The sequence below is a fragment of the Pseudomonas sp. AA-38 genome (assembly GCF_029457475.1).
Taxonomy (GTDB): domain Bacteria; phylum Pseudomonadota; class Gammaproteobacteria; order Pseudomonadales; family Pseudomonadaceae; genus Aquipseudomonas.
The window spans coordinates 3,423,217-3,478,868 of the sequence record NZ_CP120359.1 but is presented as its reverse complement, the minus strand read 5'-3'; the positions used below and the strand labels follow the sequence as shown (position 1 = coordinate 3,478,868).

52 protein-coding genes and 5 pseudogenes (1 of these 57 running past the window's edge) are annotated in these 55,652 nt (G+C 59.0%); 22 read left to right on the top strand and 35 right to left on the bottom strand.

Going from position 1 to position 55,652, the window contains the following annotated elements; genetic code table 11:
* Positions 1 to 316: 316 nt before the first annotated feature.
* From PVE35_RS15995 to PVE35_RS15960, 8 genes are all read right to left on the bottom strand, one after another.
* Positions 317 to 844: a S26 family signal peptidase gene (locus PVE35_RS15995; RefSeq protein ID WP_074915919.1), complete on the bottom strand. Its 528-nt coding sequence runs from the start codon at positions 842 to 844 to the stop codon at positions 317 to 319.
* Positions 841 to 1,083, bottom strand: coding sequence for a hypothetical protein (locus PVE35_RS15990; RefSeq protein WP_074915917.1), 243 nt, complete (start codon positions 1,081 to 1,083; stop codon positions 841 to 843). Before PVE35_RS15990 ends, PVE35_RS15995 begins: the two co-directional genes overlap by 4 nt.
* A complete protein-coding gene (parA, locus tag PVE35_RS15985) occupies positions 1,080 to 1,718 on the bottom strand; it encodes a ParA family partition ATPase (RefSeq protein WP_277372370.1) in 639 nt (212 codons plus the stop codon). Before parA ends, PVE35_RS15990 begins: the two co-directional genes overlap by 4 nt.
* 244 nt (positions 1,719 to 1,962) lie before the next feature.
* The gene (locus PVE35_RS15980; RefSeq protein WP_277372369.1) at positions 1,963 to 2,790 is read right to left on the bottom strand and encodes a replication initiator protein A; all 828 of its coding nucleotides are present in this window, start codon (positions 2,788 to 2,790) and stop codon (positions 1,963 to 1,965) included.
* Between the two features lie 11 nt (positions 2,791 to 2,801).
* Positions 2,802 to 3,173: a helix-turn-helix domain-containing protein gene (locus tag PVE35_RS15975; protein WP_346772056.1), complete on the bottom strand. Its 372-nt coding sequence runs from the start codon at positions 3,171 to 3,173 to the stop codon at positions 2,802 to 2,804.
* 505 nt (positions 3,174 to 3,678) lie between these two features.
* A complete protein-coding gene (locus PVE35_RS15970; RefSeq protein WP_074915907.1) occupies positions 3,679 to 4,191 on the bottom strand; it encodes an antirestriction protein ArdA in 513 nt (170 codons plus the stop codon).
* Between the two features lie 264 nt (positions 4,192 to 4,455).
* Positions 4,456 to 5,529, bottom strand: coding sequence for an FAD-dependent oxidoreductase (locus tag PVE35_RS15965; protein ID WP_074915906.1), 1,074 nt, complete (start codon positions 5,527 to 5,529; stop codon positions 4,456 to 4,458).
* A gap of 115 nt (positions 5,530 to 5,644) precedes the next feature.
* The gene (locus PVE35_RS15960) at positions 5,645 to 6,418 is read right to left on the bottom strand and encodes an SDR family NAD(P)-dependent oxidoreductase (protein WP_074915904.1); all 774 of its coding nucleotides are present in this window, start codon (positions 6,416 to 6,418) and stop codon (positions 5,645 to 5,647) included.
* Positions 6,419 to 6,594: 176 nt separating this feature from the next.
* Between PVE35_RS15960 and gcvA the strand changes: the two genes are divergently transcribed.
* Positions 6,595 to 7,524, top strand: coding sequence for a transcriptional regulator GcvA (gcvA, locus tag PVE35_RS15955; RefSeq protein WP_074915903.1), 930 nt, complete (start codon positions 6,595 to 6,597; stop codon positions 7,522 to 7,524).
* On the opposite strand, the gene PVE35_RS15950 is transcribed toward gcvA, so the two are convergent.
* The gene (locus PVE35_RS15950) at positions 7,513 to 8,154 is read right to left on the bottom strand and encodes a cupin domain-containing protein (protein ID WP_074915901.1); all 642 of its coding nucleotides are present in this window, start codon (positions 8,152 to 8,154) and stop codon (positions 7,513 to 7,515) included. The genes gcvA and PVE35_RS15950 overlap by 12 nt on opposite strands.
* 292 nt (positions 8,155 to 8,446) lie before the next feature.
* Here PVE35_RS15950 and PVE35_RS15945 point away from each other — a divergent pair, with 292 nt between their 5' ends.
* From PVE35_RS15945 to PVE35_RS15920, 6 genes are all read left to right on the top strand, one after another.
* The gene (locus tag PVE35_RS15945) at positions 8,447 to 8,713 is read left to right on the top strand and encodes a metal-sensing transcriptional repressor (protein ID WP_083431603.1); all 267 of its coding nucleotides are present in this window, start codon (positions 8,447 to 8,449) and stop codon (positions 8,711 to 8,713) included.
* Positions 8,714 to 9,150: 437 nt separating this feature from the next.
* Positions 9,151 to 10,551 carry a cytochrome ubiquinol oxidase subunit I gene (locus PVE35_RS15940; protein ID WP_074915897.1) on the top strand — a complete coding sequence of 467 codons (1,401 nt, stop codon included), beginning with the start codon at positions 9,151 to 9,153 and terminating at the stop codon, positions 10,549 to 10,551.
* Position 10,552: 1 nt separating this feature from the next.
* Positions 10,553 to 11,554 (top strand): cytochrome d ubiquinol oxidase subunit II, encoded by a 1,002-nt coding sequence (gene cydB, locus PVE35_RS15935; protein ID WP_074915894.1) that lies wholly within the window; start codon positions 10,553 to 10,555, stop codon positions 11,552 to 11,554.
* Positions 11,538 to 13,223 carry a thiol reductant ABC exporter subunit CydD gene (gene cydD / locus PVE35_RS15930; RefSeq protein ID WP_206602780.1) on the top strand — a complete coding sequence of 562 codons (1,686 nt, stop codon included), beginning with the start codon at positions 11,538 to 11,540 and terminating at the stop codon, positions 13,221 to 13,223. The genes cydB and cydD overlap by 17 nt, the downstream gene beginning before the upstream one ends.
* Positions 13,216 to 14,886, top strand: a complete 1,671-nt coding sequence (cydC, locus tag PVE35_RS15925) for a thiol reductant ABC exporter subunit CydC (RefSeq protein ID WP_074915893.1) — start codon at positions 13,216 to 13,218, stop codon at positions 14,884 to 14,886. Before cydD ends, cydC begins: the two co-directional genes overlap by 8 nt.
* Positions 14,887 to 15,084: 198 nt before the next feature.
* Entirely contained in the window at positions 15,085 to 15,501 is a 417-nt protein-coding gene (locus tag PVE35_RS15920) for a DsrE family protein (RefSeq protein WP_074915891.1), read from the top strand.
* 83 nt (positions 15,502 to 15,584) lie between these two features.
* Here PVE35_RS15920 and PVE35_RS15915 read toward each other — a convergent pair.
* The 9 genes and pseudogenes from PVE35_RS15915 to PVE35_RS15875 all read right to left on the bottom strand — a co-directional run.
* Positions 15,585 to 15,932, bottom strand: a pseudogene (locus PVE35_RS15915) (DNA starvation/stationary phase protection protein); the annotation flags it as partial.
* A 20-nt stretch (positions 15,933 to 15,952) separates the two neighbouring features.
* Positions 15,953 to 17,146, bottom strand: a complete 1,194-nt coding sequence (locus tag PVE35_RS15910) for an IS4 family transposase (protein ID WP_277372347.1) — start codon at positions 17,144 to 17,146, stop codon at positions 15,953 to 15,955.
* A 106-nt stretch (positions 17,147 to 17,252) separates the two neighbouring features.
* Positions 17,253 to 17,381, bottom strand: a pseudogene (locus PVE35_RS15905) (DNA starvation/stationary phase protection protein); the annotation flags it as partial.
* Positions 17,382 to 17,650: 269 nt separating this feature from the next.
* Positions 17,651 to 17,839, bottom strand: coding sequence for a DUF2892 domain-containing protein (locus PVE35_RS15900; RefSeq protein WP_074915887.1), 189 nt, complete (start codon positions 17,837 to 17,839; stop codon positions 17,651 to 17,653).
* 42 nt (positions 17,840 to 17,881) lie between these two features.
* Entirely contained in the window at positions 17,882 to 18,421 is a 540-nt protein-coding gene (locus PVE35_RS15895; RefSeq protein ID WP_074915886.1) for a rhodanese-like domain-containing protein, read from the bottom strand.
* A gap of 13 nt (positions 18,422 to 18,434) precedes the next feature.
* The gene (locus PVE35_RS15890) at positions 18,435 to 18,815 is read right to left on the bottom strand and encodes a rhodanese-like domain-containing protein (RefSeq protein ID WP_277372368.1); all 381 of its coding nucleotides are present in this window, start codon (positions 18,813 to 18,815) and stop codon (positions 18,435 to 18,437) included.
* Positions 18,812 to 20,593 carry a sulfate permease gene (gene sulP / locus PVE35_RS15885; protein WP_273256437.1) on the bottom strand — a complete coding sequence of 594 codons (1,782 nt, stop codon included), beginning with the start codon at positions 20,591 to 20,593 and terminating at the stop codon, positions 18,812 to 18,814. Before sulP ends, PVE35_RS15890 begins: the two co-directional genes overlap by 4 nt.
* Positions 20,590 to 22,332 (bottom strand): bifunctional protein tyrosine phosphatase family protein/NAD(P)/FAD-dependent oxidoreductase, encoded by a 1,743-nt coding sequence (locus tag PVE35_RS15880; protein ID WP_074915882.1) that lies wholly within the window; start codon positions 22,330 to 22,332, stop codon positions 20,590 to 20,592. The genes sulP and PVE35_RS15880 overlap by 4 nt, the downstream gene beginning before the upstream one ends.
* A gap of 10 nt (positions 22,333 to 22,342) precedes the next feature.
* Positions 22,343 to 23,206: an MBL fold metallo-hydrolase gene (locus tag PVE35_RS15875; protein ID WP_277372367.1), complete on the bottom strand. Its 864-nt coding sequence runs from the start codon at positions 23,204 to 23,206 to the stop codon at positions 22,343 to 22,345.
* 187 nt (positions 23,207 to 23,393) lie between these two features.
* Between PVE35_RS15875 and PVE35_RS15870 the strand changes: the two genes are divergently transcribed.
* Together PVE35_RS15870 and katG are read left to right on the top strand one after the other, a co-directional pair.
* Entirely contained in the window at positions 23,394 to 24,026 is a 633-nt protein-coding gene (locus tag PVE35_RS15870; protein ID WP_074915879.1) for a LysE family translocator, read from the top strand.
* 446 nt (positions 24,027 to 24,472) lie between these two features.
* Positions 24,473 to 26,605: a catalase/peroxidase HPI gene (katG, locus tag PVE35_RS15865; RefSeq protein ID WP_240638182.1), complete on the top strand. Its 2,133-nt coding sequence runs from the start codon at positions 24,473 to 24,475 to the stop codon at positions 26,603 to 26,605.
* 126 nt (positions 26,606 to 26,731) lie between these two features.
* Here the strand turns inward: katG and PVE35_RS15860 are convergent, their stop codons facing one another.
* From PVE35_RS15860 to PVE35_RS15845, 4 genes are read right to left on the bottom strand one after another with little or no spacing between them, the layout of a single operon-like run.
* A complete protein-coding gene (locus PVE35_RS15860) occupies positions 26,732 to 27,460 on the bottom strand; it encodes a DUF4198 domain-containing protein (RefSeq protein WP_074915875.1) in 729 nt (242 codons plus the stop codon).
* 12 nt (positions 27,461 to 27,472) lie between these two features.
* Entirely contained in the window at positions 27,473 to 27,796 is a 324-nt protein-coding gene (locus tag PVE35_RS15855; RefSeq protein WP_074915873.1) for a DUF3325 domain-containing protein, read from the bottom strand.
* Entirely contained in the window at positions 27,793 to 29,397 is a 1,605-nt protein-coding gene (locus PVE35_RS15850) for a PepSY-associated TM helix domain-containing protein (RefSeq protein WP_277372366.1), read from the bottom strand. Before PVE35_RS15850 ends, PVE35_RS15855 begins: the two co-directional genes overlap by 4 nt.
* Complete coding sequence (locus PVE35_RS15845) at positions 29,394 to 29,696, bottom strand: hypothetical protein (RefSeq protein WP_277372365.1); 303 nt, start codon at positions 29,694 to 29,696, stop codon at positions 29,394 to 29,396. The genes PVE35_RS15850 and PVE35_RS15845 overlap by 4 nt, the downstream gene beginning before the upstream one ends.
* Before the next feature lie 149 nt (positions 29,697 to 29,845).
* Between PVE35_RS15845 and PVE35_RS15840 the strand changes: the two genes are divergently transcribed.
* Positions 29,846 to 30,526, top strand: a complete 681-nt coding sequence (locus PVE35_RS15840; RefSeq protein WP_074915868.1) for a response regulator transcription factor — start codon at positions 29,846 to 29,848, stop codon at positions 30,524 to 30,526.
* A gap of 4 nt (positions 30,527 to 30,530) precedes the next feature.
* On the opposite strand, the gene PVE35_RS15835 is transcribed toward PVE35_RS15840, so the two are convergent.
* Positions 30,531 to 32,369, bottom strand: a complete 1,839-nt coding sequence (locus PVE35_RS15835) for a TonB-dependent receptor (RefSeq protein WP_256595692.1) — start codon at positions 32,367 to 32,369, stop codon at positions 30,531 to 30,533.
* Positions 32,370 to 32,651: 282 nt separating this feature from the next.
* On the opposite strand from PVE35_RS15835, the gene PVE35_RS15830 reads away from it, so the two are divergent.
* Together PVE35_RS15830 and PVE35_RS15825 are read left to right on the top strand one after the other, a co-directional pair.
* Positions 32,652 to 33,977 (top strand): HAMP domain-containing sensor histidine kinase, encoded by a 1,326-nt coding sequence (locus PVE35_RS15830; RefSeq protein WP_240638177.1) that lies wholly within the window; start codon positions 32,652 to 32,654, stop codon positions 33,975 to 33,977.
* A gap of 132 nt (positions 33,978 to 34,109) precedes the next feature.
* Positions 34,110 to 34,229 (top strand): annotated as a pseudogene (locus PVE35_RS15825) (ATP-dependent helicase C-terminal domain-containing protein); the annotation flags it as partial.
* 4 nt (positions 34,230 to 34,233) lie between these two features.
* Here PVE35_RS15825 and PVE35_RS15820 read toward each other — a convergent pair.
* A complete protein-coding gene (locus PVE35_RS15820) occupies positions 34,234 to 35,568 on the bottom strand; it encodes a sensor histidine kinase (protein WP_277372364.1) in 1,335 nt (444 codons plus the stop codon).
* Positions 35,565 to 36,245, bottom strand: coding sequence for a response regulator transcription factor (locus PVE35_RS15815; protein WP_277372363.1), 681 nt, complete (start codon positions 36,243 to 36,245; stop codon positions 35,565 to 35,567). The genes PVE35_RS15820 and PVE35_RS15815 overlap by 4 nt, the downstream gene beginning before the upstream one ends.
* Before the next feature lie 144 nt (positions 36,246 to 36,389).
* On the opposite strand from PVE35_RS15815, the gene dsbD reads away from it, so the two are divergent.
* From dsbD to PVE35_RS15790, 5 genes are all read left to right on the top strand, one after another.
* Positions 36,390 to 38,120, top strand: a complete 1,731-nt coding sequence (gene dsbD / locus PVE35_RS15810; RefSeq protein WP_277372362.1) for a protein-disulfide reductase DsbD — start codon at positions 36,390 to 36,392, stop codon at positions 38,118 to 38,120.
* The gene (locus tag PVE35_RS15805; protein WP_277372361.1) at positions 38,120 to 38,929 is read left to right on the top strand and encodes a TlpA disulfide reductase family protein; all 810 of its coding nucleotides are present in this window, start codon (positions 38,120 to 38,122) and stop codon (positions 38,927 to 38,929) included. Before dsbD ends, PVE35_RS15805 begins: the two co-directional genes overlap by 1 nt.
* A 2-nt stretch (positions 38,930 to 38,931) precedes the next feature.
* Positions 38,932 to 39,693: a thiol:disulfide interchange protein DsbG gene (gene dsbG / locus PVE35_RS15800; RefSeq protein WP_277372360.1), complete on the top strand. Its 762-nt coding sequence runs from the start codon at positions 38,932 to 38,934 to the stop codon at positions 39,691 to 39,693.
* Between the two features lie 66 nt (positions 39,694 to 39,759).
* On the top strand, positions 39,760 to 40,404 hold the full coding sequence (locus PVE35_RS15795; protein ID WP_277372359.1) for a c-type cytochrome: 645 nt from the start codon (positions 39,760 to 39,762) through the stop codon (positions 40,402 to 40,404).
* Positions 40,401 to 41,321, top strand: coding sequence for a c-type cytochrome (locus PVE35_RS15790; RefSeq protein WP_277372358.1), 921 nt, complete (start codon positions 40,401 to 40,403; stop codon positions 41,319 to 41,321). The genes PVE35_RS15795 and PVE35_RS15790 overlap by 4 nt, the downstream gene beginning before the upstream one ends.
* Positions 41,322 to 41,502: 181 nt before the next feature.
* Here PVE35_RS15790 and radC read toward each other — a convergent pair whose 3' ends face one another.
* The 3 genes from radC to PVE35_RS15775 form a co-directional block, all read right to left on the bottom strand.
* The gene (radC, locus tag PVE35_RS15785; RefSeq protein WP_277372357.1) at positions 41,503 to 42,009 is read right to left on the bottom strand and encodes a DNA repair protein RadC; all 507 of its coding nucleotides are present in this window, start codon (positions 42,007 to 42,009) and stop codon (positions 41,503 to 41,505) included.
* 487 nt (positions 42,010 to 42,496) lie between these two features.
* Positions 42,497 to 42,844, bottom strand: a complete 348-nt coding sequence (locus PVE35_RS15780; protein WP_277372356.1) for a LasR-specific antiactivator QslA — start codon at positions 42,842 to 42,844, stop codon at positions 42,497 to 42,499.
* A complete protein-coding gene (locus PVE35_RS15775) occupies positions 42,841 to 43,110 on the bottom strand; it encodes a hypothetical protein (protein WP_017676542.1) in 270 nt (89 codons plus the stop codon). Before PVE35_RS15775 ends, PVE35_RS15780 begins: the two co-directional genes overlap by 4 nt.
* An 833-nt stretch (positions 43,111 to 43,943) precedes the next feature.
* Here PVE35_RS15775 and PVE35_RS15770 point away from each other — a divergent pair.
* Entirely contained in the window at positions 43,944 to 44,234 is a 291-nt protein-coding gene (locus PVE35_RS15770; RefSeq protein WP_074915843.1) for a hypothetical protein, read from the top strand.
* A 614-nt stretch (positions 44,235 to 44,848) separates the two neighbouring features.
* Here the strand turns inward: PVE35_RS15770 and PVE35_RS15765 are convergent.
* From PVE35_RS15765 to nhaB, 6 genes and pseudogenes are all read right to left on the bottom strand, one after another.
* On the bottom strand, positions 44,849 to 45,376 hold the full coding sequence (locus tag PVE35_RS15765; protein WP_074915841.1) for an NUDIX domain-containing protein: 528 nt from the start codon (positions 45,374 to 45,376) through the stop codon (positions 44,849 to 44,851).
* Positions 45,377 to 45,451: 75 nt separating this feature from the next.
* On the bottom strand, positions 45,452 to 45,805 hold the full coding sequence (locus PVE35_RS15760; protein ID WP_074915839.1) for a TraR/DksA family transcriptional regulator: 354 nt from the start codon (positions 45,803 to 45,805) through the stop codon (positions 45,452 to 45,454).
* Positions 45,806 to 45,817: 12 nt separating this feature from the next.
* Complete coding sequence (locus tag PVE35_RS15755; protein ID WP_074915835.1) at positions 45,818 to 46,666, bottom strand: universal stress protein; 849 nt, start codon at positions 46,664 to 46,666, stop codon at positions 45,818 to 45,820.
* A 493-nt stretch (positions 46,667 to 47,159) separates the two neighbouring features.
* Complete coding sequence (locus PVE35_RS15750; protein WP_112212138.1) at positions 47,160 to 48,008, bottom strand: universal stress protein; 849 nt, start codon at positions 48,006 to 48,008, stop codon at positions 47,160 to 47,162.
* Between the two features lie 90 nt (positions 48,009 to 48,098).
* The gene (locus tag PVE35_RS15745; RefSeq protein ID WP_074915831.1) at positions 48,099 to 49,586 is read right to left on the bottom strand and encodes a SulP family inorganic anion transporter; all 1,488 of its coding nucleotides are present in this window, start codon (positions 49,584 to 49,586) and stop codon (positions 48,099 to 48,101) included.
* A gap of 61 nt (positions 49,587 to 49,647) precedes the next feature.
* Positions 49,648 to 49,947 (bottom strand): annotated as a pseudogene (nhaB, locus tag PVE35_RS15740) (sodium/proton antiporter); the annotation flags it as partial.
* Between the two features lie 761 nt (positions 49,948 to 50,708).
* On the opposite strand from nhaB, the gene PVE35_RS15735 reads away from it, so the two are divergent.
* The 3 genes from PVE35_RS15735 to PVE35_RS15725 are packed head-to-tail and all read left to right on the top strand — an operon-like array spanning position 50,709 to position 54,712.
* On the top strand, positions 50,709 to 52,007 hold the full coding sequence (locus PVE35_RS15735) for a sialidase family protein (protein WP_083431601.1): 1,299 nt from the start codon (positions 50,709 to 50,711) through the stop codon (positions 52,005 to 52,007).
* Complete coding sequence (locus PVE35_RS15730) at positions 52,007 to 52,621, top strand: hypothetical protein (protein WP_074915827.1); 615 nt, start codon at positions 52,007 to 52,009, stop codon at positions 52,619 to 52,621. The genes PVE35_RS15735 and PVE35_RS15730 overlap by 1 nt, the downstream gene beginning before the upstream one ends.
* Before the next feature lie 51 nt (positions 52,622 to 52,672).
* Positions 52,673 to 54,712, top strand: a complete 2,040-nt coding sequence (locus PVE35_RS15725) for an alkaline phosphatase family protein (protein WP_074916250.1) — start codon at positions 52,673 to 52,675, stop codon at positions 54,710 to 54,712.
* Positions 54,713 to 54,794: 82 nt separating this feature from the next.
* On the opposite strand, the gene PVE35_RS15720 is transcribed toward PVE35_RS15725, so the two are convergent.
* The gene (locus tag PVE35_RS15720) at positions 54,795 to 55,181 is read right to left on the bottom strand and encodes a diacylglycerol kinase (RefSeq protein WP_074915825.1); all 387 of its coding nucleotides are present in this window, start codon (positions 55,179 to 55,181) and stop codon (positions 54,795 to 54,797) included.
* A 332-nt stretch (positions 55,182 to 55,513) separates the two neighbouring features.
* On the opposite strand from PVE35_RS15720, the pseudogene istA reads away from it, so the two are divergent.
* Positions 55,514 to 55,652 (top strand): annotated as a pseudogene (gene istA, locus PVE35_RS15715) (IS21-like element IS1491 family transposase) (it continues 1,375 nt past the right edge of the window).

The window sequence follows — 55,652 nt, the reverse complement described above, 5'->3', positions numbered from 1 at the left end:
GTGTCAGGCACGCTTCTAAGCCAGTGTCGCTGTGGGGCGAACACGATTTCGGCACCTAGCGACGTAGGCTCTGTGTCGCCACCAACCCCCGTGCAGACTGCTTTCCGGGCCAACGAAGTGCCGCCCCCTTTTATCTTGCCCTCCGCTTTTTTCGTGCCTTTGCGCTGCTGAGTTGGGTAATCAGGAGAGGCGGGACGACGACTTCCAAAGCTCCTGGCCGGCAGGCGAGGGCAGAGGTATCTGCAGCCTGGCGGCGCGCGAGTGCGCACACCGAGCGCATGCAGTCGGCAGGTGGATCGACACGGAGAGGGTCTGTTCATCGACGCGACTCCAGCGACAAGGGCTGCGCCCGACCAATCATCGCGTCGGCAGACACCGGGCCGAAGTAGCGGCTGTCGAACGACGCCGGGTTGCTGCTGCTGAGCAGAAACAGCTCATCGCCAACCAGGCGCCGACAGGCCTGCCAGCTTGGCAGCGCGCGCCCCTGTCGATCCCACCTCATGCGCCTGGCAACCACGACGCCATCGATACGCACCTGACTGCCCAGAGCACATACCCGCTGCGGTGCCATCGCCGCCACGGTCTTCAACAGCGGCACGTTCGCCGGCAGATAGCCGCGCTGCGCCGACAGTGACCTCATCTCCGATGGCAGATCTACCAACACCAGATCTCCCGGCGCCAACGAGTTGGCCGGCGAAATGCGGTACCAGCCGACAGGCACGCTGTCGGATGCGTTGTAGACCAGTCGTGGTGGCGACGTCGCAATTGCTGCCCAACCCAGGGCAAACAAGCTGCAGGCGAACAGCGCCAGTGGCCACCGTACGCCGAGAGCACCCAGCGTCATGTCGTAGCCTCCGGAAACTGCCGCTCCAGCACTTCGCGCAGCATCTCTGCCATGGTTACGCCACGGTCGAAGGCCGCCAGCTTGATGCGCGTACGCAGTGCTGGCGTGACATCCAATGTCAGGCGGGCGCTATAGCGCTCGACCTTGCCGTTGTCGATTCCAGCGCCTTGGCGTATCCAGGCTTCGGCCTGCGGATCGGCCAGTGGACGTGCACCGATACCGATGCGCTTGCTTCTCATGGCGACCACCTCAGCAACTCGTCGACTAGGCTGCTGACCTCGCGTGCAGCAGCGCTATCCGGTGCCAGTTCGCGTGCCAGGCGACCGGCTGCCACGCTCTCGGCGAAGACGATGCGTTGGCGCACTTCGGCTTGCAGTGCTGGTAGCGGTTGGTCGGCCAAGGCGCCGCGCGCTTCGCGGCCGATCACCGTGGTGCTGACGCGGCGGTTGATGGCAAACGCCGCGCGCAGCGTGGGCCTGAAGACCTGCGCCTCGCGGATCAGGTTGACCATCTCCGCGCTGGCCCACAGGTCGTAGGGGCTAGGCTGCACCGGGATCAACACGCGATCCGCTGCCAGCAGCGCCGAGCGGGCGAGGGCGGCGATGCGCGGTGGTCCGTCGATGATCACGTGATCGGCGCGACGAGCCAGCTCCGGTGCTTCCTGGTGCAGCGTTTCGCGCGCCAGGCCGACGGCGCTGAACAATCTCGGCAAACCTTGCTGGCTGCGCCGTTGTGTCCAGTCCAGTGCCGAGCCCTGTGGGTCGGCATCGAACAGGATGACGTTCTTTCCACGCAGGGCCAGTTCGCCGGCGATATGGGTGGCGAGGGTGGTCTTGCCCACCCCGCCTTTCTGGTTGAGAAGGGCGACGATCATGGCCGGATCTCCCCGGCCAGACTGCCCTGATCAGCACCTGTCCACACATAGGCGCTGCCCCAATAACAAGTTAGAGCTTTTAAGTTAGTTAAGTTAAGGGGAGCTGAAAGCCGCGCCAGTCGTGGCCTGTAGCGGAGTCCGTGCGCCTGATAGCACGATGGGGATGCGCCTGATAGCACGAGCCCGGTTGCGCCTGATAGCACGACTGCATTCACAGCTTTTCCGCAAGTTATCCCCGTGCCGTTTACGGCACGCGCCGGAAGGCGAGCAGCTCGGTCGATGGGGGCAGGTGAACGACCTCCAGGCGATACCCTGGAAGTGGCTGCCGGGCGACCAGAGCACGCACATCCAAAGCAAAGTCCGAATAGCGCGCAGAGCTGCCGGATTTGCGGTACAGGTGGCGAAAGTCGAACTGCCAGCCGTCCTCCTGCTTGCCGCCGTGCTTTCGCACCAGACGGTACAGCCAGCGCTCGATGCCGCCAGTGAGGCGAAAGTAGGCCGGGTCGATGGTCAGCACCAGGGCCTGATCCAGAACCCCGCTGTAGAACCAGTCCGGCAGGATCAGCTCGATACCCAGTGGCCGGCCATCCGCCGCGGCCAGCTCCTTCCACTCGTTGATCCAGGAGAAACGATGCAGGCGCCGGCCAGTGGTCTCGCGGATCGAGGTAGCTACGCTGGTCGACTGCAGCCGATCCAGCGCCGCTTTCAGGCGCTGGTAGTCGCGCAGCGAGGTGCCGCGGCCGATGAAGCGCAGGATCTGGAAAGGCGTTGCACGCATCAGTCGGGAAGTGGGGATGCCCGCATCGCGCGCCTCGACAAGCTGGCTGGCCGCCCAGATCAGGATGTCGGCATCCCAGATCGTGGCGATGCCATGCTCCAGCGTGCCCTCCACGCGCACCGTCACCTCGCCCGAGCGAAAGTCGATCGGCACGGTTCTGCGCGACTTGGCCAGCGAGAAGAACGGATGCGCCATCAGATCCTGGGCATCGCGTGGCGCCATATCTCCCGGCAGGGCGCGGAACAGATCCAGTTGCTCGCTCTGCGAAGTCAAATCGAGATGCCGACAATTCATAGGCGAAGGTTTCACTGATCATCACGCTGCGCTCCCGGGTGGCGGTCGATGTACTCGGGATCGAAGGTGGTCTCGAAGCTGCGCTCACCGGCCCAAGACTCGAGATCGGCGAGCGCGTACATCACCCGCCGGCCGAACTTGTGAAAGCGCGGCCCGCCGCCGATCACTCGCTGCTTCTCCAGCGTGCGCGGCGAAAGCCGCAGGAAGGCCGCGGCTTCGTTGTTGGTGAGGTAGCGAGGGGCAGGGCTGGCCTGTGGCGCTTGCGCATCAATAGCTCCCTCCACGGGTCGCATGGCATGCGTCGTCGGCCCGGCCTTGCGGTGCAGCGGGGCACCGAGATCGATGCGACGCGGGTGATGGGAAAGATTGGTTGAGTGCGACATGGTGTGTCCTCCGTTGACGTGGGAGGTGCACCGTGCGGCAGCCATCGCGCTCGATCATGCCCGGTTGGGTCTGGGCGAATGCGCAGGCAGGAGGGGCGAGGATTGATACCGGGAAGGTCTGGACGCTGACCGTGTACGCCCATTTACGCGCTTCACTGGCCACAGTGCCCAAGCTCGCCAAGCTCCACGCGCGAAGCCTACAGATTTACGGGCCTACGGCTTTCCACAAAACCGGAAAACCGCATCGGCGGATTTCCGTAAATCCGTGAAAGCGTAAATCCGCTTCCCCACCAATCCGTAAATCCGTGGATACGGATCGACGGATTTGGGTAAAACCGTAAGACCGTAACGGTCTCAATCAGCTGGCGGCACAACGTGGTTGTTCCAGGCTGATCGCCGGGGGCGCGCCCCCGTGCATCAGCCTTCCGGGTGGGGCGCGCGGGTGGCTGGCAGGACAGGGGCGCAAAAAACAAGGCACCGGGTCGCCCCGGTGCCTTCCGCTGGTTTAGCGATTCCAGAAAACATGCACCTGCTCGAGGCCGGTCTCCAAAGTGAACAGGTCGCCGCTGTATTCCATATCGCGGGCCATGGCGTGGTAATCGATGTACATGGCCAGGTGCGGCGGAATGCTGGTGGTTTCCTCGGTCAGCTCCTGGGCGTAGTCGGCCAGCGAGCTGTAGCAGCCGCAGTAATCCTCCTCGGCCGCCTTGCGCGCCTGCTCCAGGTCATTGAAGTGAGCGAGCAGGGCGCCGCCGAACTCGGGGTATTCCTCGATGAAACACGCAATCTCATGGGCGTTCTCGAGGCCCTCATACTCGCCAAGTCGGTAGCCGTCGAAGCCCTCGAAGTCGTGGATGGCATACTCCTCCGCGCCCTCGACCGGCGAGGCCGCCAGCATGGCGTCGACCTGCGCTTGGATATCGTCAAGCTCCAAGGTGGCATCGATCCAGACGCCATTCAGATGACCGGCGTTGTAGGCGGCCAGGTCAGCAACGTAGATCCTGATTTCTTCGCTCATGGCTTTCGCTCCTTCGTCTTCAGGGTTCTGCGCTTGCGCTGCGCATGAACCCCTGCCGACTAGGGCGACTAAGGCGGTCGTGAAAAAATCAGGAAAAATCGCGGAGGCTCCACCCAGCGCAGCGGCCGGGTGGAAACCGTCTATTTTTCTTGATTTTGAGGGGGCAAGAACCCCTGCTTTTGCTCCGTGGATAGCAACCACGTGTGGTGATTGCAACATGGTTCTTCAGCTAGCTTCTGACTGGAGCCGACCAGAGGTGATCACTCAGATCGGCGCCGGGCGTGGTTCCTGTACCCGACTTAGGGCTACATCTACCGCCAGAAGTGCCCCTTCCATATAGCCTCCGTATTCACCGCCAGCTTCGCTCCCGATCAGGACCAGTCGATCATCCCAAGTGTTATCAATCACATTTGTTAAGTCGTAGAGGCCATGCCAGCGAGGAGGCGTTTGGTCATCCGCTGAAGCAGTAAACTGTTCTGCGGCCCAGTCCTGAATCCAGTCTTCCAAAGGATTGCCTGCCTCGTCACCGAATAGGCGGTTAAGCTGTTCTCGACAGTGGTTGCGGAGTTCTGCATCACCGAATCGCCCACGCTGCAAGGCACTTATGGCGAAGAATCCAAACAGCGCAGAAGTCTCACCATTGCTTGCATCATGGATCTCTCCAAGCGGGCCCGTGGAGCTGAAGGCATCGCCCGAGAGACCCTGCTCACGCCAAAACGGATGAGAGTAGCGCGCCACATACTTGGCATGTGCTGCCATCCAAGTTGGAACAGAGTACAGGCGGCTAACACAGTGTTCTGAAAGCACAGGATCAAAGGCAATGCGCTGTGTGAGGCGCGGAGGTATTGCTAACCAAATGTGGCTGTACGAATGCAGCTCGGAATGATTGGCGCCCAGACGAAGTGCCACGCCGTTTTCATCAAGATTGGCTGCGACCACCTCGGTACCGAGGTGGATTCGATTAGCTGGTAAGCTGGCAGACAGCGTGCTGATCAGACGAGTCGTACCGCCTTCGATTCGCATTGTAGTATTGCCCGAGCGATAGCCCTGGCGGCGCGATACTTGTCCAAAACCTCGCTCTAGCAACGCGTCTCCGTATTCGTGCTGGGCGAATGCGACTAAACCCAGCTGAGTCACTATCTCAGACATCCGGGGTTGGACGTCAGGCCAAAACCAGGTTGGCCCCAGATCCAAACCAGTCTCAGTCGAAAGGATGCGCCCACCTAGACGATTGCGGGCCTCAAATAGATCAAATTCGATACCAGCTTGGTCTAGACGGTAGGCGGCATAGACACCGGCTAAGCCGCCGCCGACGATGGCAATCTTCTTCTTGTACATATATGGGCTCCAGCAAACACAGCGGACGCCTTAAGGCGTCCGCGTTAACGCCGCTCCGGGGTTCATTGGGATAACCAGACCAGAGAGCCTCGGCAATTTCTTGCTTAGCCGCCCCTCAGTTCCGTCCAGCGGTGACTCCGCCGTCTACTGGCAGTATGGTTCCGGTAATCCAAGACGCGTCTTGTGATGCGAGGAAGAGAATTGCCGAAGCTACATCAGCAGGTTGGCCATTGCGTCCTAGCGGGTGGAAAGCGTTGAAGGTTGGCAGCACTTCCTTGATCTGCTCAGCATCCATGAAGGTGCCATACACAGGAGTTTCTACCACAGCCGGAGCTACTGTATTGATGCGGATGTTCGAACTGGCCAACTCGATGGCCAAGTTGCGGGTGAGTGCATGTACGCCGGCATTGGCAGCGGAGTAGGCCGCCGAGGGTGTAGCGCCGATAGCCTGGATAGCCCAGAGCGAACCTGTTTGTACAATGGCACCACCACCACGTTGCTGCATGGCTTTGGCCGCCGCCTGAGCCATGAAGAACTTGCCCTTCAGAATAGTATCAAGGAACCAGTCGTACTCGTCTGGATTTACCTCTAGGAAGGGCTTCGGATTAAAGACACCTGCATTATTGACCAGGATGTCCACGCCACCGAATTCGCTCACAGCCAAGTCGACCAGCGCCTGAGCGGTTGAAGGTTGAGCGATATCACCAGCCAGTGTACGGACATGGCCACCAATGACGTCTATATCAAGGGCTGCTTGCGTCAGTTTGGCGACGTCGCGACCACCAATTACAACCGACGCTCCTGCCTCGACCAGACGCCTTGCAACTTCCTTACCGATACCTGAACCTCCGCCGGTAACGATGGCAACCTTGTTAGAAAAACTTTTCATATTCTGATCTCCTCAGTCCTATTGAACGCAAGAAATAGATAATGCCAAAGGCCTCGAAGGAACCAAAAATATGCTAAATTCGTTATATATGGCTCCAAAGCTGATGTGTATTGTTGATTTGGCAGACACCACCAACAACGCATATGTTTTTGTCTGTTAAGATAGAATTTCTTTCAATGACTACACCCGCTTACCTCAATTCTCTGCGTGCTTTCGAAGCCGCCGCCCGCCACCAAAGCTTTTCTGCCGCCGCAGCCGAGCTGAACGTTACCCCAGCCGCTGTGGGGCAACAGGTACGTAATCTGGAATCGTGGCTCGGTATCCCGCTGTTCTATCGCGCTACTAGCGGCTCGGCACGACTGTTACTGACCGATGCAGCACGAGCCGCTCTGCCCGATATCCGAGAAGGCTTCGAGCGATTGAGCCTAGGGCTGGCAAGATTGAAAGACGCCGGGGGGAATGCGGAGCTAACGGTCACCGTGAGCCCGGCATTCGCCTCGAAATGGTTACTGCCACGTATCGAACGTTTCCAGCAGGCCTATCCGGATCTGGATGTGCTACTCGATACAAATTCGCGGTCGGTGGACTTCCAGGCTGAGCGGATTGATGTCGGAGTACGTTACGGTGCTGGTAATTGGTCTGGCCTTAGCGCTATTCACCTGATGGATGAGGTTATTTTCCCGGTCTGTTCACCCGGCTATCCACTGCTAGATGGAGACCGCCTTCGGCCTGAGGTGGTAGCGCGCTGTATGCTTATCCATGATCTTTCAATGGCCAACTACGCCGACTATCCCACATGGAGAATGTGGCTGGATGCAGCTGGATATGGGCACGTGAAAACCGAGCACGGATTGCGCATCAACAACTCAGCTGCAGTGCTGCAGGCAGCGATAGATGGGCAAGGATTGGCACTGGCACGCAGCGTCATGGTCAAAGACGATCTGGCTGCGGGTCGGTTGATTCGTCCGTTTGCCGACGAAGGCCTGGATTGCCCGCTGACCCAGGCCTATTACGTAGTCTATCGCCCGGAAAGTGGCGAGTTGCCGAAAGTGCAGGCTTTCCGCGACTGGTTGCTCAGTGAAGTAGATAAGGCGTCAGAAACCTAGAGTTGGTGCTGCATCTTTCAACCACAGACGCGCACCGTCCACGCCTGCTTCGGCTTCGAAGGTCATGCCCGATGGCAGCCGCATCCAGCTCAGTGGCTGCAGAAGGAAATCCTCACCTACAAGTGTGCCGTCAAGAACCAGCAGTTCCAGTCCGCGAGGATTGAGTATTTTTATGCGCAAGTTGGATTGCACAGACTGTATCCAGACTTTCTCATGGGGATTTTCGAACAATAGCTGGTCGCCTTGAACATTTATCCTAGTGACGAGCTGTTTGCGATCATCAACATGGAATTGGCGAAGTCGCACGAAGATCATGCATCCCTCACTAGCCCCCGGCGTATGACCACTGCCTGGTGGGTTGCGCACATAGGTGCCAGTGGGATAGCGGCCATTCTCGTCCTCGAACACACCCTCGATGACCAAGAACTCCTCGCCTCCTGAGTGCTGATGCGCGCTGAAGTGGCTACCTGGCACGTAGCACACCAGGCTGGTAGCGCGGGCCTGTTCTCCACCAACTCGATAAAACGGGCGTCGTTTTACTCCAGGGATAGGGCTGGATATCCACTGCAAGCTAGCACCGTGCATGATCGCCGGTAGTAAAAGATCGTCATTCAATCGTTCTGGAGTCATGGCTTGGCCTGTTACTGAGCCCCACCAGGGTAGTCGGGGTTGGATGAGGTGGTGTCCCGCTCCGACACTGGGACGAAGCTTATTCTTCAGTGTTGAATATGTTCTCGGTGAAGGAAACTGGGCGCGATCGAAAAATTCTTCGCCCTCTACAAAGAAAATCTTTGTGGGAAGACCTCGTCCCAGGTGATCGGATTGAGGCAAACTCTTCATCAATGGTTTGGCCAGCGTATTTGCTCTGGTTTAGGCGAAATGCCCTTTTCAAAGCAGGGGCTATTTATTGCGGGAGCAGGGTATGCAAGAGCAAAATTTTAAAAGTCGCGATGCCATTCTCAAACGACTCGCTCGGGTGGAGGGGCAGATACGGGGTATTCAGGCAATGATCCGTCGAGGTGACGAATGCGAGGGTATTGCTCAACAGTTCAGTGCAGCACGTAAGGCCCTAGACAAGGCCTACCAACAGATGCTGGTGTGTTTGGCCGAGGATGCCATTCTCAGCCCTGATCATAGCAACAGTGAAAAACTGGCTCAGGTGCGCGACATCTTTACAAAGTACACCTGAGGCATCTTGCATAGGTCTCTCTCATTTTTTCTGCAGATATAACCAGCGGTGATTCTGCTGAAAAGATGCTTCCTAATGGTGTGATTATCAGGCTTCTTGCTTTGAATGGGCTAAGGTGTTCGCGATAGTGCTGTTGCGTTGTTACCTGGGTGCGGCAATTGGCCTACATACCCCCGGGGGTTTACTGAGCTACACTAGAATCTGTACGAAAAGTCGCAGAACGTAGGTCAGACGATACGAATGGTGGCTCCGTAAAAACGGGTGTGGAACGGATCGGGCTCGCACCAGAGTTTACAATCGGCAGATGAGCATTCCGAACCCATTTTCAATGAAGCATCACCGAGCACAGGCACTTTTCGTACAGAGCCTAGATCGCGTAAGCAAAGGCTGTGCCTAGCTTCGTTACCCCGTCCCTTCCACTTACAGGGCATGCTCAGATGGAATTAGACCCGCTTTTCCTTTCCCGGCTGCAATTTGCATTTGTAGTCTGCTTTCATGCGATTTTTCCCGTATTTACCATCGGCTTGGCCTCTTTTATTGCATTTCTAGAAGGTATGTCCTTCCGTACCGGTGACCCTGCCTGGGAGCGCCTGTCGAAGTTCTGGATACAGGTGTTTGCTGTGGTGTTCGGCATGGGTGTGGTCTCTGGCATCGTCATGGCCTTCCAGTTCGGCACCAACTGGAGCAATTTCTCGTATGCGGCATCGAACTTCCTCGGCCCGGTGCTGAGCTATGAAGTGATTACGGCCTTTTTCCTTGAGGCGGCCTTCCTTGGCGTGCTGCTCTTTGGTCGCGGCAAGGTGCCTCAGGGCATGCATCTGCTGTCTGCCTGCATGGTGGCGTTGGGCACTTTTATTTCGTCGTTCTGGATTCTCTCTGCCAATAGTTGGATGCAGACCCCTGTGGGTACCGAACTGCGTGACGGTATGATCCATGTGCTTTCTTGGTCAGAGGCGCTGTTCAGCCCATCCTTCCCCTATCGCTTCATGCACATGGCCCTGGCTTCCTTCCTGACCGGTGCCTTTGTGGTGGCCGGGGTCAGTGCCTGGTATCTGCTGCGCCAGCGTGAAGTGGATCTGAACCGCAAGGCGCTGTCGGTGAGCCTGTGGCTGATCCTGCTGATTGCCCCGACCCAGGCAGTGGTAGGGGATTACCACGGCCTAAATACCCTAGAACATCAGCCAACCAAGGTTGCGGCGATGGAGGGCAACTGGCAGCGTGGATCCGGCGTGCCGCTGCTGCTGTTCGCCTGGCCTGATCAAGAGGCGCAGACCAACCACTTCGAGATTGCTATCCCCAAGCTGGCCAGCTTTATCCTGACCCACGACTGGGAAGGTGAGCTGCCGGGTATCGCCGAGGTGCCGTACGAAGAACAGCCGCCGGTGTGGATCGTGTTTTGGTCGTTCCGGGTGATGGTCGGTATCGGTCTGCTGATGATCGCCTTCGGCTTGACCGGCTTGGTATTGCGCCGAGGTGGCCGCTACTGGCGAACCCCCTGGTTCCTCAATGGCATGCGCTGGATGAGCATCACGCCTTTCCTGGCAGTGCTGGCCGGTTGGGTGGTGACCGAAGCGGGGAGGGCGCCCTGGTTGATCTATGGGGTGATGACCCATGCCGAGGGCCTGACGCCCTCGCTGACCGGGGGCATGGCGCTGTTTACCCTGATCGGTTACATCCTGGTTTATGCCGTGGTCTTTAGTGCCGGCCTGTATTACCTGATGCGCGTGCTGCAGGACGGTCTGGAAGAAGACCTGAGCGCCGAGGCAACCCATGAGGTGGAGCGGGCATCGCGTCCGCTATCGGCAACCCACGTACGTCTGGAACAGGGGGAGCACTGATATGGTGCCGTTTGATCTTTCCATGATTTGGGCGGTGATCATCGCCTTCGGCATCATCATGTATGTGCTGATGGATGGCTTCGACCTGGGGGTGGGTATTCTGTTTCCCTTCGCCCCGGACGAGCAGGCCCGCGATGTGATGATGAACTCGGTGGCACCTGTCTGGGACGGTAACGAGACCTGGCTGGTGCTCGGCGGCGCCGGGCTGCTAGCGGCCTTTCCGCTGGTTTACTCGGTGCTGCTGCCAGCCATGTATATCGGTGTCTTCCTGCTGCTGGCGGGTCTGATTTTCCGCGGCGTGGCTTTCGAGTTCCGCTTCAAGGCCAATACCTCGCGCTACCTCTGGAACTGGGCCTTTGCTGGTGGCTCGATTGTCGCCTCCTTTGCCCAGGGTGCTGTGGTGGGGGCCTATATTCAGGGCTTCAATACCGAAGGCTTGGTGTACGTGGGTGGCCCCCTGGATTGGCTCACGCCCTTTACGGTACTCACCGGCCTGGGGCTTCTGGCCGGTTATGCGCTGCTAGGTTGTACTTGGCTGATCATGAAGTCTGAAGGCTATATCCAGGACTGGGCCTATAAGTTGGCCCCCAAGCTGCTGACCGCCGTGCTGACAGTGTTTGTTGCCATCAGCGTCTGGACTCCCTGGGTCGATCCGTCCGCCTACGCCCGCTGGTTCTCGTCCATCGGTCTGATCTGGATATTCCCGCTGCTGGCCGGTTTGTGTGCGCTGCAGATTTTCCGCAGCCTGCGCAAGCGTCGTGAGGCCATGCCCTTTATGGCGACCATGGGGTTGTTTGTCTTCACCTATCTGGGCCTGTTGGTAACCAAGTGGCCCTATATCATCCCGCCCAACCACACCATCTGGGATGCAGCCTCGGCGCCGGAATCGCAGCTGTTCCTGCTGCTGGGCCTGTTGTTTGTTATCCCCATCGTGCTGACCTATACCGCCTGGACCTACTGGGTATTCCGCGGCAAGGTGCGGGCGGGTGAAGGCTATCACTGACCGCGCGCGTAAACAGCGCAGCCGTCGCTGGCTGGCCCGCCACCAGCGAGCGGTACGCCCCCTACTGCTGGGGGCCGTAGCGGCGGGCCTGCTGGGAGCACTGGCGATTATCCTGCAGATGGGCCTGATGGCCGCTCTGGTGCACGCTCTGTTGATGAAGGCCGCCGCGCCGGCCAGCCTCTGGCCGATGATGTTTGGGCTGGTACTGGCGGTGTTGTTGCGGGTGCTGGCCCAGGCCGTGCAGGAGCGCCTGGGCCAGTATGCCAGTGCCCGTGTGCGGCAGCGGGTACGCGCTGAGCTCAGTGCCCTTTGGGCCAGGCTCGGGCCGGTGCGCCTGGCAGCTCAGCCCAGTGCCAGCCTGAGTAACCAGTGGGTCGAGCAGGTGGACGCCCTGGATGGTTTTTATGCCCGCTACCTGCCGCAGCAATGGCTGGCCCTGCTGGTGCCTTTGTGCCTGTTGGCCGTGGTGTTCTGGCTCGACTGGCTGGCGGCCTTATTTCTCCTGTTCGCCGCGCCGCTGATTCCATTGTTTATGGCTCTGGTGGGGATGAGTGCGGAGCGCATCAGCCAGCGTCATGTACTTCAGGCTGGGCGTCTGGCCGGACAGTTTCTCGACCGGGTACGTAACCTCACCAGCCTGCAGCTGTTCGGTCAGGTCGGACGCTCGATTGCCAGTGTCGAGCAGGCTACCCAGCGTTATCGAGCCATCACCATGGAGACGCTGCGGGTGGCGTTCCTGTCCTCGGCGGTGCTGGAGTTCTTTGCCTCGGTGGCCATTGCCTTGGTGGCCATGTATATCGGTTTCGGTCTGCTTGGCTATATCAGCTATGGCCCTTCGCCTGCGCTAAGCCTGTTCAGTGGCCTGTTTATCCTGCTGCTGGCCCCCGAGTTCTTTCAGCCGCTGCGCAGCCTAGCCCAGCATTACCACGACCGCGCAGCGGCCCTGGCGGCGGCCGATACCCTGGCCGAACTGGAAGGACTGGAGGCGCCCGCCACTAAGCTGCCGGCTGAGCTACGGACCGGTGACTGCGTGGGTATTCATGTGCAGGGGCTGAGTCTTGGCTATGTCGGGCGTGGCTCTATTCTGCGCGGGCTTGATCTGCATGTGGCGGCGGGGGAGGTGATTGCCCTGGTCGGCCCCTCGGGCTCGGGCAAGTCGAGCCTGCTGCATTGCCTGGCCGGCTTTGTGCAGCCGGATGCCGGCACTATCAGCATCTTTGGCCATACCCCCGGTGCGCAGCCGCTGGCCTGGATGGGGCAGCGGCCGTTTTTGATCAAGGGCAGCTGGGCCGAAAATTTGCGCCTGACCGCTCCGGATGCGCAGCCAGCCGCCATGCATCAGGCACTGGCCGCGGTTGGCTTGGTTGAGCTGCTGACGGCTCAACCCAGTGGTCTGGACAGCCCGCTGGGTGAGGGTGGGCGTGGGCTTTCCGGAGGCCAGGCCCAGCGCCTGGCCCTGGCCCGGGTGTGGTTGAGCGATTCGCCGCTGCTGTTGCTCGACGAGCCCACCGCCAGCCTCGATGAACAGAGCGAAGCGGAAGTGGTCGAGGCCCTGCAGGGCCTGGCCGCCGCCGGTCGCACCCTGATCATGGCCACCCATCACCCGGCTCTGATAGGCATGGCCGATCGGGTGCTGCGCCTGAGCAACGGGAGCCTGACCGATGCGTGAGTTATGGCCCTGGCTGCAGCATATGCGCCAATGGCGTGGCCGGCTGCTGGTGGGCGCGCTGCTGATGTTGCTGACTGTGCTCAGCGCCATTGGTTTGCTGGCTCTGTCGGGCTGGTTTATCACTGCAACTGGGGTCACCGCATTGCTCTGGGCTGCAGGGGAGAAGGTGCTGTTCGATATCTATGTGCCGGGTGGCGGTATCCGCTTTTTTGCCCTGTCGCGCACCCTAGCTCGCTACTGCGAACGGGTGTTCAACCACAACACGGTACTTGGCTTGCTGGCGGATCTGCGCGTGCGTCACTTCAGCGCCCTGGCGCAGCTGGATGGTGCCACCCTGGGGCAGCTGCGGGCCGCCCAGTGGCTTAATCGCCTAACCGCCGATATCGATGCCCTGGACACCCTCTACCTGCGCCTACTGGCACCTCCGGCCGTGGCGCTGTTAGCGATTGGGCTGGTCTGCGCCTTGCTGGCGCTGGCGCACCCTGGGCTAGCGTTGACCCTGCTGCTACTCCTGCTGTCGCTGTTACTGCTGGTGACGGTTGGTATGGCCGTGGCCGGATTGCGCCTGAGTGCCAGGCGTGTCGAGCAGCTTGATGGCTTACGCGTGAAGTGCATCGAGCAGTTACAGGGGCTAGCTGAACTGTCGGCCGCCGCGAGCCTGGGGCTGCATCGGCAAGCCCTGCTGGAACGAAGCCAGCAACTGCTGGATGAACAGCTGACCTTGCAGGGGCGTGTGTTACTGGCCCAGTCATTGGTGCTGTTCGGTGTGCTGGGGGCGAGTCTGCTGGGTCTGTTTGCCGGGGTTTTTGCTTATCAGGAGGGGCTGCTCAGCGGGCCGTTTGTGGTGCTGATTGCCCTGGCATTGATGGCCCTTAACGAAGCTTTTGCGTCGTTGCCGGCGGCGTTTGGCCAATGGGGGGGCACCTGTGCAGCGGCGGCCCGCCTTAACCAGCAGGTGGCCCTGGCCGGACGCCTGCACAGCCCAGATAAACCGGATCCCATTCCTGAGAAAATCAGCCTAAGCTGGCAGGCGGTTGAAGTCGATCATGCCGGCATTGCCCAGCTCGATCTGCACCTGTCCGCCGGTGAGCGCCTTGCTGTAGTCGGGCCTTCAGGCTGCGGCAAATCTACCCTGGCGGCGCTGGCCGCGCGTCTGATTGACCCGGATTCCGGCCAGGTCAGCGTGGCGGGTATCCCCTTGCCCCGGTTCGATCTGGACGCCTGGCGTAGCCAGGTGGCCTACCTGACTCAGGAAACCGAGCTGTTGCATGGCAGCATCGCCGATAACCTGCTGCTGGGTAACCCAAATGCCAGTGATGAACAACTTTGGCAGGTTCTACAGATGGTTGCCCTGGCCGATACGGTGGAAGGCTTTGCCGCTGGCCTGAATACCTGGGTCGGGGAGAGCGGTAGGCAGTTGTCCGGTGGCGAAGGACGACGCCTTGCCCTGGCTAGGGTGCTGCTTCGCACTGTGCCTGTGGTGATCCTTGACGAGCCCTTTTCTGGCCTCGATCAGGTCACCCGCGAGCGCATCAAACCAGGCCTCGATACCTGGCTGCAGGGGCGCACGGTGTTGCTGCTCGGTCATAGTGCCGACGCATTGCCTACGGCTGATCGACTGCTGCGCTGGCATCAACTGGAGAGCAGGCATGTGTTGCTCTAATTATGGAGAAGATGTTTACGCTCGATCTAGGTGGTGGCTCATACAAGAACTTCGGACATTATGTCGCGGCTGCGTTACTGGGCACGGGGCAGCATAAAGTCTAGGATGAGCAATATACCCACGGGGGTATTGTGTGGTTAGTTACAGCAACTGGTCTGACTGACGCCACCGCATCTTTTTCTGATCAAGGAGAAACACATGAAAAAATTACTAACAGCTATTGCCTTGTCTGGTCTCACCACCATGGCCATGGCCGAAACCCAAGCGGTAACAGTCATAGTCAGTGACGCAAGCAATATGACCCAGGGTATGGCCATGGTACTGGCCAACCAGATGCAGGCGCAGGGGGCTCAGGTGGATATTCTGCTTTGCGACCAGGCGGGTGCTCTGGCGCTCAAGGAGGCAGGAGGTGAAGCCCTGAAACCCAATGATGTGACTCCGGCGCAACTGCTAAATGCCGCCATGCAAAAAGGTGCCACTGCGTCGGTCTGTGCGCTCTATTTGCCCAACACCGGTTATACCCAGGCGCAACTCAAGGAGGGTGTCTCAGTCGCCAAGCCTGACGCCATGGCAAGCGCCATGCTTGAAAAGCAGCGCAAGGTATTCAGCTTTTAACCAAGCTTGAGCACTTCAGCAGCCGGCTCAACCTGAAAGTAGTCGCCCTTAACCCTTATTTAGGCTAAGGGCGTCCATTTTTACTATTCCAGAAGGCTACGCAGCATCCATGCTGTTTTCTCATGAACTTCAATTCGCTGGGTGAGTAGATCAGCAGTCGGCTGATCATCTGCAGCATCGACCAGAGGGAACATCTTGCGTGCGGTTCGTGCGGCTGCCTCGTGCGCTGTGACTAAGTGCCGAACCATATCGTTAGACTTCGGTACTCCCTCAACTTCAGCAATGGACGCGAGTTGGATAAACGCTTTGTAGGTTCCCGGTGCGGGATGCCCGAGTGCACGGATGCGTTCCGCAATCATGTCCAGAGCATTCCATTGCTCGGTATATTGCGTCATAAACATCTGATGCAACCCGTTGAATTGTGGTCCGGTTCTGAGGAATCCCCACAAATCTACTCCAGCGCCCGAGCTTGCCGGTGCACCTCGTCACGCAGCAATAGCTCCATCTTTGTGAGTGCCGAGTAGGATAAATCGCTGGCCGAGCGCCTGAGGTATTCAAGACCGATACGCCAGAGCGACAGTACGGTTTTATGCCTGACGCTGTTGCTCTGAAAGCGGCGCGACTTGCCTGTCATGTGAGCCTGGAGGCCAGCCAAGTACAGCACGTAACACGCCAGTGCTGCGATCAGCAGTAGGATCTCGATACGCCGTGGGCAGCGCGTCCGGTGTAGGTCGAAAGCAAAGCCGAAACGTAGGCTTTTCACATCCCGAAAACCTTCCTCAATCTGCATCCGTTTTCGGTAGATACCCACGACTTGACGTGCCGTCCAGTTGGCTTGTGGCAGGTTGCTGGCGAGCAGCCAGGGCTCCTGTTCACGACGCGCATTCTGCCGGCTGAGCTTGCTGCGTGCGATGCTGCCCGTCACGCGTCGATGTTTTCTGCCCTTGGGCGGTTGGTGAATGCCGTACAACGCAACTTTGTGCGGTGCACTGCGCGTCATCTCGACTTGGCCGAGTGACCGCGCACGAGATGTCGTCTGCTGGTAGAGCTGCTTGATCGGCTGCCATTGACCTTGCTCGTCGCGATAAAGATCACGATTGCGGACGCGTCCCACGTAATACCACCCCTTGGCTTCGACAGCCTGGAACCAGGGGCGGCGAAATCCGGCATCCGTTACCAAGATCGGCACGCATTGGTTGGGAAGCATGGCTTCCAGTGCATCGAGCAGTTGTCTCTGACGCTGAGGGCAGCCTTCACGGTCATGCACGCTCTCGTACACAGGAAACGCTCGACCAGCCAGCGGGATTGAAGCTCGCAGCAAGTAAAGGTCAGAGGCCGCATTGATCGGCGACCAATCCACCAGGATCAATGGATGACGCAGGGAGCCAATCAGCGCAGTCAGCATTTTCCAGTAGAACAGCGTGCGTTCGTATTGCAGGTGAGCGTTGCCAAGCAGGCGATCCACGCGCTTGATCGAATGCTTGGTGTAAGCCTCGCTGGGCATGGCCCTGCCAAGGTCGGTCAGGGTCAGGCGATGCCCATGCAGCAAGGCACTGACGCTGCTCATCAAGGCGTTCAGCCGCTTGCTGTGGATCGTGGGGAGTGCTTGGGAAAATGCCTTGTGTAAGAATCGTACTGCCTGCATGAGTCTCGGGGGTTGGTTTGTTTGGCGACTACCAAACTGCCCGACTCATGCAGGCTTCTTCAAGCTATCCCATTGATAAAAATGGGATTTTTGTGGGGATTCCTCAGGGTCCGGTTACATTCCAGTGAAAGTTATGGGTCATCAAATACAAGGTGTAACTGTCAGCCAGCAGCCCAGATAGGCCGTGAGCAATTTTCTTACGGTCATCGGCACTAATGCCGATATTTATGGGCATTGATTCATTGGTTTCTGTAGTCATTCTTTTTTCCTAGTAAATGTGAGTTGAGTCAGCACAAAAATACACTTGCCCGTAGCAAGGTCGGCAGAGTGATGGTGGGGGGCGGCTATCAGGTCTTTGAGAATCGCACCAAGTTTAAAATTTCTTAATGACTAAGTTTCCTACCCGGTTTCAGGCGAGCTAACAACTCTCCGTGAAAAGAAAACCTGAGACTTACTATCACTTTGATAGGCCGGACGACCTGAGAAGACGGCCCGGCAGTAGGTCTATTTCTTGATCGGGCAGGTCTTGATGCCAAGTAGAGTGTAAGCCGGGCACCACCCGAGTAGGCCGGTGGCCAATGGCAGGACACCGATCCAAGCCCATACTGGGCCGCCAAAGAATGTCCATACGATCAGCGCGATACCAACCACGATTCGAGCAATCTTGTCGATGCCGCCAACGTTTGATTTCATGATGTATTCCCTCTGTGTGTGATGGTTATTTTGGTGCCGACGTTATGGGCGGTACATCTTTTCCGGGTTCATCTTCGGACTCCACGGCAGGCCGGAGTTTTGCCAGCCGTTCTGCAAACGAAAGCCTGCATGTGCGCCTTCCTTAATTGCCGAGCCCTGAAATCCATTGATTACATAACGAGCATTGGGAAAACCGTTCTCACGGAGAAAAGCCGCACTTGGTTCGCCCCGTTCGCTGCCGGAGCGACACATGGTGATGATCTCGGCATTCTCATCGAGGCCTCGTTTTTTCAACTCGGCACGGATTTCGGTAATGAAGTTTGGGTTTTGCGCGATTTTGTAAGTGCCACGCTGTTCGTCCCAGGCGCTGCGGTCAACCAGAAGGTAGGGAACATTGATATGCACGGCGTCGGTGAAGCCGACGAACATGATCTCAACTGGGTCGCGGACGTCGACGAACAGAACTTTGGCGTCAGCCTGCTGGACTCGAGCATGTACCTCATGGGCGGTGACGCCAATATCAGCGGCCTGCGCAGTAAGAGCGAGCAAGCTCAATGCAGTAGATAGCAACAATCGTTTCATTTATTTCTTCCTCTCAGTCAAAGGTCGGCAGGCTAGGTGTAGTCAAGTCCTTGCCGGCAGCGAACCAAGCATCAAAACCACCCTCGATTGATTGCACCTGTAGGTAGCCCATATCGTGCAAGGAACAAGCAGCCAAGGCTGCCCGGCCACTCGTTTTGCAGTACAGCACAATCTTCATGTCACGAGCTGATAGCTTCGGATCGTTGCTCAGTTTGAATTCCAGTAAGCCGCGCGGAATGTTTATCGCGCCAGGTATGTGCCCTGCGTGGAACTCGTCAGCCTCTCGTACGTCTAGCAGAACGTCTGCTTCGTGGATTGCGGCGTCAGCGGCATCAGTGTTGATTTCGTGGATGCGGGCCTTGGCTTCGGTGACCAAGTCATGCGCACTTTTCATGGGGTTTTCCTTGTGAACTGAACGGTTGAATCTGCTCTGTGTGAGCCTTGCCCAAGTGTCTCAAAAGCGATCTGTGGGGCTAGGGCTTTTAGGGCCTGGAACTGGCTGATAAATACCTGGCCGCCAAACTGCTCGAGAAAACTGGAGCGGCGCAATTGATCCATCACCGGGCCCTTGACCTCGGACAGGTGCAACTGCACACCGGCCGTATGCAAGCGATCGACTATGGCTTCCAGCGACTCCAAGGCACTAGCGTCGATCAGGTTGACCCCGGAACACATCAGCACCAGATGGCGAACCTGGGGCCGGCTTGCGATCAGTTCGCCAATGCGGTCTTCCAGGTAGCGGGCGTTGGGGAAGTACAGGCTCTCGTCGACCCGCAGCGACAGCACGCTGGGAGACTCGATCACGGCGAAGCGTTCGACATTGCGAAAATGCTCACTACCCGGTACCTGGCCGACCACTGCCATATGGGGCTGGCTGGTGCGCCAGAGAAATAGCAGCAGCGAGAGCGCCACACCTATCAGGATGCCGGCTTCCACGCCAATTAGCAGCACGCCGAGCAGGGTGGCCAGTTGCGCAGTGCCGTCCTGGCGCGAGTAGCGCCAGGTGCGGCGCAGCGAGCTCAGGTCGACCAGGCTAAGCACCGCGACGATGATAGTGGCGGCCAGTACGGCCTGGGGCAGGTTGTGCAGCAGCGGGGTCAGGAGCATTACGCTCAGGGCTATGCCGGCGGCGGTGAAGACCCCGGCCATGGGCGTCTGTGCGCCGGCATCATGGTTGACCACTGAACGGGCAAAGCCGCCAGTAACCGGGAAGCCGCCGCTGAAGGCAGCGCCGAGGTTGGCTGCGCCGAGGCCGAGCAGCTCATTGTCCGGCTCGATGCGCTGGCGGCGTTTGGCGGCCAGAGTCTGGCCAACCGAGACCGATTCGACAAAGCCCACGAGGCTTATCAGTACCGCTGCCGGCAGCAGTTGCAAGGCCAGGTTCAGGTCGAGTGTGGGCAGGGTCAGGCCGGGCAGGCCCTGGGGAATGGCGCCGACCACCCTGACTCCAAGCTGGTCCAGCTGCAGTAAGGTGACGGCGACTATGGCCGCCACTATTGCCAGCACCGGCCCGGCCTTGGCCAGGTTGCCAGCGCTCTGTGCCGATAGCCCTAGGCGCTGCAGCAGCGCCTTCAGCCGGGCCCTTGACCACCACAGCCAGGCCAGGCTGAGCAGGCCGATCAGCAGGGTGGGCCAATGGCTTTTCGGCAGGTTCTGCCAGAGCTGCGGCAGGATTTGCGGCAGGCTTTCCCCGGAGGCCGATACCCCCAGTAGATGCTTGAGCTGGCCTACGGCAATCAGAATGCCCGAGGCACTGATAAAGCCGGAAACCACCGGATGGCTGAGGAAGTTGGCGAGAAAGCCTAGGCGCAATACCGCCATCAGTGCGAGCAGCAAGCCGGACATCAGGGCCAGCAACATGGCCGCGCCGATATACTCGGCACTGCCAGCAGGAAATAGCGGGGCCAGTGATGCTGCGGTCATCAGCGAGACTACGGCCACGGGTCCGACCGCCAGGGTGCGGCTGGAGCCGAACAGGGCATAGGCCAGCAGTGGCACTATGCTGGCATACAGGCCCGTTACCGGCGGCAGCCCGGCAAGCATGGCGTAGGCTAGGCTCTGGGGAATCAGCATCAGTGTCACGATCAGTGCCGCCAGACCGTCCTGGGCGGCGCTGCTGCGGTCGTAACTTTGGCTCCAGTCGAGGCATGGCAGCCAGCGGCTTAGTTTCATTGGCCGGCGTCCTTCTCGAAGTTGCAGGCCGCTGTGGCTTCCACCGGCATGGGTTCATGGGGTAGGTGCTTGGGTTCTGCCAGCCACTCGCGGCCACGCAACATCATGTCGAAGTAGATACTCGGCATCATCTTCACCTTCAGCTCCCAGGCCAGGCGACGCGGCACAGCGGGATCAAGTGGGAAGGTGGGCAAAAGCGTGCCGCCGTAGCCGAATTCGGCCAGTACCACCTTGCCGCGCTCAACAGTGAGCGGGCAGGAGCCATACCCATCATAGAGGGCACGTGGCCCTTTGCCGGTCAGCACGGCGATCACGTTCTCGGCCACCACCGGGGCCTGTTTGCGAACTGCCGCTGCCGTTTTCGCATTGGGTGCGGCGCACACATCGCCCAGGCTGAAGATGTTGCCGTAGCGCGGGTGGCGCAGGGTTTCATGGTCGGCCTCAACCCAGCCGTCGACATTGGCCAGAGGGCTTTGGCGTATAAAGTCCGGTGCATGCTGAGATGGCACGGCATGCAGAAAGTCGAAGTCTTTTTCGATGATCTGGCTGTTGCCGGCCGCATTGACTTGTTTGAACCAGGCTTTTTGTGCAGGGCCATCCACTGCCGTAAGGGTGGTGTTGAAATTGAGACGGGCGTTGTAGCGCTCGACATATTTCATGAGCGGCGGCACGAAGGTCGGTACGCCGAATAGCACGGCGCCGGCCGAGGAGAACTCCACCTCGATATCCTTCAGCACGCCTTCTTTGCGCCACCAGTCGCAGGACAGGTACAGCGCTTTTTGCGGTGCACCGGCGCACTTAATCGGCATCGGTGGTTGGGTGAACAGGGCGAGACCGCGGCGCAGGTTCTGCACCAGTTGCCAAGTATAGGGGGCAAGTTCGAACTGGTAGTTGGAGGTGACGCCGTTCTTGCCTAGGGTCGCCTTGAGGCCCTCGACCGCATCCCAGTCCAGGCTCAAGCCTGGGCATACCACCAGGGCGCGGTACCCAATGCGGTTGCCATCTTCAAGCACGATGCATTGCTTCTCGGGCTCAAAGCCAGCCACAGCTGCTCGAATCCATTGCGCTCCATTGGGGATGCAACGAGCCATTGCGCGTTCTGTGCGGGCGCGTTCAAAAATACCAGCCCCCACCAACGTCCAACCAGGCTGGTAGTAATGCTGGTCGCGGGGTTCAACCACGGCAATGCGCAGCTCTGGCGATCGGCGCAACAAGCTGGCGGTGACCGCACAACCTGCCGCACCGCCGCCCACCACTACGACATCGTAGCGTTGGGTGGCTGATGCGCTGCTCTGCGGCTGGCTGACGGGCGCTTGCTGCCAACGCTGTTCAAGGCGTGGGGCCAAGCCGCTGAGGTCGTAGCCATTGCCCCGCGCAGTATTGAGTAGTACCAGCGGGTCAAGATGATGTGCCTCGCTCAACGCCCACAGGCTTGTGGAACGGGTGCCGGTGCGACAGAAGGCCAGAACCGGGCCACGAACCTGGTTGAGCAGCGCGGTAAACGCGGCGATGTTTTCATCGCTGATCTGCCCGGAAAGCACCGGCAAGTAATGGTACTGCAGCCCACTGGCCAAGGCTGCCGCTTGCATCTCGGCGGAGCTGGGCTGGTTTTCCCCTTCAGCGTCAGGACGGTTGTTGATTACGCATCGAAAGCCGGCAGCGGCCAGGGTGCCCATGTCCGCTGGCTGCAATTGCGCGGCTACGGCGATAAATGGGCTCAGGTGCTTTAGGGTATCCATGGGCAGTTCCTCAGAGCACGTCGAGGGGGATTTTCAGGTAACGGGTCCCGTTGTCCTCGGCGGGAGGCAATTGGCCGGCGCGCATGTTCACTTGCACTGACGGAAGAATCAGGGTCGGCATGCCCAGGGTGGCATCACGGGCGCTGCGCATGGCAACAAAGTCAGCCTCGCTGATGCCTTCATGCACATGCACGTTCAGCTCGCGTTGTTCAGCAACGCTGGTTTGGTAGCGGAAGTCATCACGCCCCGGTGCCTTGTAGTCGTGGCACATAAACAGGCGCGTTGTGTCGGGCAGGGTAAGCAGCTTGCGAATCGACTGAAACAACGTGCGCGCATCACCCCCGGGGAAATCGCAACGTGCGGTGCCGTAGTCGGGCATGAACAGGGTATCGCCGACAAAGCCGGCATCACCGATCAAGTAGGTCATGCACGCCGGGGTATGGCCCGGGGTATGGATGACGCGGGCCTCAATACTGCCCAGATTGAAGGTATCTCCATCCTTGAACAGGTGATCGAACTGACGGCCGTCGGTAGCAAATTCGGCGTCGGCGTTGAACAGCTTGCCAAAGGTGTCTTGAACTATGGTGATGTTTTCGCCGATGGCCAGCGTCCCGCCCAGTTCGCGTTTCAGGTAGGGAGCAGCGGAGAGGTGGTCAGCGTGTACATGGGTTTCCAACAGCCAGTCCACCTGCAGTTGCTGCTCGCGCACATAGGCAATCAGGCGATCCGCGCTCTTGTAGGAAGTACGCCCCGCGGCGGGATCGTAGTCGAGTACCGAGTCGATGATGGCGCAGTGCTTGCTCGCCAGGTCGGTCACGACGTAGCTGTAGGTGTAAGTTGCTGGGTCGAAAAAAGCTTCTACATGAGGCTGCATGATTACACTCCGGAGCTATACCCGTGGGGGTATTCATTTAAGCTAGAGCGTAACTGTTATTTGGTTCTATGCTTAGAATAAAAAAGAATATAAAGAAGTGATGATCTTGCGACTCGCAATAAATATCTGTAACTGATTGATATGTAATGACTTATCTGGCTGCTAGGCGAAAGTCGCGGGAGGCGTGATGGCTGATTTATGGATGTTTGTCGGGGCGCTGGTGGTTGTCTATCTGGTACCGGGCCCAGATATGGTGCTGATGTTGCAGACTGCGGCTACCCAAGGGCGTGCTCATGCCATGGCTGTTGCCGCTGGCCTGGGATTGGCCAGAGGCGCGCATGTGCTGATAGCTGCGTTGGGGCTGGGGGCGTTGCTCAAGTCTTCGCCCGAGATCTTCGAGGTGCTGCGCCTTATGGGCGCCGCCTATCTGGTCTGGCTGGCTATCAGGATCTTTCGGGCGCCGTCACTGATAGCAGCATGCCCTGTAGGAAACAGCCGCAGTGATGTGCAACTCTGGCGCGCTTCATTGTGTAAGGGATTGATCACCAACATAAGCAACCCCAAGGCACTACTGTTCTGCTCGGTTCTATTACCGCAGTTCATTCGCCCGGAGGAGAGCGCAGTCGCCGGGCAATTTGCCCTTCTCGGTATCGTGCTGGTATTCACGGGGCTGTGCTTCGATTTGCTATACGCCTCTGCAGGCGCCGCGCTCAGCCGCTGGCTGGCACAGCGACCACTGGCCCAAACCCTCCAGCGCTGGCTGTTTGCGTCCATTCTGATTGGCTTCGGTGTACGAATGGCTCTGGCGGGACGGGCCTAGGGGGCTGTGCGAGAGCAGACACACCTACTGCGGAAACCCGGAGTTTTAATTATTCCGCTCATTTTTGTTGATTTGAGCGACTATTCGCGAGGCAGCACCGCTGCAAAAGAGCGTAAAACCGCCACAATCGGCCTTCCCTCGCGATGATCCCTACTCTGGCACAGCATTCCAGAAGCCATGCTTTCTCGCCTGCAGTATTTCCTCAAATGACGCCGCCAGTAGGCGAAGTAATAAAAAAACCTACAGCGCTTATAGAAAGTATGAATACCCTGGGGAGTACCTATGCGCTCGTTTTCAGCTATGGTTAGTGGCGATCATGAACAGTTGGCCAAGCGCCAACTGTGAACCCGATCAGCTTGCGGCGTACGTTGCGTGCTGGTTTACACAAAGCCTGGGAGTATGAGATGGATCCGAAAAGTCAGAAATCTGCAGGTCAATGTCCTGTGATGCACGGAGGCAATACATCTGTTGGTAAGTCGAACATGGAGTGGTGGCCGAACGCCCTGAATTTAGAAATCCTGCACCAACATGACACTAAGACCAATCCGCTGGGGCAAGGCTTCGATTATCGAGAAGCCGTCAAAACACTAGACGTGGCGGCTCTAAAGCGTGATCTCACCGCACTGATGACGGACAGCCAGGACTGGTGGCCGGCTGATTGGGGGCACTATGGCGGTTTGATGATTCGAATGGCTTGGCATGCGGCAGGTTCTTATCGGATTGCGGATGGGCGCGGTGGTGCCGGCACCGGTAACCAGCGTTTTGCTCCACTGAACTCTTGGCCGGACAATGCCAATCTGGACAAGGCGCGTCGGCTACTTTGGCCTATCAAGAAAAAGTACGGCAACAAGATCAGTTGGGCTGATTTGATCGTGCTGGCTGGCAACGTGGCTTATGAGTCCATGGGCCTGAAGACCTTCGGTTTTGCTTTTGGTCGTGAGGATATTTGGCATCCCGAGCAGGACACTTACTGGGGCTCAGAAAAGGAATGGCTTGCCCCCACTGGTAGTGAAGGTAGCCGCTACTCTGGCGAGCGTGACCTAGATAATCCATTGGCTGCAGTCATGATGGGACTTATCTATGTCAACCCTGAGGGTGTTGATGGCAAACCTGATCCACTTAAGACCGCCCATGATGTCCGTGTTACCTTTGCTCGCATGGCAATGAACGATGAAGAAACCGTTGCGCTTACTGCAGGTGGGCACACTGTAGGTAAATGCCATGGTAACGGTAATGCCAAGAATCTTGGTCCTGAACCGGAAGCCGCAGATGTTGAAGAGCAAGGCCTTGGTTGGAACAACCATGTTACCCGGGGCATTGGCCGCGATACGGTGACCAGCGGTATTGAAGGTGCTTGGACCACCCATCCTACTCAGTGGGATAACGGTTATTTCTATCTGCTGCTCAACTATGACTGGGAGCTAAAGAAGAGCCCCGCTGGAGCATGGCAATGGGAGCCCATTAATATCAAAGAAGAAGATAAGCCGGTAGACGTGGAGGATCCAACGATCCGCTACAACCCAATCATGACTGATGCCGATATGGCCATGAAAATGGATCCTGAATACCGCAAGATTTCCGAGCGGTTCTACAAGGATCCTGCGTACTTTTCGGATGTTTTTGCTCGTGCCTGGTTTAAGTTGACTCACCGAGATATGGGCCCGAAAAGTCGGTATATCGGACCGGAGGCGCCACAAGAAGATCTGATCTGGCAAGATCCAGTTCCTGCTGGTCGGCGTGATTATGACGTTGCTCTAGTAAAATCAAAGATTGCAGCCAGTGGTTTGAGTATCAGTGAAATGGTCAGCACCGCCTGGGACAGCGCGCGAACCTTCCGGGGCTCTGATAAGCGTGGCGGTGCAAACGGTGCACGCATTCGCCTGACTCCGCAAAAGGATTGGGAAGGCAACGAGCCTGAGCGTCTCGCTAAGGTGCTTACCGTGCTGGAGGGCATCGCTGCACAAACGGGGGCTAGCGTTGCTGATGTAATAGTGCTGGCGGGTAATGTGGGGATTGAGCATGCTGCCAAGGCGGCTGGTTTTGCGATTAGCGTACCGTTCACGCCGGGCCGTGGTGATGCCAGCCAGGCGATGACTGATGTCGAATCCTTTGAGGTGCTGGAGCCGGTTGCCGATGGATATCGCAACTGGATGAAGAAAGACTATACGGTGAGTGCGGAAGAGTTGATGCTTGATCGTACCCAACTACTAGGTCTGACTGCGCCTGAAATGACCGTGCTAGTTGGTGGCATGCGTATGCTGGGTACTAACCATGGTGGAACCAAGCATGGAGTATTTACTGACCGCGAAGGCCAGCTGACCAATGACTTTTTCGTCAACCTGACCGATATGGCAAACGTGTGGAAACCGGCAGGTCGCAATTTGTACGAGATCCGTGATCGCAAAACAGGTGCGTTGAAATGGACAGCAACGCGTGCAGACTTGGTGTTCGGTTCCAATTCGATTCTGCGTGCCTATGCTGAGGTCTATGCTCAGGATGATAACCACGAAAAGTTTATCAGTGATTTCGTTGCTGCATGGGCGAAAGTTATGAATGCTGATCGCTTTGACTTGAATTGATTCCATAGTCTTATTCAGAAAGCAATTCAGGCAGGCAGCCATTCATATGGCTGCCTATTTTTTTGACCGCAAAGTGTGTGGCCTATTTAACTGGCAGTAAATAGGCGAAGTGGTTGGATAAGATGGTCATTGTGAAACTAGTGTGTCTTCTGGGTTTATTTTAATAAGCATACTGGTATTGGCCTCGTAACGTATGCTACGCGCATCTACTTCATCGATATGATGCCTACTGCGAATGACCCACGACCCAGCTGCAGGCAATTGCAGGTTGGCGACACCATTGGCGTCGGTATGCGCCACCAGGCGATCCTGCTGTGGTGCCATGGCAGCCACTCGGGCATTGGCCAATGGCTGGCCATCGAACAGCACTATCACGCGCAGGGTATCGCCTGAGCTCAGGTGTGCAGGGTTATCCAGCGGGGCCAGTTCCAGTCGATCACCCGCGCGCATGGTGTAGGCCTCTCCCGAACCTTGCGGGTTGATCAGCGCCTTGGCGAAGGCTTCTATACGCAGCGTCTTGGCCGGGTCTTTGGTCTGTTGACCTTTCTCAATGGCGCGATAGCGCGGGGCGCTACGTGCGACGGCGATGGCACTGCTGGCCGGCGCCGGGATCTCGCCGATGAGGGCTTTGGCTGTTTCGTCGGCGTGTAAGGTGATGTCTTGTTGTCCTTCTGCGCTAAGTAAGCGCAGGCTGACATCGCCGCTACTGAGTAGGCGTTCGCCCTGGAAGAGTTTCTCCGTCATCAGCACCGCTATCGATAGCTGATCGTCCGTTTGCTCGGGCTTGACCAGAAAGGTGTGTGCTTGGGCAGCGAGGGGGGCCAGCAAAAGGCTGGCGAGTAAAAAGATACGCATTGGGAAACTCCATCAGATGAGGTGTAGGAAAAGGGCGAGCGGCGGGGCACCAATGCTCAGCGCCGGGACCAGGTTGGGTCGATAACTGAGCAGCGTTATCTGGGCAAAGGCAGCAAGGCTCAGCACCGATGCCCACAGCGCCAGTCCTATCGAGGTGCCGAGCGCGAAGATCGCGGGTACAGCAGCACTAGCCAAAAGCAGCCAGCCAAGCAGGCGCAGCAGTTGGCGCCTGAGGGGAGCAGGTTTATGTCCGTATACCTGCTCATGATGACGATCGACTCCAAGACACAGCGAGCCGAAACCGCTGAAGCACAAGGCAAGGCAAAGCACGATCATGCTGCGGCCTCCTGAGTTACTTTGCGCGTCAGGCGCAGTTTGCTCGGCATGGCTTGGTGACGGGCGATATGCCAGGTCGCCAGGGCTAGCAGGGCAGCACTGGCCAGCAGGGCCAGATCCATACCGGCAAGTAACCAGTGGCCCTGGCTCACTGTCGTTATCAGGCTGCTGCTTGGTTGGAGCAGAGCAAAGAAGGGCAGGCCACCGAACAGCAATGCGGCAAAGCTGGTCTGCTCGAGCCAGGCACGCTTGTGCGAGCGCAGCAGGGGATGCAGCAGGCAAAGGGCCCATGCGATGAAGAAGCACCGAATCTCCCAGTCGGCCCGTTGCTCCAGCCCTGCTGGCAAAAGGCGGTTGGCCCAGAAGTAGGCGGCGATAGCCACTGGCAGGCCGGCAATGCAGCCTACGTTGAGCATTTCGACCAGGCGATGACCGAACGGGGTACCGCTCAGCTTCTTGCGCTCAGGCAGGCGTTTGACCACCCACAGCACCAGCCCGGTGGCGATCATGGCCGTACCCAGCAGGCCGCTGAGAAAGAACATCCAGCGCAACGGTGGCCCCGCGAAACGGATCAGGTGCAAGCTGGTAAATACGTTGTAGACAGCGCTGGCTGCTGGCGTTGGCGTCGCCTTGGGGGCGTTCATGGCCGCACCGGTCACGCCGTTGAAGCGCAAACGCTCGCCATTGCCGCGTTCGAGCAGGCTGTCGCCACCGCGCTGTCGCAGTTCGACCACGGCTCGCTCGGTATTGGGGGCGGAGATCGAGAGGCTGGCGATACCCTGCGGCCAGCGCTGTTGAGCATGGGCAAGAAGGGGAGCGAGATCGGTCATCTGCGCCGGTTTGACTGGTTGTCGCGGCGCATCGGTTGGGGCTCCCCGACCACCGCCTCCGCGACCACCGGCTTCGCTGAAGAACGCCTGACGATCACCCTGGTACGCGCTTTCGACGCCCCAGGGCATGAGCATGAACATCAGCAGCAGCAAGCCGCTGTAGGTGATCATGAAATGAAAGGGCAGGGCGAGTACCGCGGTTACGTTGTGAGCATCTAGCCAGGAGCGTTGTCCCTTGGCTGGTCGGAAGGTGAAGAAGTCCTTGAAGATCTTTTTGTGGGTGATCACGCCGCTGACGATGGCGACCAGCATCAGCATGGTCGCGATACCGACTATCCAGCGCGCCACCTCGCGAGGCATGGCGTAGAGCTCGAAGTGAAAGCGGTAGAGGAAGCTACCACCGCGTGTTTCGCGCACCTGCACAGGTTCGCCGCTGCTCGTATCCAGCGTCAGGCGCTGCCCGCCGCCCTTGCCGATGCGTTCGCCCGGCTCGAACCACTGGATCTGCAATGCCGCATTGCGTGGTCCGGGCAGGCTTACGTTCCATTGCGCGGCATCAGGCGCGTGCTTCTCCAACTGCGCCAATGCAAGTCTGGCGCTGTCGTCCCTTGGGCCAGCGGTGTGCAGCTCAGGCTTCATCCAGTAACTGATCTCTTCCTGAAAGAAGCTCAGCGTTCCGGTGAGGAATATGGCGTAGAGCAGCCAGCCAAGCAGCAGGCCGGTCCAGGTGTGCAGCCAGGCATTCGCCTGGCGGAAGGCCAATGGCTTCATAGGTTGGCGCTCCGCATCAGCAGATGTGCGGCAGGGATGGCACACAGCAGCGTCGCCACGCACCAGGCACGTCGCACACTTTTGGCGCTGAAGGCCCATATCGCCAAGGCGCAGTACAGCGCGAAGGACAACTGCGTGGCGGCGAGCACCGCCTGCGGTTTTGGCAGGGGCAGTGCCAGGGCCAGACTGGCGCAGCACAGAGCGGCAAAGCCGTAGCCCCCCAGGACTGCGAGCAGTGTTCGGGCTGCAATCGTCAGACGATAGCGGAAGGCGTTCTCAGACGAATGAGTACGTGCCATTAGCAGCCCCACCGACTGATTGTGAGGCCTTGGGAAGCGAAATACGTTTGTATATTTATGATAATGCTAATCATAATGATTTAGTCCTAAGATGCTCTCACTATCCCAGCCTTTGCTGACCGAAGGCTGACAAGCGCACGGTGCATGTCATGAAATTGCTTGTCGTTGAAGACCATCCGGCGTTGGGTGAACTGTTACAGCGCCACCTGCAGCGCACCGGCTTTGTGGTCGATATCGCAGAGCGCGGGCGGCAGGCTCAGGCGATGCTGGAGCTGAGCCGCTATGACGCGATGATTCTTGACCTCGGCCTGCCCGACATGGATGGCCTGTCGCTCCTGGCTGCACGTTCTGCGACCCGCAACAACGATCTGCCCTGCATCATCCTCACGGCCAACGATGCGCTTGAAAGGCGCGTTGCCGGGCTTGATGCGGGAGCCGATGACTTCCTGCTCAAGCCGTTCGAGATGGCTGAGTTACAGGCGCGCTTGCGCGCTGTTCTTCGACGCCCTGGATCGCGCCGCGAGCGCCGCCTGCAACTGGGAAATCTCAGCCTGTGCCAGGACAGTCGAGACGTCTGCGTGGGGACATGCCCTTTGCTGTTGTCCAAACGTGAACTGGCCCTGCTTGAGGAGTTATTGCGTAATGTGCCGCGCGTGGTGATCAAGGACCACCTCGAGGAGCGCCTGTATGCGCTCAGCGAGGCCGTCACACCCAATGCCATCGAGGCGTTGGTTTCACGCTTGCGGCGCAAGCTGGCGGATGCCGGTGCCGACAGCGGCATCGAGACCCTGCGTGGGCTGGGCTATCGCCTGACTCTTAACGCAGGGTGACTGCTCAGAAGCTCAGCGCGACGCCCAGATTCAAACGACGTCCGTCCAGGGTCTTGCCGTATTCCTCGCTGGAAATTTCCTTGTCGAAGACGTTGTACAGACCGGCATAGACGTTCATGTGCTTGCTGACCCGGTACAGCCCGCCGAGATCGACCAGGGTATAGGCTGGGCGTCGCTCCAGGTCTTCGTCCGAAACGGTCTCGCTCTTGTAGCGGGCCTTTGTCCAGAAGTTCAGGGCATCGGTGGCACGCCAGTCCAGGCCAACGTTGAACATGTGCTTGGGCAGGTTGTTGAAGGGTTTGCCGACGTCCTCTGGCGAGGCTTCGGACTCCGTGATCTCGCTGTCGGAGAAGGTGTAGTTGGTGCGCAGGTCCACTGAGGCGCTCAATGGCACGTTGAAGAATGCTTCTATGCCGCGCAATTCGGCCTGATCCTGGTTCACGTACTGGTTGATGGTCTGCCGCGGCGCGATGCCGTTGACGGTGCAGCTCGGGTTGTTGGCCGGGCTGGTGCACCACAATTTTTTACCGATCTTGTCCTCGAACTCGGTGAAGAACACGGTGACGCCGGACTGGATACCGTTGTCCGCATCCCACATCAAAGCCATCTCGTAGTTGATACTGCTTTCCGGCTTGAGATCCGAGTTGCCCATGTCATAAGAGCGGCCACGGCCGGCATTCTCGACAATGCTGGAGTCGGCCTGCTTCAATGAAGGCGCCTTGTAGCCACCGCTGACTCCGCCCTTGAGCACCCACTCGTCACTCAGGCGGTACACGCCATAGAGGCGAGGAATGATTTCTTCGCCGTAGTGTTCGTTCTCATCGAAACGCAGACCAGCTGTTACCGAGAATGCGTCGGTCAGTGCGTACTCATCTTCAACGAACAGGGCGCGCTGCCAACGCTCCAGTGTCATATCGGCACCGTAAAAGCGGCCCTGGTCATGATCGATGGTTTCCCATTTGTACTCACCGCCCAGGGTGATGGTGTGGCGTTCTAGCGGGATGAAGGTCTTGCTGTTGATCAGGTCGTCGCTGTACTCGGATTCCGAGCTGCCGTTCTCGATCTGTTCGCGAGCCTGGGTCGCGAACGTGGTGGTGCGGAAGCCGTTGCCCCAGTTCAGATCATGGGTGATGCCGTAGTGGGTCCGGTCATTGTTCATCTCACCAGGGGCACCACTGATCTCGGTCTTGAGGTTGTCGCTCTTGGCACGACCGGCTTCCAGCTGGAAGCTGTGCATGTCGTTCAGGACGAAATCGAGTTTGGCGGTATTGTTCTCGCTGGTCTTCTCGGGGTAACCACCGACAATGTCGTCCTCGTCGCGCTTGTAGCGCGAGCCATAGAGGCTCAGGGCCAGATGCTCCTGGACCAGCGGACCGCTCAGGTAATAGCGAGTCTGTCCCGCCGTGCCGGCGGCGTCATCTTCATGTAGCAGGTGGTCATAGCTGATCTGGCCGGACCAACTCGCGGCTGTGGTCTTCTTGGTAATGATATTGATCACGCCAGCCAGGGCGCTGGAGCCGTACAAAGAAGACATCGGGCCGCGAATCACCTCGATACGTTCGATGGCCGACATCGGCGGCAGCCAGCCGAACTGAGTCGCACTGCCGAAACCGTTGTAGTAGGCCTCACCTGAGGAACCCAGTGGTTTGCCGTCGACCATGAACAGCGTGTAGGCCTCACCCAGACCACGGATGTTGATCGACGTGCTCTCCAGCTTTCCGCCTGCGCCACCTTCGATAGATACGCCGGGAATGTCCTGTAGGGCGTCGGTGACGTCGCGGTAGTACTTACCTTCCAGTTGCTCCTTGGTGATGACCGTGATCGAGGCTGGGGCCTCGATCAACTGTTGCTCGTAACCAGATGCTGTGACGACTACGTCTTTGAGGTTCAGCGCCTCTGTACCCTCAGCGGCGTATCCGATTGCTGGTGCCAGCGAAATGGCCGCGGCGAGAACCGTAGGACGAAAACCCAGTAGACGATTGGCATGTCGCATAGACATTATTGCTGAACTCCCCTTAATGGATAATACAAATGATAAGTGATCTCATTATTATGGGCGGCGACTATGCCAGCGATCGCTGACGCCAACCTGACGGGGGAGAGAACTAATCCGACGCGGAGAAGCTTGCGCCTGCGCATCCTGGTTGCTCTGTTGCTGGTGTTCGCATTGGGCTTCGGCAACCTGGCGATTCACCTCTATGGCACCCGTGACGAGCTGCGAAGGACGATGCTGGAGCTTCAGGCGCATGCCGTCACAGAGGGGATACGGGACGAGAGAGACATGAGCCGGCTGCCGCTCAGTTATGCCGGAGAGCCATTGGGCTACACCCTTTATTCGGCGCAGGGAGAAGTGCTGTGGTTCTCGGAAAACCTGGATCGACCAAGCCGTTTGCGTACTGCCATGTTGGAGCAGGGAAGTCGCTGGTGGCGCTGGAGCCCAATCGGTGGGCGTGTGATCAATGTTCCGGTGCGCCTGCCTGATGGTGCGACGTTGATGGTGACGCGCAACGATGCGAAAGAGCGCGGGACGATTGATCGTCTGCTGCTCGAACGTCTACGGCAGAGCCTCTTGATCATGCTGCCGCTGGGTCTGTTGTCAGTGCTGTTGATCCTCTGGTTACTCAACTGGACGTTGCGCCCGGTGAGGCGTGCTGCCGATCTGGCTGCTTCCATTGGGCCCGGGGAGTTGAACCGACGCATCCCTCTCACCAATTTGCCCGTGGAAATCCGGCCCTTAGCCGAAGCGGCCAATCGAGCACTCGATCGTCTGGCTGAGGCCTTTGCTGGTGAACGTCGTTTCGTGGCGGATGCGGCTCACGAACTGCGCACGCCACTGACGGTGCTCGACCTGCGCATGCAGGAGGCTCGCGAGAGTGAACGCCCGGATTGGCCGGCCTTGGAGGGTGAAATGCGTCAGATGCGTCGTTTGGTCGGGCAACTGCTCGAACTGGCGCGTCAGGAGGGAATGGCGGGTACGCAGCAGAGGGGCGAGCAGACGAGTCGCGTGTCACGTGTGATCCGTGAGTCGGTGGCGAGCATGCTGCCCTTGTTCGAGGCCAGGGATCGTGAGCTGAGCGTTGACGTTGAGGATGGCTTGGTTTGCCGGGGTAATCACGATGAATTACGCGAGGTGATGCTCAACGTGCTGGAGAATGCCCTGCTGCATGGCGCAGGGACAGTCCGGGTGCGGGGGCGGAAGTCCGCCGGGAATGTCGTCATTGAGGTTTGCGATCAGGGTGAGGGGGTCGCACAAGATCAGCGGGAAGCAATGTTCCAGCGTTTCAGCAAGGGGCGCCAGGGCAGTGAGGGGACGGGGCTTGGCCTGGCCATCGTGCGCCGTATCGTGGAGAACTCCGGTGGCCGCGTTGCTTTCATCGATGGACAAGCCAGCACGTTAAGTATCGTGTTGCCTTTAACGCAGCCTGCTGATGCGCACCAGCACCGGCTTTAGCAGCAGACCGTAGAGCTAGAATATTCATCGCCGGCAGCGAGTGCTGCTCACTCCGAGTATATTTTCCCGTGCCAGAAGTGCCAGCACAGCACTTCTGGCACTTGGAGTATTTCAACGAAGCAACGACCATTCTTCTGGGCCAACACCTATCTGGATGTGAAGAAGGATTTGAAAGGCCGGTATCCGAAGCACTACTGGCCGGACGATCCCTTGATTGCCGAGCCCACTGCGCGGGCCAAGCCGCGCAAGTGAGGGCTCAGGGTGTTTCGCGGCGTAGCGCTGCGCCCAGTTGTACTTCCAGGCCATCGCCATGGGCGATGAACTGCAGGGTGCAGCCGCAACGTTCAGCGATGGCCTTGACGATGGAAAGGCCAAGGCCGCTGCCGTCGCTGTCGGCGCTGCGCCAGAAGCGCTCGGTGAAACGCTGCAGGCGTTCAGGGGTAATGCCCGGTCCCTGATCGCGTACCTTGAACAGCACGCCATGCGGGCCATCAAGGGCTATGTGCAGAGACACCGAGGTTCCTGCTTTGGTGTGGCGGCGGGCGTTTTCCAGCAGATTGCGCAATGCCGCGATGGCCAGGGCCGGTGGCATCGCCAGGCAGCGTTCGGGCAGATCGTCGGCGCAGCTCAGCTCGATAGCCGCACCGCTTTTCTGCGTGGCATCGGCGATGGCCTGACGAGCTATCTGCAACGGTCGGCAGGGCAGGCCTTCATCGAACGGCAGGTTGCCCTCGACCCGTGCCAGCATCAGCAACTGTTCGAGGATGCGTTGCAGGCGGTCGGCGCCCTGTTCGGCCATGGCGATGGCCGTGCGTGCGTTGTCGCCCTCGGTCATTGCCGCCACTTGCAGATGGGTTTTCACCGCCGTCAGCGGGCTGCGCAGTTCGTGTGCGGCGTCGTCGGTCAACCTGCGTTCGCGCTCCAGGGTATCGCCGATGCGTTGGAACAGTTGGTTCTGCGCCTCTACCAGGGGCGCCAGTTCTGCTGATAGACCGGTCAAGGGCAGCGGCTCGCTGGTATTGGCGCTGCGCCCGGCGAGTGCGGCGCGGATGCGTTCCAGTGGCGCCAGGCCGCGACCGAGCCCGATCCACAGCAAGGCCAGGCTACCGAGCAGGGCGACTACGACGGGCAGCGCCGCAGCTAGCAGGATCGAGCGTTTCAGCGTGGCGCGCTCATCCAGGCGATCGGCCGTGGTAATGCGCAGATCACCCTGGATCAGGGTGAAGCTGCGCCAGGGGCGATCACCGATGATCTGGTCGCGAAAGCCTTTCTGACCCGCGTCGAGCAGGTCGTCCGGTGTCGAATGGCTGCGCGCCAGTACCTCGCCGCGCAGCGAGCTGATCTGGCAGGCCAGACCGTTGGGAATGCCCAACTGTTCTGCGCTCAGATGTGGCACGCCATCATTGGCCGTGCGTGCCTGCGGTAGTTGCACCAGCAAGCCCGCAACCATGCGCGCGGAGGCAGCCAGGCGTTCGTCGAGCGACTGCATAAGCTGGTTGCGCAGGTCATAGAGCATCCAGGTGGCGGCCAGCGACCAGAGCAGGACGAAGGCGGCGCCAAGGCCCAGGGTCAGGCGCAGACGCAAGGTCATGGCTGCTGCTCCTCATGTCCGGCAGGGCCGAGGCGATAGCCCAGGCCGCGCACCGTTTCGACGATGCCGTTGCCGAGCTTTCGCCGCAGGTGATGAATATGCACGTTGAGGGCGTTACTCTCGACTTCGTCATCGAGGCCGTAGACCGAGTCCTTGAGGTGTTCGCTGCTGAGGATGCGCCCCGGATTCTGCAGCAACGCCTGCAGCAGCGCCTGTTCGCGGCGCGAAAGATCGATGGGCTGGCCGCAAAGACTCACCGCACAGGTGGTCGGGTCGTATTGCAATGGTCCGTGATCGATCAGGTGCGTGGTCCGGCCTGCGGCGCGGCGCAGCAGGGCGTGCAGGCGGGCAGCTAGCTCGCGCAGATCGAAGGGTTTGGTCAGGTAGTCGTCGGCGCCGGCCTGCAGACCAGCAACCCGCTCGGCGATGGCGTCGCGTGCGGTCAGGACCAGGACCGGCAGCACCATGCCGTCGCGGCGCAGGCGTTGCAGCAAGGCCAGGCCGTCTTCGTCGGGCAGGCCGAGGTCGAGAATCAGCAGGTCGAAATGGCTGTGCTGCAACAGGCTTTGGGTCGCCGCCGCACTGGCCGCATGGGCGACGGTGAGCCCCTGGGCTTGCAGGCCGGCGATCACGCCGCTGGCGATCAGCGAGTTGTCTTCGGTAAGCAGAACATGCATGGGCGGTAGTGGCGGCAGATGGCGAGTCGATAGTATCGCTCATCGCGATTAAGGCAGGATTATTGGCGCTGATTGGCGGGCTGTTAATCGGCTGTTAATTGCACTTTGGCATCCTCGACACCTCCTCAGTTTCGCGGTGCCGTCATGCGTTTGCTCGTTGTTCTACTCAGTCTGTTCTGTAGCGCCGCGTTTGCCTCGCTGCCCATCGACGGCCTGCGCTCGGGCGATGACTTTCTCGCTGCCGAGCAGGCATTCGTGCTCGGCGTGCAGCAGCAGAGCGAAGGTGAAACGACGCTGAGCTGGGACATAGCGCCTGGTTACTACCTGTATCAGCAACGGCTCAAGTTCACTGGCCTGAGCGATGAACAGGCGCCAGAGCTACCGTCGGGCCTGGCTCATGAGGACGAGTATTTCGGTGCCTCGCAGATCTATCGTGAGCGGCTGCAACTGACCCTGCCAGCCGAGGCGCGCGGGCGTATCGAGGTGCAATGGCAAGGCTGTGCCGATGCCGGCCTGTGTTACCCACCGCAGACCCGGATGCTCGATCTCGGTGGTACTGGCGCCACCGAAGCCGGTCGGGCCGATGACCTGGCCTTGCTCGATGGTCTGCAGCAGCAGGCGCTGTGGCTGAGCATGGCTGTGTTCTTCGGCCTGGGTCTGCTGCTGGCGTTCACCCCTTGTTCACTGCCGATGCTGCCGATTCTCGCGGGTATCGTGGTGGGTAGCCGTGCTTCGCCATCACGTGGCTTTGCCCTGGCGGGTACTTATACGCTGAGCATGGCGCTGGTCTATGCGCTGCTCGGCGTACTGGCGGCCGCGCTCGGCGCCAATCTGCAGAGTCTGTTGCAGCAACCCTGGTTGATTGCCTCGTTCGCGACGCTGTTCGTGCTGTTGGCGCTGCCGATGTTCGGTTTCTTCGAGTTGCAATTGCCGACCGCGCTGCGGGATCGCCTGGAGCGGGTCGGGCGCGGGCAGCAGGGCGGTAGCCTAGTGGGGGCCGGTTTGCTCGGCGTGCTCTCTGGTCTGCTGGTCGGCCCCTGCATGACCGCACCGTTGGCGGCTGCCTTGCTGTTCATCGGGCAGAGTGGCGACCTGTTGCAGGGCGGCCTGGTGCTGTTCGCGCTGGGGCTGGGCATCGGTACGCCGCTGGTGCTGCTGGTAACGCTGGGCAATCGCCTGCTGCCCAAGCCGGGGCTGTGGATGGAGCGGGTCAAGGTGGTGTTCGGTTTTCTCTTCCTGGCCACGGCGCTGTACCTGCTGCGGCCACTGCTGGCCGAGTCGATCTGGCTGGGACTGAGCGGCGCCTGGCTGATACTGGCGGCCAGCAGTCTCGTGCACCTGGCTGCTCAGCTTCAGGCGCAGCGTGCGCTTGCCCATGCCGGCGCGGCATTGCTTGGGCTATGGGGCGTCGCGATGCTGCTGGGCGCGGCGGCTGGCGGCAGCGACCCTTTACGCCCGTTGGGGGTGTTCACTGCTGTCGCTGCGCCCCAGGCCGAGGTACGCCCGGCCAGCTTCGTCGATGTGCGCGAGCCCGAACACCTGCAGCGCGAACTGGATGAAGCCAAGGCGCAGGGACAATGGGTGCTGGTGGATTACTACGCGGACTGGTGCGTGTCGTGCAAGGTCATGGAGCGCGAGGTATTCGGCAACACCGAGGTGCAGGCGCGCCTGGCCGATGCGCGCAAGCTGCGTCTGGATGTCACCGCGTCGGGAGCGGCGAGCCGTGAACTGCTCAGCCGTTATCAGGTACTGGGGCCGCCAACCTTGCTGCTGATCGGCCCGGACGGCGAGGAGAGGCGCCAGCAGCGCATCACCGGCGAGGCGGATGCACAGCAGTTTTTGCGGGTCTGGGATAGCACGATGGAGCGTGGCTGATGTTGACGATAGGTGTGGGTCCGCTGGCGCTGGGCGTCGGCCATGTATTGCTGTTGGTGAGCCTGCTGCTGGCGACCCTGGTCGGCTGGTGGCTGGGGCGCAAGCGTCAGGTCAATCCGGAAAAACTGATCTTTCGCTTGCTGCTGGCCGCCTTGCTGGGGGCGCGCCTGGCTTTCGTCGCGCTGTATTTCGAGCACTATCAGGATGCGCCCTGGCGCGTGATCGACATCCGCGATGGCGGCTTCATCGCCTGGGGCGGTGTGCTGGCGGCAGGGCTGCTGGGCGCCTGGTATCTGTGGCGTCACGCGCAGTTGCGTGTGGCGCTGGGCGGTGGGATGGCCACGGGGCTGCTGATCTGGGGCATGGGCAGCCTGGTGCTGCACACGCTGGAGCAGGGCACACGGCTGCCGGAACTGGCCCTGCGCGATGTCCAGGGGCAGTCGGTGGTGCTGCGCGAACAGCTTGGGCAACCCATGGTGATCAATCTCTGGGCGACCTGGTGCCCACCTTGCCGGCGGGAGATGCCGGTACTGGCCGAGGCGCAGCGTGAGCATCCGGGTGTGACCTTCATCTTCGCTAACCAGGGCGAGGGTGCCGGCGAGGTCAGTGCCTTTCTCACTAGCCAGGCGCTGCAACTGGACAACGTGCTGCTCGACAGTGGCGGCCGCCTTGGGCAACTGGTCGGCTCACGGGCGCTGCCCACCACCTTGTTCTACGACGCCGAGGGTCGCCAGGTTGGCAGCCACCTCGGTGAACTGTCCCGCGCCAGCCTGGCCCGGGCCCTGGAAACCTTGAAGACGGACGAATGATCATGAACTCAATCAAGTCTCTAGCCTTGCTCGGCTTGTTGCTGACGCCACTGGCCCAGGCCGATGAGCTGCCTGCGGCGATCAAGGCTGTCGAAGGCCGTGGGGCCAAGGTAGTGGGTAGCTTCGACGCGCCTGGTGGACTCAAGGGCTATGCCGCGCGCTACAACGGCCAGGGGCTGGCGCTGTACCTGACGGCCGATGGTGAGCATGTACTGATCGGTACCTTGCTCGATGCCACGGGTGAGGACCTGACCAAGGAGCCACTGGAGCGTCTGGTCTACCAGCCGCTGGGTCAGGAGATGTGGCAGCAGTTGCAAGACAGCACCTGGATCGCTGACGGCAACGACAAGGCACCACGCGTCGTTTACATGTTCTCCGACCCCAACTGCCCTTACTGCAACATGTTCTGGCGTCAGGCGCGGCCTTGGGTCGAGGCCGGGCGTGTGCAGGTACGCCACGTCATGGTCGGCATGCTGCGCCCGGACAGCCCCGGCAAGGCGGCGGCGCTGCTCGCTGCCAGTGATCAGCGCAAGGCGCTCGGCGAGCATGAATCGGCCGGACGCGAAAGCACGCTCAAACCGCTGGGCAAGATCCCCGAAGAGATCACGGAGCAACTGAACGCCAACATGGAGCTGATGGACGAAATGGGTGCCTCCGCGACGCCGGCCATCTACTACCTCGATGATGCGGGCCGTCTGCAGCAGCAGAACGGTGCGCCACGTCCGGACATGCTGGAAACCATCATGGGCTCTGCCAAGCCCTGAGTGTCGGCGTGCAGCCTGGGTTGTGCGCCTAGAAAAGCCTGATAACAACAATTGTTGAGAATGCCCATGAGAGTCTCTCGTTTAAACCTGTTGGGATTATTTATCGCATTGAGTGGCGGCGCGTTCGCCTCCGAGCCACTGCCGATTGCGCAGCATGGTGGTGTCAGTCAGGTGATGTTGACCTGTACGGGCTGTCACGGCGAGGCTTTGATGGGCGTTGCGGCTGCCGGATTTCCGCGGCTGGCCGGGCTGTCTGCTGATTACTTAAGCAAGCAGCTTTATGATTTCAAGGCCGGCAAGCGTTTTAACCCATACATGCAGCAGTTCGCGGCCGGGCTGAGTGATCAGGATATTCAGTCTGTTACAAGGTTCTTCGCCGCTTTACCAACGACACAATACGCAAGACCCAGCCGTGCCTCAGCGGCCGAAGATCTTGGTGCGCGTCTGGCTTTACGTGGCGCCTGGGAACGCAATATCCCCGAGTGCGTGTCCTGTCACGGGCCAGGCGGCGTAGGTGTTGGCAATACCTTCCCGCCGCTGGCCGGGCAGCCGGCGCTGTATCTGGTAAACCAGTTGCGCGACTGGCAGAAGGGCGTGCGTCGCAATGATCCAAACGATCTGATGGGGCATATCGCCAAGGCCCTCAACGAAGAAGAAATCCAAGCCGTGTCCGACTACTTTGCCGGCCTGCCTGTCGGAGGTGCCCGATGAAACACCTGATCCCGTTCGCGCTTTGCCTGGCCAACGCTGCCACCGCCCATGCCGCGACCATCGCCATGGAGGACCAGAGTCAGCTATCCGCAGCGCCGGCCAAGGCCGAACACAGCGAGTGGTTTCAGCCTCCGCATGAGAAAGACCTGCCCAACGATGGATTCGGCCAGCTGGTACGTGAGGGACGAGCGATCTTCGTCGATACCCGCAACCAGGCGAGCGAGTATGTCGGCAACGGCATGAACTGCACCAACTGCCATCTGGATCAGGGGCGCAAGGCCAACTCGGCGCCGTTGTGGGGTGCCTACACCATGTATCCGGCTTATCGAAAGAAGAACGATAAGGTCAACAGCTTCGCCGAGCGTATCCAGGGCTGCTTCCAGTTCAGCATGAACGGCACCGCGCCAGCGGTGGACAGCCACATCATCAACGCCATCACTGCCTATTCGTACTGGCTGGCGACCGGTGCCCCGGTGGGCAAGGCGCTACCGGGGCGGCTGTATCCAGTGGTGCAGGAACCGGCGGGTGGCTATGACCTGGCCCGTGGCGAGCAGGTCTATCAGCAGCAATGCGCGGTTTGTCATGGCGATAACGGTGAGGGGCAGAAAGCCGGCAAGGACTATGTCCTGCCGCCGCTATGGGGCAAGGACTCCTACAACTGGGGGGCGGGCATGCACCGTATCAACACCGCCGCCGGCTTCATCCGTCACAACATGCCGCTGGGCAAGGGCGGTACGCTCAGCGATGCCGATGCCTGGCATGTGGCGGCCTACATGAACAGCCACGAGCGCCCGCAGGACCCTCGGCTGATCGACGGCTCCATCGAGAAAACCCGAGACAAGTACCACGCTGATGATGGTGTGAACCTGTACGGCAAGGTCGTCAACGGCGTGATGCTCGGGCAAGGGGTGGACTGAATCTATATCGGTTACCGTCATTCCGGCCTTCTCGACAGATCAGAACCTACGACCTGCTATATCTGTTTCAAGAGATGGTGATCACCGGACCGTGGGGTTAGCAGCCAAGGAGGATGAACAGGCTGAACACGCTGCGCACGCCTGACCGGGCGCAGCAAAAAGGGGGCTCAGCCCCCTTGGTTCATAGCATCCCAAGCTCAGTGAAAGATACGGTGCGTTGGCCTGCCACGATGATGTGGTCTAGCGAGCGGACATCGATCAGCGCCAAGGCTTCCTTCAAGCGTTGTGTTAGCACCTTGTCAGCCTGGCTTGGCTCTGGATTTCCGCTTGGATGGTTGTGCGCGAAGATCACTGCAGCTGCATTCAAGCGCAGCGCTTCCTTGACTACCTCACGTGGGTACACAGACGCACTGTCGATGGTGCCGCGGAACATCTCGACGTACTGGATCAGGCGATGCTTGGCATCCAGAAACAGCGCTGCGAAAACCTCGTGCTCAAAGCCACCCAGCTTCGCGATCAGGTACTCCTTGACCAGCTCCGAAGACGTGAAGGCTGCGCCTCGCTGAACCTTCTGGTCGATCACCTTGCGAGCAGCGTCCAGGATCTGTTCTGCAGTGGCAGGCAGATAGCGACCTTGCTCGTCGTGAATCATCAGAGAAGCGTCAAAGGCGAGAGAAAGCTGCGACATGATCATGCTCCAGTTGCTCGGGCGGAATTGCCCGGAACCGGCCCAGCACGGCGCAGCGCAGCAGTCATGGGGCGATAGCCGGCCCCCGCAAATGCGCGAAGCGCATGCAGCCCTTGACGGCGAGAACGCCGTGATAGGGTGAGAGGAAACAGCAAGACCGCCATTCCACCGATCTCACAGGCGCCTCCAGCAAGCGCAGCGCGCAGGCTCTATCGATACGGTCTAAAACGCCCAGAGGCGTTGTTGGCGAGTAGTAGAACGGCAGACGTGGCCTGCACCAATAACGAGAAAGGAACGAGGCTGGTCGCCACTTATAGTCAGTGCACCATCAACACCATTGGCAGACGGCCGCTACCGAAATATTCTCCGGTCTCTGGGCTAACGAAGTGCAAACAGTCAGTACGCTGCCCCTGCACTCCGTTAGTTCAGAACCTTCCTTCCTGGTCTGTTTTAACAGGCCACTTCTTGGCATTTGCCATGGCTCAGGTCAGCCCTGACAGCTCGCTCCTGCAAGCGTCAGGGTCTTTCTGTGGCCAAAACAATCACCCGCCGTATAGATCTCGGCCTGCTCGCCGCAGCGAAGATGCGAGCACATACGCTGGTGGATACGGCTCAGGAAACCCACTTCAAAAGCTCTCCTTTCAATAGCGCAGGGCAGCAGATCGCGTTCGGCGATCATCACTGCCCAGAGCCATCCACTGCGGGCGTTATCGAGCCAGGTCTGTGCCAGCTTCACGCCCTGATCGAATGCCTCTCTGCAATCGGCAGCCCAGGTGATCTCCATACCAAGATGGCCGTCGTTAGGTGGGAGGCAGGTCATCACACCCTTGCTCATCTGGCACCTCCTCGAGCATCAGAGAGGGCGCGGCGATAGAGCACGACCATTTCATCGAGCAGAGCCAGCGCTGAATAAGCCGCGATACGCACACGCAGATCTGCAGGCTGCAAACCGTCAGGTTCGGCCAGTTGATCGAGCAGATTGCCGAGCATCACGCCACGCAGTTCAGCGGCAGCTTCAGAGGGTAGGGGAGAGCGTTCGGATTCATGCAGCGGGCTTCGCTGCAGCGGAAAAGGTACAACGCAGGATTCGAACTCAGCCATGGCGCACCTCCTGCTTAGAGGTGGACAGCAAGACCTGACGCCCAAGGCGGAGCTCTCGGGTAAAAAAGGGGTAGCGCATTTTCCTTATGCTCCTTGGTTCGATTAAGGAGCCACTACCAACCGTTGTCACGCGGATTGGTGGTGGACCGCACGGGGGTGACAACCGGGAACCAAGGGAACCGGCCAGGCAAAAGCCTGCCCCGCACGGCCTGCCATAGAAAGCGATAGCAAATACTGGGGCATTTGCCGCTTCGCTATGACGCAACCGCGCCCTCGATTGATCGGGTTCTGACGCCCGGCCGTGGGACTTACCACGACCGGCGCACTCTAGCCCGAGGGTTTCAGGATGGCAACCTACTGTGGCGTAGTTTCGGATTTCAGCGAGAGTACGTTGAGCAGTGGCACGCCCCGTGGGCATGGCTGTGTACCCTGACATGAGGTATGTGCAGAATGTTTACAGGATAAAGGCTCAGAAAGCCAAGGACGCTGCGTCAGCGCAGCGAGAGGAGGCTCACTCTCGGCCCGCCATAGAATGCAGTAGCAGGGTACAAGGTACCTGCTACACAGCTATGAACGCTGCCGCGCCCTCAGACAAAGCGGGTTTCGACTCCCGGCCGTGGGATTTACCACGACGGGCGCACTCTAGCCCGAGGGTTTCAGGATGGCAACCTACTGTGGCGTAGTTAGTGAGGTGTCGAGCCCGTCAATCTAGAGGCTTATGGGGTAGGAGGGCAGAGATCTCACTCCAGCTATGGTTATTGGCTTACAGCCCTACCTTCGGAATCAGCGAACCCACCAGCTACTCTGATAATCAGCCTCTGGAGGAGTACACCATGTCTGCCAAGGACGAGCAGTTGATACAGTTGCTAGGCCTCATGGCTCGCAGCATGACCCACATGACCGCATCCATAACCGCTATGGCCTTCGAACAGCTGCGAAGCCAGGATGCAGCGTTGCAGAATTCAGCCAAGCGCATGATCGAGCGCATGCAGGCTATCAATGAAGAGCTGGATCAGCAGTGGGAGCTGGTCGGCCAACTAACCGGCCAGCGGGATCAAGAAGCGCTAGTGGAGGAGCTGGATATCTCTTCTGTTCGAGTGCATCGGGAAGCGGAGGTCTCTTGAGCGTAGTGGTGCTCTAGACGTTTATCCCGCTTGCTCAAAGGTTTCCAATAACAATTAGCTCGACGCGTGCCGCCCCGAATTGAGGACAGGCTCTAGTTCAAGGCAAGTACGCTGTTGTTCATGATGTAGCCGCATTCGCCTGGACTCGTCGGTGCCGCTTAAGTGTCATAGAGGAAGGATGCCAAGCAGGCATGTAGGTCGAAGCTTCCTAGACCTCGTGCGGAAAATAGCTGCCCCTCCGATGGCGCATACAGCTAAGGGTGAAGATTGACGCTTGGCCAGTCGATATTTTAGCCCGGCCGTATCGAGGGTCTGCCTAAAAAGCAGCATCACGACCGTTCCGCAATTTTCTGCAGCCCCCCGAAATCTGGGGGCTGCAGTGAGCCTGGTGCCGGTCGATTGCGGAACAGGTAGCGAGGCAAGTTATTGTTTTAAAAGGTATTATTCTGAGACTTCCCTGCTTGAAAGGTTGGCAGATGGCCGCTAACGAAATGCTCTCCGAACATTGGGCTAACGAAGTGCGAATCGGCAGGGTGTCGACCCCCCTGTGCAACACCATTAGCCCAGCACCCTCCTTCCTGGCCTGTTTTAACAGTCAACTGAAACAGAGGTGCTCAGCAGGTCGTCGAGAGTTCTGTAGCCACTTTTCTTAGCATGAAGGTCTCGCGCTGGATGGATTGGCCCATCGAGGATTCCTGGCGTCGCATGACTGCCTCGTTATGCGCAATGGCTTCATGCAGATCGACCCAGATGGGACGCATACCATTGGCGACCTCGTGGCTTTCCATTCTGACCGGCCGCAGCTGAGGTGCTATCTCGCACACATAGAAGTGCGAGGTCATGTGCATCAGATCGTATTGCGGCTTCCAGTAAGGTCGGTACTCTTCGATGTAGCCGAAGTTCTGGAGTACTTGTATATCGCGGGCGCCAGTCTCTTCCTCGAGCTCGCGTGTGAGGCCGGCGATGATGTCCTCGCCGGCATCGAGGCCGCCACCGGGGAAGCTGAAGTCGTTGTAGCGTTCGGTGAACAACAGCAGGATTTGTTCTTCTCGCAGCACGATGCCGCGAGCGGCGTGTCGACGAAATACTCTGCCCTGCGTGGATGTGAGTTCGGGATGGATCAGTTCGGTAATTAGTTGCATGGGGTCGTCAGATCAAACTGGTTCAGGCGCCGAGAGACTCAGGAACCGGTAATTTCAGGGGAGGATAGTGAGGGCCTAATCGTCGTGATTGGCGTTATTCGCGCACTCAATGCACAGAGGCGTCGCCGGGTCGAAATTTAGCCTGCCGAGCGCTATGGGTTCGTCACACTGGGTGCAGTAGCCATAATCGCCTTCGGCAATACGGCGTAGTGCGGCCTCTATGCGTAACCGCTCCCGTCTGCCGCGTGCTCGGTTGGCATCCAGCATGGCTTGCTGCTGGAGAGCGTCCATGCGTGAGAGTCGACCTACCTTGCTCTGATCCAGCTCGATGGAGTCTCGCGATTGCGCTGCGGAATCAAGGCTATCCAGTTCCGCCAGGCGCGCCTGTAACGAGCTGTGGAAGTGTGCCAGGTCGATCTCATCGCTCATGGCTGCAACCCCTCAATGCAGGAGCAGTATAGGCGTGCGTGAGGTGCTGAGCATCTTGGTGGTGGTACTGCCGACCAGGAATTCGCGAATGCGAGAACGGCTATACGCACCCATCACGACCATGTCGAGGGCGTGCTCGTTCTGATAGGCATGCAGGGTCGGTTCCACCTCGCCCGCGCGAATAGCAATCTGAGCATCGAAGCCTGCAGCCTTGAGTTTCTCTTTCGCAGACTTCAGTTGCTCCCAGGCGTCGTTGGTATCTGCGCCGACCTGCACGAGATGAATGGGCAAGCCCTTGAACAATGGGCTTGCTGTAATCAGTTGAACAGCTTTATCCATGGTCGGACGACCGTCATAGGCGAGCATCACGCTTTCAGGCTGTTTGAAGGCGGTGGGGGTCACCAGCACCGGACGGCTGAGTGTACGCAATACACTTTCCAGGTGACTGCCGACCTGCGCGCCGGCACTGGCGTGATCGCCTTGCTTACCGATGATTGCGAGGCGAATTTCTTCTTGTAGCTCCACCAGGGTTTCAGCCAGGTCGCCATGACGTTGCTTGATCAGCGGACTATCGATGCCGTCTTCCAGGGCTCGTTGTTTCGCAGCCTCCAGCATGATGCGCCCCTCTTCAAGGGCGAGCTTGCTGCGCCGAGCATCCAGCTCGGCGAGTTCCTCCAACAATATCTCGCGGCTGCCGAGGCCTATGTTGCCGCTGAGGTTGCTGTTGGTTGGGTAGCTGTTCTCATCGAGAACATGCAGGAATGCCAGGGGCGAATCGAGTCGCAGGCTGGCCCAGGCCGCGTAGTCACATACTGCGGTCGCAGAGGGAGAGCCGTCGATGCAAGCCATCACATAGGTCATAAGGTTTTCCTTGTATTGGTGCATTGCGTCATGGGGGCGCGCGGTCAGAAGCCGCAGCGAATTGGCAGCCCCATGCCGCAAACCTACCAGAGCTATCGGTTAATGGCATCCCGCAATCTCGGTGCTACATCACAGGGCGCGAGTAGCTTCCAGGGACACCCTCTGTGCTCATCACTCACTGCCAAAGTTGGATGTCGCGCGTGAAAGGCTCCAGCGCACGGCAGCAGGTTATAACGCTACATGCGATAGAAACGCTTGCCGAATTCGTCAGAGAACCAAGCCAGGCTAGTTCGAAATTCTCTTACTAGGCCGTGAGCGTACGGCCATAAGTCCGCGTCGAAGTGATACAGATCCTCGACTACGGTTGTCCGCGGCATCACCGGTCTGGCCTGCTGACGGCAAACCGCATCGGGCTGCACCCAGCCAAAGCCGATAGAGGCGCCCGTTGTGGCGAGCCCCTCTTTGGTTCGACCCGTCAGTTTGAGTTTGAGGATCAGTGCAGCATCAGCAGGGGCAGTTTGGCCCGGCGTAGCATGTTGGTGGTGGTGCTGCCCACCAGGAACTGGCGGATCCGCGAGTGACCGTAAGCTCCCATGACCAGGAGGCTGATGAGTTGGTCCTGGCAATAGCTTTCCAGGGCATCCTCGACCTCACCCTGGCAGGTTTTCGAGTATGTGGTGTAGCCGGCCTGCTGCAACTGGCTGGTTGCCCAGTCGAGTTGTGCCTGCTGTTCGGCCGACGGCTCGCCGACCATCAGCAGGTGGCAGTCCAGGCTCTTGAGCAGCGGGCTTTGCACTAGGCGCTCAACCACGCGACGGCCATTGGCACTGCCATCAAAAGCGATCAGAAAGCGCTGTGGCATTGCGAAGTCGGTCGGTACTACGAGGACGGGGCGGTGTAGCGTGCGAATGACGTTCTCGACGTGACCACCGATGTGCTCGAAAAGACTTCCACTTTGCTCGCCCTGGCGACCGATGACCAGCAGTCGGATGTCGTCTTCCATTTCTTTCAGGCTGTCGACCAGGTTGCCATGTCGTTGCAGCGCTTTGGGATGCATGATCCCGAGTCGGTCGAGGCGATGCTTGGCTGCGTCCAGCAGATGCTGGCCGTGCTCGCGCGCCAGGCGGCCACGTTTCTCGTCAAGTTCCGCCAGCTCTTGCAGCAGATGCTCGCGGCTACCCAGGCCAATGCTGCCGGTGAAGTCGGTAGGGACTTGCGGCGTTTCTTCCAGGATATGAACCAGGGTCAGGGGGGCGGCGAGGCGCACACTGGCCCAGGCGGAGTAGTCGCACACGGCGGCTGAAGACGGCGATCCGTCAATACAGGAAATGACAGCTGTCATGAGAGTTCCTCGTTGCCTCCATTTGGAATGGAGAGCGTGAGTTGTAGGGGCCGCTCCTTATGGGAGCGGCTATCTGGACTTAATGAAGGCCTAGTGGGCCATCAGCTTGTCCACGGCGTCTGGTTTGTCATGTACGCCAAAGCGGTCGACGATGGTGGCGCTTGCCTCGTTCAGACCGAGCACTTCGACCTCAGTACCTTCGCGGCGGAACTTGACGACTACCTTGTCCAGCGCTGCCACTGCAGTGATGTCCCAGAAATGCGCATGCGTAAGGTCGATGGTGACCTTTTCCAAGGCTTCCTTGAAATCAAATGCGGCGATGAACTTGTCCGCCGAACTGAAGAAGATCTGGCCGGTAACTTTGTAGATTCGACTCATGCCGTCGTCTTCAGCGGTGGAGCCTACATGCATGTAATGACCGACCTTGTTGGCGAAGAACATGGCCGCCAGCAGTACGCCGGCCAGCACGCCATAGGCCAGGTTGTGCGTGGCCACGACGACGATGACGGTGACCACCATGACGATATTGGTCGACAGCGGATGTTTTTTCAGGTTGCGCAGCGAATCCCAGCTGAAGGTACCGATCGATACCATGATCATCACGGCGACCAGGGCAGCCATTGGGATCTGGGTCAGCCATTCGGCCAGGAACACCACCATCAGCAGCAGCAATACACCCGCCGAGAGCGTTGAAAGTCTGGTACGGCCACCGGACTTAATGTTGATGATGGATTGACCGATCATGGCGCAACCGGCCATGCCGCCCAACAAACCGGAGGCGATATTGGCTACGCCCTGTCCTTTGCACTCGCGGTTCTTGTCGCTGTTGGTATCGGTCAGGTCATCGACAATAGTCGCGGTCATCATCGATTCCAGAAGGCCGACCACCGCTAGGCCAGCGGAGTAGGGGAAGATGATGGCCAGGGTCTCGAAGGTCAAAGGTACGTCCGGCCAAAGGAAGATAGGCAGAGTGTCCGGCAGTTGGCCCATGTCGCCCACATTACGAATATCCATGCCGAAATACATGGCGATGGCCGTCAGCACTACGATGCAAACTAGCGGCGAGGGAACGACTTTGCCTACCCACGGTACATAGGGGAACAGGTAAATAATGCCTAGACCTGCGGCGGTCATGGCGTATACATGCCAGGTGACGTTGGTCAGCTCGGGCAACTGGGCCATGAAAATCAGGATGGCTAGTGCATTGACGAAGCCGGTAACCACTGACCGCGAAACGAATCGCATGAGTGAGCCCAATCTGAGGTAGCCGGCGATGATCTGCAGTACGCCGCAGAGCAGAGTGGCCGCGAGTAGATATTCGAGGCCGTGGTTCTTCACCAGTGTGATCATCAGCAGTGCCATGGCGCCGGTAGCAGCCGAGATCATGCCGGGCCGACCGCCAATAAATGCAATGACCACGCATATGCAGAACGAGGCGTACAGACCCACTTTGGGGTCGACGCCGGCAATGATGGAGAAGGCGATAGCTTCGGGAATGAGGGCCAGAGCGACGACGATGCCTGCGAGCAAGTCGCCGCGTATGTTTGAGAACCAGTCTTGCTTGAGTTTCTGAAGCATGTATATGTCCGTAGGTTGAAGGTTATGACGGGGTGCCTAGCAATAGAGGCGCCAAGTCGGGTTAAACGAGAAAGATCACTGACAGTAGGCCTACTCCGCCCATAGCCAAGGTATAGGGCAATGCCATGACCGCCATGCGTCTGTAGTGCAGTCGTGCTGGCGATGCGTTGGCAGATGTCAACAGGAGGAGGAGGGCTGCTGGGCCATTGGCGGTAGCTACGCTGGGCAGGTAGGTGCCGGTGTTGATGGCCAGGCGCTCGAAGTCCCGGTCGATGGTGCCGACACCCAGCACCTGCTTGATTTCGCTGATATAGACGGTGGCAACGAACACGTTGTCGCTGATCGTCAACAGTACGCCGTTGATCAGGGTGAAAATGAACTCGACAGTCAGCTGTTTGTGCCAAGTTGGCGCATGATCAAGGGCATTGTGCGCAAAGGCAGCGGTTGTTGTTGGGGGCATGGAAGCCTCTTCTAGTCGTTGCGAATGAAATCGGCGCAACACCACAACCCAGAAAATGCAGGCGAACGAATACGATCAGGCCGAAATTCAGCAGGGCTAGCGATAAGTGATAAGAAGAACCGTCGTGCATGGTCGACGGTGCACACCTGTGGCCTGTAGCGGAGCGGCAACAGGCAAGGGCGCTAAAAAGCGGAAGGGTAACTTATGGCGGCGTAACAGCCGGGAGGGAACAGAAATTCATCATCGCTACGGGATACTTTTAGGCATCGGGTCGTTGGGCGGGGCGACATCTTAGCAGCAACTGCTAGGTTGTGGGTGTTTTTTTGACCAAATGTTGCGTGGTTGTCCAATTATGAACCTCCAGGCTTGGCCTGGAGCCCATGTCATATGGGGCTTCAGTTGAGTAGAGTCGGGGTGGGCACGATCTTCCGCTAGTTGAACATTTGCGTTCGCGGTTGCATCCGCGAACTCACTGCGCCATGATCCCGGGCTGCCGTTGCATGTCAATTGGCCTATTCCCAGTCTATTTGCAGTCGAGTCAGACCCTTGTAAAAACCAGCCAAACACTCCCTCTTGCCACGCCTTGTCTCTGAGGCTGGTGTCTGGTCGTTTCCTGCTATCCGCAGGAGGCTTTATGTGTTTATGCAACATATGGTTTTTCAATGCGCTCTCAGAAATTCGGTTCTCTGCCTTCTCGCTTGGCTGTTGTCTCCCTCTTCGCTGTCTTTGCTTCCGCCTGGTGGCTGAATCCTGATCGTCACGTGCTCGGTTTTGCCATGGCGGAACGTTCCGGTGAACTGATTGGTAGCGTCCAGGCTCCCTTCTACAGCAGCCGTTTTGCCTCTTCGGATCTTGACGAGTTCGTTCATGCATCCTCAGTAGCATCTCTGCCTGACGGCGGGCTGATGGCAGTCTGGTTTGCCGGCTCCCGAGAGGGCGCCGCAGATGTTCAGGTTCGCGGCTCGCGTTACGACGCCCAAGAAGCCGAGTGGGGAGAGGAGATAGTTCTCGCTACGCGGGAATCTACCGAGAGTGCGACCCAGAAACACATACGCAAACTGGGCAACCCTGTTATCGCGCTGGCTCCCGATAACCGGCTGTGGCTATTTTACGTTTCGGTGTCCATTGGTGGCTGGGCTGGCAGCGCGATCAACGCCATGTACTCGGATGACCTTGGTGAAAACTGGTCTGCGCCCAAGCAGTTGATTACGACTCCTTTCTTGAACATCAGCACGCTCGTGCGCAACGCGCCGGTGTTCCATCGCGACGGCACCATCGGCCTGCCGGTCTATCACGAATTTCTCGGCAAGTTTGCCGAGTATCTGTACATCAGTCCGGCTGGTGATGTTGTCGATAAGACCCGTATCAGCAGGGGTAAGCATTCCCTGCAACCCACGATAGTACCGATGGACGAGTACAACGCCGTTGCGATGTTGCGCTACGCGGGTGACATCCATCACAAGGTACTTGCCAGTCGAACCGAGGACGCGGGGCAAACATGGAGCGAGCCTTATCCAATCAATCCCGCCAACCCAAACTCCTCGCTTGCAGCAGTGGCCACGCCTGATCATGGATTGCTGGTTGCCCTGAACGATCTGGAAGATGGACGTTTTCGCCTCCGGCTGATGGGTACCGATTCCGGTCTCGATTTGTGGAAGCCGGTGATCGATCTCGACGAGTCTCCTGATCCGTACGGCAACCCATTCAGTCCCGAGGTTTATCGAGAAATTATCGGCGACAAGTTCCTCCGTTCCAGCGGACCGCGCAGAGAGAGCCTTGTCGATGAGTTTCTGGCAAATCTGGACCAGCGGGTGTGCAAGGATCACGGCTGCGACTTCGAATATGAATACCCGTACTTCATCAAGAGCGGCGATGGGCTCTATCACCTGGTCTACTCCTGGAACAACACCTTCATCAAACACATCAGCTTCAATGACGCCTGGCTTGAGGAGCAGCTCTAATGCCTGAACTTTGGCAAGCGCATTTGACTTTTGCGCTACTCGCATTCGCCGTTATTCCGACGCTTGGCTCCAGCCCGGCCATGCAGTTTGTCCGCCTGCTCGTGCTGCTGGGGATCAGTTTCATTCCCGTGGAAGGACTTTCGCTGGCGGCTTATATGCGCAGCTTCACGGATGACGTGGCCATCACCTCGTTGGTGGCACTGACGTTCGTTGCGGCGGTAAGAATGGGGCTAGTGAAGCAGCTGGATCGCACTATCCGCTTGCAGGTGTTGGTCCTGATTGCGGCTTTGGCGCTATTCCTCTATCCCGCCACGATGGGACTTTCCTACTTTGACCCCTATCGGCTGGGCTATAACCCGCGGCCTCTGATCCTGATCATTGGTCTGCTGGCTTTAGGGCTGTTGATGCTGAGGAACTGGTTGGGGGCCTGCATGCTGGGTTTTGCTACCTTGGCATTCAGCCTGGGCCTTAAGCCCTCTCCGAATTATTGGGACTATCTGCTCGATCCCTTTATTGCTCTGTACTGCTGGGGAGCCTTGCTTGGCTACGCGATCAAGTTGGTCGTGCGCCGGTCGAACGCACCGAGAGAGTTGAAACTGCCGATACGCCCTTGATGGCGGGGCGCCGCACTATTTTGACGATTCTATAAATTGAGGTTTGGCATGATGGGTTGGCTTCACTCGCGGCGCTTGCACTACTGGTTTGGTGCGGTAGCGATCCTGTTCTTGGTGCTCGCGGCCTTGCGCGGACTGTTCTTCGTGGGGTTCTCGGGGTTTGAGGCCAGCGCGCTTGGTGAGGTCGAGGCAGTACCGGAAACCCTGGGGATAGGGCTGCGATTCGACCTTCGCTTGGCCATCTTGCTGATGCTGCCAGTCGCTTTGCTGGCATGGTTGCCGGTGTGGAATCTCACCAGCTCGCGCGTCCTGCGCTGGCTGGCGCGGCTGTATCTGGCGCTGGCGCTCGGCGCGGTGCTGTTGGTCTATATCATCGACTTTGGCCATTACGCCTACCTGGGTGTGCGTATCAATGCCACCGTTCTGCGCTTTCTTGAAGACGCGCAAATCTCCACCGACATGGTCTGGCAAACCTATCCTGTGGTGTGGATCAGCCTTGGCTGGGCGGCGGCAACCGCCCTGGTTTGGTGGCTGCTGCTGCGCCTGGAGCGGGTTACCCTGGCGCGCCCGGCAAAGCCGATCAGCCGTCTCTCGCTGACTTGGGGCAGCGCGCTGATGGTTGTCGTGGTCTTTCTCGGCATTCTCGGTCGCGTCGACAACATCAATCTGGAAAACCCGGTGCCGTTGCGCTGGAGTGACGCATTCTTTTCGGGGGACAACCAGATCTCGGCGCTCGGCCTGAACCCGGTGATCTTCCTCTACGACACCCTGAAGGTCCCCAGTCAGCCCTATGATCGGGAACAGGTTGCTGAGCATTACGATGTTGTCAGTCGCTATCTGGGGGTGGACCAGCCGGATGCGCAGAGCTTGAATTTCAGCCGTGAACAGGCATCGCAATCCTATGCAATTGCCGGGAGTCAGCCGCCTAATGTTGTGTTCGTCATGCTCGAATCCCTCGGTACCAGCGCCGTGGGTGCCTATGGCAATCCACTGAACCCAACCCCAAATATCGACCGACTGGCCAAGCAGAGTTGGTTCTTCGAAAACTTCTATGTGCCGGTCACCGGTACCGCAAAAACCGTTTGGGCCAGCATTTCCGGTGTGCCCGACGTTTCACGTCAAGAAACGGCTACACGTAACCCGCTGATCACCCGCCAGCACAGCCTGGTCAATGCGCTGCAGGGCTACGACAAGTACTACATGATTGGCGGCAACTCCGGCTGGGCCAATATGAACGCGCTGATTCGTCAAAGCATCGACGATGTCCAGCTGTTCGAAGAGCGCCATTGGACTTCGCCCATGGTCGATGTCTGGGGTATTTCGGATCTCGATTTGTTCAAGGAAAGCGACCGAATCCTGCGCCAGCAGGCCGAAGGAAAGCCATTCTTTGCCTATATCCAGACCGCAGGCAATCATCGTCCCTTCACTATCCCGAAGGAAAATGACGGTTTCGAAGTACTCGATCTGCCTCTGGAAACCGTGCAGAACGCCGGCTCGCGCAGCCTGGCTCAATACAACGCTGCACGCTTGCTGGACTTCAATATCGGTCGTTTGATGGAGATCGCTCAGGAGGGCGGTTGGTACGACAACACCATTTTCGTCATGTTTGGCGACCACAACACTCGTATCAGCCAGATTCCCCATATGCCACCAGCATTCGAGAAGCTGGGGCTGGAGAGCAATCACGTGCCTCTGCTGATCCATGCCCCCAAGCTACTGGAACCGCGGGTGATCGAGGAGGCTGTGGGCTTGGTCGATCTGCTGCCCAGCGTGCTGGGCATGGCCGGTATGGAGTTTCGCAACGGCGCGCTGGGCCGCGATATCCAGCAGCCCGCCCCGGAAGGGGAGCGCGTGGTCCCGCTAGTGCTGCGAGAAGGCACTTTCCCGTTGATCGGTGGGGTCACGAAAGACTTCTTGCTACAGATGCAGCATGACGGCAGCCAGCCAACCTTGCACGATCTGGCCTCGCAGACACCGCTGGATAACGTCGCTGACCAGCATCCTGAGGAGTTTCGTCGCCTGGCCGAGCTTACTCGGGGGCTACACGAAACCTCGCGCCTGATGCTCTATCAGAACGTCAGAAAAGACTGATCAGGAGGAGGGGCGCGCATTCGAAGGATGCCGCCTCTTCAGGCACGATCCGTGTCGTGCTTAACGGGTGTTTCGAGATTTTTCAGATCAAGATGATCGCCCAGGTCGTCGCCACTACCGCCAGTGCCAGCATCTGCGCAGCGCTACCCATGTCCTTGGCTTGTTTCGAAAGGGGATGCAGGTCTGTCGAAATCCGGTCAATTGCTGCTTCAATTGCGGAGTTCAGCAACTCCACGATAAGGGTGATCATCGGCACGATCACCAGCAAGACGCGCTCGATACGGCTCACGTCCATGGCGAATGCCAGGGGGACCAGCACTGCGTTGAGCAATAGCAGCTGCCGGAAGGCGGCCTCGCCGATAAAGGCAGCGCGTAGCCCAGCGATTGAATACCCGGCCGCTCGCGAGACGCGCGCAAGTCCTCGTTGTCCTTTGAAGGATGTGGCATCGAGTTCGTTACTGCTACTCATGTGCTAGTCCTGTAGATGAAGTCATAAAATACCGCATGTGCCGTATGAGGTCGCTGGGTGCTACGGGTGAGCCTGCACTGCCACTTGAGCCAGCGTGCAGACCTTCCAAGGTCACCGGCAAGTGTTATTGCGGATTCCACGGTCATCTGGCCACCCATTCCATGAACATCTGACCACCGATTCCACGCTGATCCGGCCACCCATTCCACGCGCATCCGGCCACTGATTCCACGGCCATCCGGCCACTCAACCGGGCAGGCAGCTACGCAGGATTTCTTCACTACCATCGACCTCTTTTTCGAAGCAGAGAGGTCGTCGTGGAGCGTTTATCCATGCGTAAGATTCGCGAAGTACTACGTCTCAAGTTCGAGGTCGGACTATCAGCTCGCCAGATTGCGGTCAGCGTGCAGGTCGGTCGTGTCACCGTCGGCGACTACCTCAATCGTTTTGCCGCCAGTGGTCTCAGTTGGC

Excerpts from the sequence above, each read along its gene's own strand:
- PVE35_RS15895 (WP_074915886.1), bottom strand. The coding sequence starts at position 18,421 with ATGAAACGATTGTTGCTATCTACTGCATTGAGCTTGCTCGCTCTTACT.
- PVE35_RS15765 (WP_074915841.1), bottom strand. The coding sequence starts at position 45,376 with ATGCAACTAATTACCGAACTGATCCATCCCGAACTCACATCCACGCAG.
- cydC (WP_074915893.1), top strand. The coding sequence starts at position 13,216 with ATGCGTGAGTTATGGCCCTGGCTGCAGCATATGCGCCAATGGCGTGGC.
- radC (WP_277372357.1), bottom strand. The coding sequence starts at position 42,009 with ATGTCGCAGCTTTCTCTCGCCTTTGACGCTTCTCTGATGATTCACGAC.
- PVE35_RS15920 (WP_074915891.1), top strand. The coding sequence starts at position 15,085 with ATGAAAAAATTACTAACAGCTATTGCCTTGTCTGGTCTCACCACCATG.
- PVE35_RS15760 (WP_074915839.1), bottom strand. The coding sequence starts at position 45,805 with ATGAGCGATGAGATCGACCTGGCACACTTCCACAGCTCGTTACAGGCG.
- PVE35_RS15910 (WP_277372347.1), bottom strand. The coding sequence starts at position 17,146 with ATGCAGGCAGTACGATTCTTACACAAGGCATTTTCCCAAGCACTCCCC.
- PVE35_RS15965 (WP_074915906.1), bottom strand. The coding sequence starts at position 5,529 with ATGTACAAGAAGAAGATTGCCATCGTCGGCGGCGGCTTAGCCGGTGTC.
- PVE35_RS15790 (WP_277372358.1), top strand. The coding sequence starts at position 40,401 with ATGAAACACCTGATCCCGTTCGCGCTTTGCCTGGCCAACGCTGCCACC.
- PVE35_RS15870 (WP_074915879.1), top strand. The coding sequence starts at position 23,394 with ATGGCTGATTTATGGATGTTTGTCGGGGCGCTGGTGGTTGTCTATCTG.
- PVE35_RS15975 (WP_346772056.1), bottom strand. The coding sequence starts at position 3,173 with ATGTCGCACTCAACCAATCTTTCCCATCACCCGCGTCGCATCGATCTC.
- PVE35_RS15815 (WP_277372363.1), bottom strand. The coding sequence starts at position 36,245 with ATGCATGTTCTGCTTACCGAAGACAACTCGCTGATCGCCAGCGGCGTG.
- PVE35_RS15820 (WP_277372364.1), bottom strand. The coding sequence starts at position 35,568 with ATGACCTTGCGTCTGCGCCTGACCCTGGGCCTTGGCGCCGCCTTCGTC.
- katG (WP_240638182.1), top strand. The coding sequence starts at position 24,473 with ATGCACGGAGGCAATACATCTGTTGGTAAGTCGAACATGGAGTGGTGG.
- PVE35_RS15890 (WP_277372368.1), bottom strand. The coding sequence starts at position 18,815 with ATGAAAAGTGCGCATGACTTGGTCACCGAAGCCAAGGCCCGCATCCAC.
- sulP (WP_273256437.1), bottom strand. The coding sequence starts at position 20,593 with ATGAAACTAAGCCGCTGGCTGCCATGCCTCGACTGGAGCCAAAGTTAC.
- PVE35_RS15970 (WP_074915907.1), bottom strand. The coding sequence starts at position 4,191 with ATGAGCGAAGAAATCAGGATCTACGTTGCTGACCTGGCCGCCTACAAC.
- PVE35_RS15845 (WP_277372365.1), bottom strand. The coding sequence starts at position 29,696 with ATGGCACGTACTCATTCGTCTGAGAACGCCTTCCGCTATCGTCTGACG.
- PVE35_RS15850 (WP_277372366.1), bottom strand. The coding sequence starts at position 29,397 with ATGAAGCCATTGGCCTTCCGCCAGGCGAATGCCTGGCTGCACACCTGG.
- PVE35_RS15990 (WP_074915917.1), bottom strand. The coding sequence starts at position 1,083 with ATGAGAAGCAAGCGCATCGGTATCGGTGCACGTCCACTGGCCGATCCG.
- PVE35_RS15875 (WP_277372367.1), bottom strand. The coding sequence starts at position 23,206 with ATGCAGCCTCATGTAGAAGCTTTTTTCGACCCAGCAACTTACACCTAC.
- PVE35_RS15745 (WP_074915831.1), bottom strand. The coding sequence starts at position 49,586 with ATGCTTCAGAAACTCAAGCAAGACTGGTTCTCAAACATACGCGGCGAC.
- dsbG (WP_277372360.1), top strand. The coding sequence starts at position 38,932 with ATGAACTCAATCAAGTCTCTAGCCTTGCTCGGCTTGTTGCTGACGCCA.
- PVE35_RS15940 (WP_074915897.1), top strand. The coding sequence starts at position 9,151 with ATGGAATTAGACCCGCTTTTCCTTTCCCGGCTGCAATTTGCATTTGTA.
- PVE35_RS15725 (WP_074916250.1), top strand. The coding sequence starts at position 52,673 with ATGGGTTGGCTTCACTCGCGGCGCTTGCACTACTGGTTTGGTGCGGTA.
- PVE35_RS15780 (WP_277372356.1), bottom strand. The coding sequence starts at position 42,844 with ATGAGCAAGGGTGTGATGACCTGCCTCCCACCTAACGACGGCCATCTT.
- dsbD (WP_277372362.1), top strand. The coding sequence starts at position 36,390 with ATGCGTTTGCTCGTTGTTCTACTCAGTCTGTTCTGTAGCGCCGCGTTT.
- cydB (WP_074915894.1), top strand. The coding sequence starts at position 10,553 with ATGGTGCCGTTTGATCTTTCCATGATTTGGGCGGTGATCATCGCCTTC.
- PVE35_RS15855 (WP_074915873.1), bottom strand. The coding sequence starts at position 27,796 with ATGATCGTGCTTTGCCTTGCCTTGTGCTTCAGCGGTTTCGGCTCGCTG.
- PVE35_RS15960 (WP_074915904.1), bottom strand. The coding sequence starts at position 6,418 with ATGAAAAGTTTTTCTAACAAGGTTGCCATCGTTACCGGCGGAGGTTCA.
- PVE35_RS15995 (WP_074915919.1), bottom strand. The coding sequence starts at position 844 with ATGACGCTGGGTGCTCTCGGCGTACGGTGGCCACTGGCGCTGTTCGCC.
- PVE35_RS15735 (WP_083431601.1), top strand. The coding sequence starts at position 50,709 with ATGCGCTCTCAGAAATTCGGTTCTCTGCCTTCTCGCTTGGCTGTTGTC.
- PVE35_RS15900 (WP_074915887.1), bottom strand. The coding sequence starts at position 17,839 with ATGAAATCAAACGTTGGCGGCATCGACAAGATTGCTCGAATCGTGGTT.
- PVE35_RS15860 (WP_074915875.1), bottom strand. The coding sequence starts at position 27,460 with ATGCGTATCTTTTTACTCGCCAGCCTTTTGCTGGCCCCCCTCGCTGCC.
- PVE35_RS15950 (WP_074915901.1), bottom strand. The coding sequence starts at position 8,154 with ATGACTCCAGAACGATTGAATGACGATCTTTTACTACCGGCGATCATG.
- PVE35_RS15720 (WP_074915825.1), bottom strand. The coding sequence starts at position 55,181 with ATGAGTAGCAGTAACGAACTCGATGCCACATCCTTCAAAGGACAACGA.
- parA (WP_277372370.1), bottom strand. The coding sequence starts at position 1,718 with ATGATCGTCGCCCTTCTCAACCAGAAAGGCGGGGTGGGCAAGACCACC.
- PVE35_RS15805 (WP_277372361.1), top strand. The coding sequence starts at position 38,120 with ATGTTGACGATAGGTGTGGGTCCGCTGGCGCTGGGCGTCGGCCATGTA.
- PVE35_RS15840 (WP_074915868.1), top strand. The coding sequence starts at position 29,846 with ATGAAATTGCTTGTCGTTGAAGACCATCCGGCGTTGGGTGAACTGTTA.
- PVE35_RS15795 (WP_277372359.1), top strand. The coding sequence starts at position 39,760 with ATGAGAGTCTCTCGTTTAAACCTGTTGGGATTATTTATCGCATTGAGT.
- PVE35_RS15775 (WP_017676542.1), bottom strand. The coding sequence starts at position 43,110 with ATGGCTGAGTTCGAATCCTGCGTTGTACCTTTTCCGCTGCAGCGAAGC.
- PVE35_RS15945 (WP_083431603.1), top strand. The coding sequence starts at position 8,447 with ATGCAAGAGCAAAATTTTAAAAGTCGCGATGCCATTCTCAAACGACTC.
- PVE35_RS15770 (WP_074915843.1), top strand. The coding sequence starts at position 43,944 with ATGTCTGCCAAGGACGAGCAGTTGATACAGTTGCTAGGCCTCATGGCT.
- PVE35_RS15755 (WP_074915835.1), bottom strand. The coding sequence starts at position 46,666 with ATGACCTATGTGATGGCTTGCATCGACGGCTCTCCCTCTGCGACCGCA.
- gcvA (WP_074915903.1), top strand. The coding sequence starts at position 6,595 with ATGACTACACCCGCTTACCTCAATTCTCTGCGTGCTTTCGAAGCCGCC.
- PVE35_RS15880 (WP_074915882.1), bottom strand. The coding sequence starts at position 22,332 with ATGGATACCCTAAAGCACCTGAGCCCATTTATCGCCGTAGCCGCGCAA.
- PVE35_RS15980 (WP_277372369.1), bottom strand. The coding sequence starts at position 2,790 with ATGAATTGTCGGCATCTCGATTTGACTTCGCAGAGCGAGCAACTGGAT.
- PVE35_RS15750 (WP_112212138.1), bottom strand. The coding sequence starts at position 48,008 with ATGACAGCTGTCATTTCCTGTATTGACGGATCGCCGTCTTCAGCCGCC.
- PVE35_RS15730 (WP_074915827.1), top strand. The coding sequence starts at position 52,007 with ATGCCTGAACTTTGGCAAGCGCATTTGACTTTTGCGCTACTCGCATTC.